This is a genomic window from Acetobacter sacchari (assembly GCF_017377715.1).
In the GTDB taxonomy this organism is placed as follows: domain Bacteria; phylum Pseudomonadota; class Alphaproteobacteria; order Acetobacterales; family Acetobacteraceae; genus Acetobacter; species Acetobacter sacchari.
In genome coordinates this window covers 1-57671 of sequence record NZ_JAFVMF010000008.1, presented here as the reverse complement: position 1 = coordinate 57671, position 57671 = coordinate 1, and the positions used below count along the sequence as shown (strand labels likewise).

Here is a 57671-nt window from a genome sequence, read left to right as displayed (position 1 = left end):
TCGAAGGCCGTCTGCGCCAGAACCCGGCGATTCAGCGCAAGCAACTGACGCATGTCGAAACGTGCGGCGGATTTCGAGATATGCGACAGGTCATAGGACGCTGCCAAAGTGTCGAAATCCAGAGGCTCCGGATCATCCGAACTGCCAAGACGCGCGAGATAGGACACCAGTGCAGAAGCCTCCACGCCGTCCTGCCGCAACGTCTTCAGCGAAAGCGAGTCGAACCGCTTGGAGAGCTTGCCGCCGCCTTCGTCCAGCAGCAGCGGAAGATGCGCGAACCGGAAACGGTCAGCGCGCGCCCCCAACGCCTCGGCAATATCGATCTGCACGCCGGTATTGGTGATGTGGTCTTCACCGCGAATGATATGCGTGACCCCGGTTTCAAGATCGTCGACGACCGACGCCAGAGTGTAGAGGACAGTCCCGTCCGCACGCACCAGCACCGGATCGGAGATCGCGGTCAGCTTCACCGAACATGACCCCATGACCATATCGGCCCAGGCGCGGATCTCGTCGGAAAGGCGGAAGCGCCAGTAAGGAACCTTGCCGTTCGCTTCGGCCTGCGCCCGCTGTTCGTGCGTCATCTTCAGCATGGCGCGGTCATAGATGGGCGGCTTGCGCTGGCGGATGCGCATTTCGCGCTTCGCCGCCAGTTCCTGCTCAGTCTCAAAGCACGGATACAGCCGCCCCGAACGCTTCAGCGTCGCGATCGCGGCCGCGTATCGGTCCAGTCGTTCGGTCTGGGAGAAGGTTTCGCTCCATTCGATCCCCAACCACGACAGGTCGGTGCGAATGGCCTCGGCATAGGTCTCTTTCGACCGCGCCGTGTCCGTGTCGTCGATGCGCAATTGGAACGCCGCCTTGTGACGGCGAGCGAACAGGGCGTTGGCGATTGCCTGACGGGCGTTGCCGACATGGAGCATGCCGGTGGGGCTGGGCGCGAAGCGTAATTTCATGCGTGGTTATATGCCGCCGACCGCGCCGAAACGCCAGAGCCGACCGCGACGGTTCGACAAGGAGCGCTGATCGCGACCGAGTTCATGTGTCGGCATGCGGGAGAGGGGCTTCTCGCAGAAAGCCCATCCCGGCGCGAACCGCCGACACCTGAGTAGATAAAACACAGAGAACCATACGCTACTGTGTACGGCGGCCTCTGCGCGGCGTCTCGAACCCGCATCTCGAAACTCGCTTGAGGGAGGCCTCTCCAGGCTTGCCCCTCAATCAGCCGTCATCCGCATGAGACGCTGGATAAACGCGGCGGAACCACGGTAATTACGACAACACTCGGCCGCCGTTACGCCCGAACCGGCTTCAGCGCCAGCGACCGCCCCCACGCCAACGCGGATCGCGCCAGCCTCGTCCACGTTCGTCATGCCAACCGCCGCGGCCGTGCCAACCGCGCCACGCGCCGCCGTTGTCATACCAGCCCCGGTGACCGCCATACGTCCCGTAATACCAGCCCTGGTTCCAGCCGGAGGGGCGATATTCGTAATCCCCGTAATAGCACCCGCTGAGCGCCAGCAGCGCAGCGACGGCAATGGCGTTTCCAAAACGTCGCATGATACCTCCTTGACTTATCGAATGTAACGCCGGGCGCTCGACAAGAGTTTGTGCGGACCAACCCTGACTGGAACGAAACAACGCCCTGCCTCACGACGAGCTGACATGAAACTGTGGCAGCCGCCCTCACTCAGCGTGAGGAAGTGCAAAAAGAGCATCAGGCGTCGCCACGCCGGGGACGATCTGAGACAACGACACCTGCGTCTGTCGCCCCTGCGCATCCACGACGATCCAGGACCGCAAGGCGAGCGGCTTTTCGTCGAAGAACATAATCAGGGTCCCCTCTCCCGGCGTCGCCGTCCTGACGACCGACAGACGCAGCAGACCATTTTCATGCGAGAAGCCGGTCACGGTGACGTCTCCCGAGAGCACGATGTGCGCGCCCAGCAAGAGCCCGAGCGGCGTGCGGTCTATCGGGATTTCGGTCGTCTGATCCAGTTGCTCGTCGCGAAAGACCACTTTTCCGTCATTCGCCACCAACAGCAGAGGGCTTGGCTTGTCGTAGGCGAACCGCATGCGACCCGGCCGTGACAGCCATACGACGCCCGTCGTCCGTTGCCCGTCTGGTGCGATCTGTTCGAACCGCGCACGCAAGGTGGTGATCTGGTTCAGTGTTTCCTGAATTCGACCTACCCACCCCTTGTCGGCGGGTGTCAGGGTCACCTCGGCGCGTGCAGGAGCCAAGGCTGCGGGGGACATCGCCAGTCCAGCCAGCAAAAACAACGAACGGCGAGTAAAAATCCGACGGCGCATAGGATTATCCCTGTCGTGAGAGGTAAGCGCCGATACGGTCGCACGCTTCGGAAAGAACGCTGGCTTCCGCCGCAAAACAAAGGCGCAGGCACCCTTCGCCGCGCGGCCCGAAAGCGACGCCCGGCGCAAGTCCGACACGCTCCTTGCGCAGCAGATCCAACGCGAGAGCAAAACTGTCGTCACAGCCTTCGACACGGAAAAATGCGTACATGGCGCCTTCCGGCCGGGGGACTTGCAGCCTCGGAATGGCGCGAAGGCGCTCAACCACCAGATCTCGGTTGTCGCGGTACCGTGCGCGCATCTCAGCCAGAAACGCCTCGCCATCGCGAAGCGCTACGACGCCGGCGTGCTGGATGAAGGGGGCGACGCAGGAGATGCTGTACTCGCCAAGCATCGCGAGCGTCGGCAACAATGTCGGCGGCGCCACGATCCAGCCCAGCCTCCAGCCGGTCATCGCCCAGTTCTTGGAAAAGGAATTGATCGAGACGACCCGGTCCTCGGGCGTCGCGATATCCAGAAACGACGGTGCGCAGTCTCCGGAGAAAACGACACGCTCGTAGACGTCGTCGGCAAGAATCCAGACGCCGAGACGACGGCAATGCGCGAGGATCGTCTCCTGCTCAGCACGGGTCAGCATCCAGCCGCTGGGATTTCCCGGCGCGTTCAACATGACCATCCGGGTCTCAGGCGTGATGGCGTCCAGCAACACGTCCATGTCTAGCCGCCAGACCTCCCCATCGAGCGTCAGATCCGGCGACACGACTTCCGCGCCGCGAACGGCTGGAATGCCGCTTAAATTGGGCCAGTAAGGGCCGGGCAGAACAACCCGATCGCCCGGAGAAAGGAGCGCGTCGCACACAAGCTGAATCGCATTGACGCCCGACGACGTGACGAATATCCGCTCCACCCCGATGTCACGGCCAAGACGCGCGTTGTAATCTGACAGCGCCTGTCGCAGCGGCGGCACGCCAAAATTCGAAACATAGAATGTATGTCCGTCATCAAGCGCCGCAGTCGCCGCGTCACGGATGAATTTCGGCGTGACCCGATCCGGCTCTCCGAACCAGAGTTTGATGACGCCCTCAAGACCCGCGCCCTGTTCGGCGACTTTCTGGATCAGCGAGGGTCTTACGGCGCCCAGGCCGGGTCTGGGTGCCGCCAGATCCGCGAATTCAACAGACACCAGCCCTGTACTCCCGTCGATCTCCGGAACACCGTTCCGCGTCAGGCAGCCCCGACGAAACCCTGTTTCAGGCGAGATCAGACCTGCCCGTCAAGGTCGCGTCGATGAGAGGAACCGAAAATCGTGGCGGAACAATGAACGCGCCGAAACATCATCCGGCGCTGCCGATCAACACGCCAGTGATGAAAACCAGCAGACCGCCGAAAATGATTTGCACGATGGCCGAACCAAACGGCGTTTCCTGATACTTCCAGCGTATCCAGGCTATCGCGATCAACTCGACCACTACGACGCCCATGGCCACCGCCATGGCTGTCGCGAAATTACCGATCAGGAATGGCAGCGTGTGCCCTATGCCGCCGAGCGTCGTCATCGCGCCACACACCAGCCCACGTAGCAGCGGCGCGCCTCGTCCGGAGAGTTTTCCGTCGTCGGACAGAGCCTCCGCGAATCCCATGGATATGCCCGCGCCCAGAGACGCCGCGAGGCCAACCAGAAAGGCGTTCCGTGGGGCGTGCGTCGCCAGAGCCGCTGCGAACACCGGCGCCAGCGTCGAGACCGAACCATCCATAAGCCCCACGAGACCGGGCTGAACGATCTGTAAAACGAAGCGCCGCCGGGCCTGCTGATCCTCGGCGTCCCGCTTCTCGAGGGGAAGACGCTGCTCCTCTATCTCCCGAGCCACTCCCACATGCGTATCTTCGGCCTGCGCCAGATCGCCCAGAAGACGGCGTGTTGCGGCGTCCGTCGTCCTCTGCGCAGCCTCACGATAAAATCTGGCCGCGTCGGCTTCGATCTCGCTCACGTAACCGCGAATGGTCTCTATGCCTCTGGTGCGAAGCTCCCACGCGGCCTTGCGGGGAATGTACCCACGAATATCCTGACGACGGATTAGTGGAATGTGGGACCCGAAACGTGCGGTGTAAGCGTCGATCAGATCCCGCCGATGCTCGTCCTCCTCCGCCGACATTCCGCTAAAAATGCTGGCGCTGTCCGGGTAGTTCTCCGCAAGCGCATGAGCGAAGTCTGCATAGATGCGACTGTCTTCTTCCTCGTTCGAGATTGCGAGGGCAAGAATTTCCTGATCGGAGAGGTCTGAGAATTTGCGCATGCCTACGCTTTTACTGAACAAACGTGCAATTCGCAAAATTTCTTACAATAATACGAATGAAAACCTTTCTTATTCTCATGCACAATTTAGAGACTGGAGCGCACCCTGCGGCGCCATGTCGCAACTCAGCAACAGCGTCAGGCACGGCCAAGCCATATCCTTTCGCGTTGGCGCACGAATATGGCTCCGACGCTTGGGATTGAAAGCACCTTCAATTCAGCAAGCCGCTCCTTGGCCGGATAGCGCCATAGCGGAGCATGCGTTTACTGTGTCTGTTGCAAAGCTTCCCGCAACACCCCAATGCTTCAAGGGAAGTTCGCACCCTTATTACAAATTGAGTCACCTCGCACAGACGCACTTACTACGTGCCCTGCGGCTATCTCCCGCGGAAGATTTGGTATTTTTTGCTTGAGAACGAAAGGTCGCCCAGCATAGACCGCTGTGTTACTCTCGATACGCAGAAAATTTTTGATTTTCCAACGAAGAAAATCTACGCCACCGCGCTCCGACATCTCATGGCGACAGGCGATTTCTTCAAATTCACTATCGGCAGAAAGAACGCCGAGGGAGCCATTCGGCTCGCCGCGCTCCAGCGGCGAGCTTTTCCGGTTTCCGTCGTTCAGCGGCCCGTCATGATCCGCTCGACCAGTTGCTTCACCGTAGGGACGAAGCCGTTCGAGTAGAAGGGGTCAGTCCCGAAGCGCCATGCGCTGGTGCCGCCGAACATAAGGTTGTTGTCAGCCACCAGTTCCTGATCGGGACCATGCGCGTGCGCGATGGTCTGGAGCGTCTTCTGAATGCAGAAAGAGCGCGGGTCGGCCTTACGGCCGTTGCTGAACTCCGGCTCACGCTGGCTCCAGTTGGAAAACCGGCACTCCGAAAGACAACCCATGCAGTCGACCTGATCGGTGACGATTTCCCGGCCCCGCTCCGGCGTGACGAAGATCAGCGTTGAATCGGGCGTCCGCATGGCCTCGGTGAAGCCCTGAGCCTCCCAGGCGCGGATATGCTCCAGATCTGTAGGCGTGACGAAGACCAGACGTTTGCGGGCGCCGACGCCATACGCGGCGACATGTTCGCCTACCGGCTCCGGCGAAAACGCCACCTGCCGCTCCGACCGCTCGCGCAGTTCCTGCAGGAAGCTGTTGTTCACGGCGGAAGAATAGAAGCCGGTGGGCGAGAAGCGGTTGAGGAACACGTCCCCTTCCTTCAGCGTCAGCAGACGCTGCTTCCATGCTTCCGGAATGGGGCTTTCCTTGGTCAGAAGCGGCCGCGTGCCGAACTGGAAGATGATCGGCCCGAGTTCCGGGTTGTCGATCCAGTCCTGCCATTCTTCCAGCCACCAGACGCCGCCAGCCATGATGATTGGCGTATCGCCCAGCCCGAACTCCCGCATCAGCTTTCGCAGAGCGACGACACGCGGATACGGGTCTTCCGGGCTGAGCGGGTTTTCAGTGTTGGACAGACCGTTGTGACCACCCGCGCGCCACGGATCCTCGTAGACGACGCCGCCGAGCAGATGCGCCGTTTTGTTATAAGCCCGCTTCCACAACGCGCTAAATGCGCGCGCGGAGGAGACGATCGGGTAGTAATGGACGCCGAAACGGGCCGCGATCTCGGACAGACGATAAGGCATGCCGGCGCCACACGTCAGACCATGAATCAGCCCCTTCGCGCCCTCCAGAACGCCAGCGATAACACGCTCGGCGCCGCCCATTTCCCACAGGATGTTGGCGTGGACACGCCCTTTTCCGGACGACTGCTCATGCGCAATCTGCGCCTGGGCGATACCGCCGCGAATGGCGTAGTCAATCAGTTCCTCGTGCCGCTCGCGCCGTGTCCGGCCACGATAGATTTGCTGAACGGGCTGACCGTCCTCGTCGTAGCTGTCAGCGTTGACAAGCGAGACGGTTCCGACGCCGCCAGCCGCCGCCCAGCTTCCCGCTGAAAGGCCGGTCGACACGGAAACGCCCTTGCCGCCTTCCACCAGCGGCAAAACATCGACGCCTCCAACTCGAACCGCATTGATCGCCTTCATGGCCGCCCTGTCGTTAATTCTTGCACAATTGAAGCTCGCGGCGTCTTTAACGCGCCTTCCGCCGCAACGCTATACGCAAGCGGGCGCTGCGACGCTTCGTCACAACGCCCGCCCTACACCGGAGACTGGACTCCGCTCAGTCTTCGCGGCGAGGCGCGCGCGCAGGCCGATCACCGACCTCAGCACTGATGTCGGCGCCCGTGGCCTGATCCACAACCCGCATGGACAGCTTTACTTTGCCACGATCGTCAAAACCGACGACCTTCACTTTCACGGCGTCGCCCTGCTTCACGACATCCGTCGTGCGGGCCACGCGGCCCTGCGCCAGCTCGGAGATGTGAACCAGACCATCCTTCGCGCCGAGGAAGTTCACGAAGGCGCCGAAATCGGCGGTCTTCACGACCTTGCCGTCGTAGATGCGACCGATTTCCGGCTCGGCGACGATGCCGTTGATGCGGCTGATCGCCTTCTGCGCCTGCTCGTCGGACATCGCCGCAATGGTGATCGTGCCGTCGTCGCCGATATCGACCTTCGCGCCGGAATACTCGACGATCTCGCGTATGACCTTGCCGCCGGAGCCGATCACGTCGCGGATCTTCTCTTTCGGCACGCTCATCGTGGTGATCTTCGGCGCCGTGGAGGACACGTCCGTCCGGCCTTCTGTCAGCGCCTTGGCCATTTCGCCAAGGATGTGCAGGCGGCCGCCGCGCGCCTGATCGAGCGCGATTTCCATGATCTCAGGCGTGATGGACGTGATCTTGATGTCCATCTGAAGAGCGGTCACGCCCTTCTCTGTGCCTGCGACCTTGAAATCCATGTCGCCGAGGTGATCCTCGTCGCCAAGGATGTCAGACAGAACCGCGAAGCCTTCGTCTTCCTTGATCAGGCCCATGGCGATGCCCGCCACAGGACGCTTCAGCGGAACGCCCGCATCCATCAGCGCCAGAGACGTGCCGCAGACGGTCGCCATTGAGGACGAGCCGTTGCTTTCCGTGATCTCGGAAACCACGCGCATCGTGTAGGGGAATTCGGTCTTCGTCGGCAGCAGCGGGTGAACCGCACGCCACGCCAGCTTGCCGTGGCCGATTTCACGGCGGCCCGGCGAACCCGTGCGGCCGCACTCGCCCACCGAATACGGAGGGAAGTTGTAGTGCAGCATGAAGTTCGTGCGGTATTCGCCTTCGAGTGCGTCGATCACCTGCTCGTCCTGACCGGTGCCGAGGGTTGCGACGACAAGCGCCTGCGTCTCGCCACGGGTGAAGAGCGACGAACCATGAGCGCGCGGCAGGATGCCGACTTCCGACACGATCGGACGCACGGTCTTCAGGTCGCGGCCGTCAATGCGCAGGCCGGTGCTCAGCACCGAACCGCGCACGATGGAAGCCTCCAGATCCTTCAGCATCGGCTTCGCGGCGTCGGCGTTCAGATCGGCGGCGACGAGCTTCTCGATGACCGTCTTCTTCGCGGCGGCGATCTTCTCGTAGCGAGCCTGCTTGACCTTCTCCTTGTAGGCGGCGGTCAGCAGCTTGCGGCCAAGGGTGTCGACCTTCTTGCGAAGGGCGATGGCTTCCTTGGACGGCTCCGGCATGTCCCACGGCGCCTTCGCAGCGTGTTCCGCCAGAGAGATAATCGCGTCGATGACCGGCTGGAACGCCTGATGACCGAAGGTCACGGCGCCAAGCATCGTGGCTTCGGACAGTTCGTTCGCTTCGGATTCGACCATCAGCACGCCTTCCGACGTGCCTGCGACGACGAGATCAAGCTCGCTGCCCTTGGTCTCTTCGATCGTCGGGTTCAGGACGTATTCGCCGTCCACATAACCGACGCGGCAGGCCGCGACCGGGCCGAAGAACGGAATACCGGACAGCGTAAGAGCCGCCGAAGCGCCGATCAGCGCCGGGATCGCCGGATCGTTCTCCATGTCGTGGGAGAGAACGGTCGTGATGATCTGGACCTCGTTCAGGAACCCTTCCGGGAACAGCGGACGGATCGGACGGTCGATCAGGCGCGAATTCAGCGTCTCGATCTCGCTGGGACGGCCTTCGCGCTTGAAGAAGCCGCCGGGGATCTTGCCAGCCGCGTACGCTTTTTCCTGATAGTTGACGGTCAGCGGGAAGAAATCCTGCCCGGCCTTCACGCTCTTCGCGCCGACGGCGGTGCAGAGCACGATGGTGTCGCCGTAGGTGGCGACGACGGCGCCGTCAGCCTGACGTGCGATCTTGCCGGTTTCGAGGATAAGGGGCCGGCCGCCCCATTCGATTTCTTTGCGGAAATAATTGAACATGCTTTGTCAGGCCCTTCGGACTGTGACTACCTCAACCCCGGGTCGTCCGGCGGCGCCAGCCTGCCTGAGGCTCGACCTGCGCCATGTTTGGTTTCCGGCTGTCGGGACAGCGTCTCGGACGGCATGGTGGCTGACGGAGAGGATTGTCAGAGCGCCATGTGGCCTGAAACGCCGCAGCATGCCGGGTAACCTTCAGACTACCGGGGTGAGGCGTATGTTGGCTCCGGCCCTGTCGCCGGATGATAAAAAACCGAGGAACCCGCATTCGGGGCCTCGGCGCATAGCCATAACAGGAATAGCCGGGTCGGGGAAACACGGAGCGCGCGGACATCGGCGGCGCTCTGTGATCCCGACCCGGCCAGCCGTCAGCGACGGAGGCCGAGGCGACCGATCAGCGTCTCGTAACGGCCCTGGCTCTTGCGCTTCAGGTAATCGAGCAGGCTGCGACGGTTGCCGACCATGACCAGCAGGCCACGGCGGGAGTGGAAGTCCTTCGCGTGCGTCTTCAGGTGCTCGGTCAGGTTGTTGATACGCTCGGTCAGGATCGCGACCTGAACTTCAGGCGATCCCGTGTCGGTCGCGTTCGTGCGGTATTCTTCAATCAGCGCCGTGCGGCGCTCAGCCGTAATCGACATCATCGTCTCCAGAACAAAAGTTAAAGCAGGCGCACGGGCTGCAGCCATCCTTCTTCGAGGCGGCACAACCCGAGCACACGCTCACCGTCCATCGCGCGCACGACGGCGTCAGGACCAGTCTCAGGGATACGTCCCATGAGATTCAGGAGCCCGAGCGCCTGTCCATGCAACAGAAGAGCCGCTTCGTCGGAGGTCAGGGCCAGCGCCGGGATGTCGGCCAGCGCGGTCGCGACCGGACGCAGCAGTTCCGGTGAGGCAGGCGCTTCTTCGGCGCTCGCGACGAGTTTGTCCAGAGAAATCGCATCAGCCTCTGTGAACGGGCCAACCCGAAGGCGGCGCAGGGCAGCGATATGTCCTACGGTTCCGCACGCCAGAGCGACGTCACGCGCGAGGGAACGCATGTAGACGCCTTTGCCGGATTCGACTTCGAAGATGGCGTGGTCTGCGTCGGGCCGGTCGATCAGCTCGAAACGATCGACGCGCGCGGGACGAGGGGGCAACTCCGGCGGACGACCGTCGCGCGCCATGTCGTAGGCGCGTTCCCCCGCAACTTTCAAAGCGGAGAAAACCGGGGGAACCTGCATGATGTCGCCGGTCAGGCCCTTCGTCGCCTCGCGGAGCTCGTCGTCAGTGGGGCGCACGTCGGACGTAGCCGTCACTTCGCCGTCGGCGTCGTCGCTATCGCGGGCTTCGCCAAGCCGAAGCGTGAAATGATACCGCTTCGTGCCGTCCATTATGTACGGAACGGTCTTCGTCGCAGCGCCTAGCGCGATGGGCAGCAGCCCGGTCGCAAGCGGATCGAGTGTGCCGCCATGCCCGACCTTCTGGGCGTTGAACACCCGCTTGACGATGGCGACAACCGCCGTCGACGTCAGATCCGTCGGCTTGTCGATCACCAGCCAGCCGTCGAGCGGACGCCCTTTCCGGACCCGGTTGCGCGCCATACTTCTTACCCTCGCCGCTTCACCGCGCTTGTGCGCGGGGATATTCGAAAGGCGCGGGTCTAGCCGAGGCCGGGACGGGCGACAATGCTTCCCGGCGACTGATTCCTGCTCTGCCCACAATGAAGAGCAGATCAGGTGGAGACGGGCACCGTGAAACACGCCACGGAATGCGTGTGCAGCACGCGGCACGCCGCCGTAGCGTCAGACGCCGCGAACCCTGTCAGACGCGCGCGATAGAGCGAGCGGGACGCCGACGGCGCTCTCGTCACGATCGAAGCCAACCTGCCGGACGCCCCGCCGATAATGGCTTGCGCATGACGAAGCGCCTGACGCGCCTCGGAATCTGACGAGAACGCACCAACCTGCACCGCCCATTGCCCGCCCGAGTAGGCGACGACCGGAGCCGCAGGTAGATAATGCGGTTGCGCAACAGCGCGGGGTCGCGCCGAAGATGGCTCAACATAGCTGGCGAGTTCAACTGGCAGAGCCTGCGTCGCCACGGGAGTTGGCGCTGGCATGGACGCCGAGGCGTAGGCTGGTGCGACGTAAGCGGGCTCCGCAGCCGGAGTGGGATCCGGATGCGGCGTGTCACGATCCATAAGGCAGCCGCTCGGGTCGTAGGCGGCGTCCGGATTACGCAGGCAACCGTCTGCAGTCCGGGAAAGATCCCCGACCGGTGTCGTCGGCGGAGGCGCCGTAACGCGCGTGGGCGCAGCGCTGGCGACCTGAACAGGCGCCGAATAGGAATCCGGCCCCGCTTCGGTCGGCGTGGCGTCGCCCAGATGGGGAGAGATCGAAGCCACGTAGTTGACCGTTTCGTCAGGCAGAGACCCGCCGTTTTGCAGATATTGCTCAACGCGCCCCGGACCCGCGTTATAGGCGGCGAGAAAGCCGGGGGAGCCAAATCGGTCGTACATCTGCCGTATATAGGCTGCGCCAGCCAGAATATTGTCGTGAGGATCGAACGGGTCGTCGCCCAGGCTATTATTGGCAGCAAGGTCGGACCATGTCGCGGGCATCAACTGCATCAGCCCCATGGCGCCCGCGCCGGACTGCGTCAGTTCCCCGTTCATGTATTGATGGCCGCCGGATTCCTGATTCATCACAGCCCGTATCCAGGCCTCCGGCACGGAGAATCGACTCGCGGCCTCCCGGATGTAAGGCCCCCAAGGGTCACTGGACGGGCCGGGCGGAGTATAATTCCCCTGCCCCCACTGACTGGGCGAACCACCCGGCCTGGAACTGCTACAGGCTGCGACGCCGAGCAGAATGGTCATCGCCGCGCAAGACAACGGCCTGCTCCAACGACGATCCATCATGCTTCCTTCCGTCTGCCACCGACCGTTACGCGAGCCGTCGGGACGGAGCTGCGGTCGATATGAGAAGAAAACGAGAATAAGGCGAGAATGCGGCCAACACGTTACCACACCTCGCCTTATGTCTCATCAGTGCGCCTGCGGTTGCGGGCCGATGGCGCCCCCGGTCACCAGATTTTCCGATCCCGTCGTGTCATGCGGCACGTCAATTCCGCCAGCGGGCTCGGGATGATCGACCTTGTTATACTGCAAGATGTCGAACGTCATCGTCTGGTCAGGCGTCGGCAGCAGCTTGTCGCTCCATCCGCCGCCTACGGCGCGGATCAGGCCAACCGTCGCCTGCACGGACTGCATGTCCACCTGAACCTGCGATATTCGCGCATCCAGCGCCGCTTCCTGCGCGACGATGGCGTCAAGATATGGCGACAGCCCACCCTTGTAGAGGGTCATCGTCATGTCCTGCATCTGCATGGCGGTGTCGACCGCTTTCTTCAGACGCTCGTTTTCCTGACGAAGAAGCACGGTTTTCGAAAGACCGTCCTGCACTTCGCGGAAGGCTGAGAGAACAGTGGAGCGATATTTATCGCGCGTCTCTCGGTAGTCCGACCACGAATGCTGCAGCTCAGCACGTCGCATGCCGCCTTCGAACAACGGCAGCGACGCCGAAGCTCCATACGACCACATGCTGTTGGCGAGATTCGCCAACGTGAAGCCGTTGGCGTCAAAACCGCCAAGCGCATTCAGAGAGATATGCGGATAGAACGCTGCGCGCGCCACGCCGATCTGGCGGTTTGCGCCCGCCATCTCGCGCTCGGCCGAGGCGATGTCCGGACGACGTTGCAGCAGTTCGGACGGAACGCCAACGGGCACGTTCACGATCGGAAAGCGGAAGTCCTGCAGCGGCGCGATGTGGAAAGCGCTCGGGGCCACGTTCACCAGAATGGCGATCGCGTGCTCCGTCACCTGCCGTCGCGCCTGCAGATCCAGCTCCTGCGCCTGCGTCACGTAAAGACGGTTCTGCGCACGGGCGAGATCGAGACGGGGCGCCGCCTGATTGTCCAGCTGCGTCTTCGTCATATCCACGGCGCGCTGATAATATGCGATCGACTGCTTGTAGATCGCGTCCTGCGCGTCATAACCGCGCAGCGCGATATAGTCGCTCGCAAGCTCCGCTTCGGTGCTCAGGCGAGCGGCTGCAAAATCTGCGGCCTTGCCCTGCGCCGCCGCCTTGCTCATACGCACGCGGTTACGGATTTCGGACCAGAAGTCGGGCTCCCACGACGCAAGCCCGCTGTAATACTCATCAGTTTGCGTGATGGCGCCCTTGTAGCGGAACAGGCGGTCAGCAGACTGCTTGTTGTCGGAAGCGCCGAAGGCGAGACCGAAATGCGGAAGCAGATCGGAACGCGCGTTCATCACCTGGGCGCGCGCCTGAATGAAGCGTTCAGCCGTCGCCTGCAGATCGGCGTTCTGGCTGATCGCCTGCTTTTCCAGTCCATTCAGCGTGGGATCGCCAAACAGCGTCCACCAATCCGAAGGAAGCTGCGTGTCCGCCGGCGTCGCTACCGCGAAGGGCGCCTGCCCTCCCCAACTGGCCGGCACGACAAATTTGGGGGCCTCATATTTGGGTGCGAGATCGCACCCCGAAAGACCCGACGCGAGCGCCAGCAGGCAGCAGCCCGTCAGCGTCGACTTCAAAGCGGAAAAGCTCATCCTTCGATCTCTTCAGAAGAGCCGTCATAACCCTTCATCGGCTGGACGACGTGAACTTCCTCGCCGTCCAGAAGATCGGCCGGCGGATTCTTGATGATGCGATCGGTGGGCTGGATGCCGCTGATCACTTCGGTCGTCGTGTCGGCCATGCGTCCGACTTCGATATTACGGAAATGCACCTTGTTGTTCGCGTCCACAACGACGACCTGCATCCCCTTTTCCTGGAACACGAGCGTCGACGTCGGCACTTCGAACACGCCGCCTTCAGCCGGCGCCGTCAGCTTCACGGATGCGAAGGTGCCCGGCCACAGCTTGTGGTCGTCGTTGTCGAGGGTGAATTCGGTGACGGCCGTACGTGTGTTCGGGTCATATCCACGCGCGATGGTCAGGAAGTTCGCCTTGAACACCTGATGCGGGAACTGCGGCACCGTCATGTCCGCCGTCATGCCCGGCTTCAGGACATAAGAGAACACTTCAGGCACCGACACGAACAGACGCATCTTGTGCATGTCCGCGACCGTGAACATCTGGCTGGCGTCGCCGTTCGAGCCATGCTCGCCGCCGCCGCTGCTGACGTAATCGCCCACGTTGATGTCACGCGACGTCACCACGCCGTCGAAAGGCGCCACGATCGTCTTGAATTTTTCAAGAGCGTCGAAGCGCGCGACGTTATGTTGCGCAGCTTCCATCTCAGCGCGGCTGGACTTCAGGTTCGCATCAGCGACCGAAACGGACTGCCCGGAGACAGCTTGCGACTTCGCCATGTTGTGCCAGCGATCGGCGCTGACGGTCGCAAGGTTGAACTTCGCCTCTGCAGCCTGGAAGTCTGCTTTCGCCTGCGCGTACTGGGCGTCAAGGCTGGGCGCGTTGATCTCGGCCAGCACATCGCCAGCCTTAACCTCTGCGCCATAGTCCTTGTACCACATCTTCACGTAGCCAGAGGCCTGCGGATAAAGCGGGGCCTGATACCATGCGTCGAGCGTGCCCGGTATCGTAAGAGAGACGGTCTTCGGACCGGGGGCCGGGTTAACGACCTGAACGTCGGGGACGGCGTTCTTCTCTGTTTCGGCGCGAAGTTCCGTGATCGCATGGAAACGATCAAAAACCTGCCAGCCTACATAGAGTGCGAAGACGCAACCTCCGGCCAGAAAGACAGAGCGAGTGGTGGAGGAAGCCATCAGACGGACTCCTTGAGACGGGTGCGACGGTTATAGACAATTGCGTAAACACAGGGAACGAACAGCAGGGTCGAGATCGTCGCCACGATCAGCCCTCCGATGACCGCTTTTCCAAGCGGTGCGTTCTGCGAGTTGCTGATCGACATCGGGATCATGCCCACGATCATGGCCAGCGCGGTCATGATGACCGGACGGATACGACCGAACCCGGCTTCCACGGCGGCTTTCAACGGCTCGCCATGCAATTCCAGTCTTTCTCGGGCGTAAGACACGACCAGGATCGAATTCGCCGTCGCCGTTCCCATGCACATGATCGCGCCGGTCAGGGCAGGCACCGACAGGTGCGTGTGCGTCAGGAACAGGCTCCAGGCGATGCCTGCCAGAGCACCGGGCAGGGCCGAGATGATGATGAACGGATCTACCCAGGACTGAAAGTTCACCACGATCAGCAGATAGATCAGCGCAATGGACACCACGAGGCCGCCTACGAGCTGAACATATGCGCTGCGCATCGTGGTCGCCTGACCTTCGACATCAACCGCGCCGCCTTTGGGCACATCCTTCGCCGTGTCGGCGACAACCTGCTTCACGCCGCCTAGAACGGTGCCGAGGTCGGTCGCCTCCGCGGACACATAGATGTCGAAGGCCGCCATCGAGTTGTAGTGCGAGACTTCGCCCGGCGTGCCCATCGCCTTGATCTGGCTCATGGCGCCCAGCAGCTGCATGTTCTTGCCGCTCGGGTCGTCATCGCCCTTGTCGACCGGAATCGTCAGCAGATCGTTCAGGTGCGTCAGCTGATCCTGCGACACATATGTGTTCACAAGGAAGGTCACGCCCCATTCCGGATCATACCAATACATCGGATCAACCACCGAGCTTCCGGACAGCGTCATCAGCTCGTTGTCGGCCAAGTTACCCGCGGTGACGCCAGTCGAAAGACCAAAGCTGCGATCGCCCTGCACGAACAACGTCGGGGTGGACATTGTCTGCTGCAGCGAGACGTCGACTGCGCCCGGCACCTTCTTGAGACGGCTGACCAGATCCAGTGCGTATTTATAGCTGTCCTGCAGATGCGGACCGGACACCTTGATGTCGATCGGGGCCGGAGATCCGAAGTTCAGGATTTTCGCGGTCAGATCGGCGGGCTGGAACGTGAATTCCGTGCCCGGGAAGCTGGCGCGCAGCCCTTTACGCAGAGTGGTCCGGTAGTCCCATACGGGCGATTCCTCGTTCGTCAGCGTGATCGTCAGATCGCAATCCTGCGTTCCAACGGTCGGGGTCGGAATGAACGCCTGGTTATGAGGGCCTTCCGGAAGACCGCAGTTGCTGACGACGTCTTCAACCTTACCCGGTAGCAGCTGATGGATACGATCGGACACCAGCGTAGCGATACGCCCGGCGACCTCAATACGCGTTCCCAGAGGCGCGCGCATGTGCATCTGCAACTCACCGGATTTGATCTCCGGGAAGAAGTCGCGGCCAGCGATGGCGTAAAGGCTGAGCGACAGGATCGATACGCCAAGGAACACGCCGACGAAGGCTCCGCGCCGCGCCACCAGACGCTCCAGAAGAGCGCCATACGCATTACGGAACTTCGTGAAACGATGCTCGAAGCCCTTCTGGAAACGCGTGAAGGCGTTGTGACCGTGGGGAAGAGCTTCATGCTCCTCGCCATGTGCGCCCGGATGGACGTGCCCGGCGAGCAGGAACTTCGCCATGGTCGGAACCAGCGTTCGCGACAGAATGAACGACGCGATCATCGCGAAGATGATGGCTTCGGCCATCGGCATGAACAGCCAGCCGGCGACGCCGTCGAGTTCGAACAGCGGCAGCCACACGATACAGATACAGGTCGTGGACACGAAGGTCGGGATGACGATCTGGTTGGCTGCGTCGATGATCGCGGTTTCGAGATCCTTGCCCATCTCGAGATGGGTGTCGATGTTCTCGATCATGACGGTCGCGTCGTCGACGAGAATGCCGACGGCGAGCGCCAGACCGCCGAGAGTCATGACGTTGATGGTCTGCCCGGCCCAACCCAGCGAGATGATCGAGCACAGGATGGCGAGCGGGATGGACGTCGCGATGATGACCGTCGAGCGCCAGGACCCGAGGAACAGCAGAACCACGAGACCGGTCAGGGCCGCGGCGGTCACCATTTCTCTCAACACGTCCTGAATGGAGTCCTTCACGAACCCTGACGCGTCACTGAGCACGCTGATTTTCACTGAGGCTGGCAACGTCGCCTGAATACGAGGAAGGAGCTTCTTCACGCCTGCGACGACGTCAAGGGTCGAAGCCTCGCCGCTCTTCATGACTACCATGATGACGGCCTGCTTGCCCTTGACCAGCACGGAGTTGGTCTGCGGATGGCCGCCGCGATACACTTCGCCGACGTCGTGGATGAAGATGAATTTGTTGCCTTCACGCTTGACCGGAATATCGCCGATTTCATCGGTTGATCGCGGCGCCGCGTTTGTCTGCACCATCCAGTCGGTCGGCCCGATCTTCTGGTCGCCGGCGGGACGCACCACGTTCTGAGTGTCCAGAACGTTCTGGACGTCCATGGCGGACAGATGATGGGCCTGCAACTGCTTCTGGTTCAGCGACACCATGACGAAGCTGTCCATACCGCCGTAAGGATGCGGCACGATCGCTCCCGGCACTGTCACCAGCAGCGTACGCACGCGAATCTGGGCCAGCTTAAAGAGATCGGACGGCGTCATGGTGTCAGACGTCATCTCCAACGAAATGACTGGCACGGACGACGCTTCGAGCTTCATGATCATCGGCGCAGGGATATGCGTCGGCAACTGCATGAGTACGGTTTGCGAGATCGCGGTGACGTCCGCTTCCGCCGAACCGATATCGGTTCCCGGCTGAAAGAAGATCTTCACGATGCCACGTCCGTAGTAGGAATCGGACTCCATATGGTCGATGCCTTCGACCGTGGACGTCACGCCCTGCTCGTAGTTGTACATCACACGCCCGGCGAACTCTTCAGGCAGCAGTCCGCCATAAGTCCACACAACGGCGATCGCGGGTATCTTGATGTTCGGGAAGACGTCTGTCGGCGTTTTCAGGGCCGACATGACGCCAAACATCAAGATGACTATCGACAAGACGACGAACGTATACGGTCGTCGTAAGGCGGTAACGACAATGGCATTCATGAAACTGGCTGACCTCGTTCTGGACGCTCGGCGCGACTGTTTTTCCGCAGCGGCACGACGCTAAAGCGCTGAGTCCGTGATCTGGAACAGCAGACGACACATACGCCGGTTTTACGGCGCGGATGCACGTCCCCTTCTCCAGACAAACTTTGACATATAATCCGATCACAGACCTGTCATATAAATAGCTGTTTAGTATTGCCCTCGCCGCTTCCGCCCCCCCACGACCAAGATCGCTTTAGTGTGCAGCCACGGGCCAATCGTCGCTCTATGGCCAAGGCATCAGGTTTGCCCTAACGTCGGCGCCGACGATGACCAACGACCCGAGCCACATCCCCGCCTCTGTCGGCGACAAGCAGGATGAGCGTCCGACCTGGACGGTCGAACAGAGCGGCGTCGATGCGATTCTCGTCGTCCGCGGGCACTGGACAATTGACGACGGCGCCGTGCTGGCGATTCCTGATCGGGCGCTGCCCGTAGCACCGTCGGGCGCTGGGCGGAGCGCCCCCACGCTGCATGTGAATGTGCGCGATCTTGGTCAGTGGGACTCATCGCTCGTCTCTTTCTTATGGACTACGAAACAGGCGGCCGCGAAAAGCGGGCTTAACTTCGACACTTCCTCTCTACCCGTCGAGGTCGCTCGCCTTTTCGCTCTCCTGCCCGCAGCGCCGACAGAGCCCGCGCCGCCATCGTCGAGGCAGCCGAATATACTCGCCGTCACCGGCGGCGCTGCGCTCGGGATGGTGGATGAGATTGGCGCCGTTGTGGAGCTTGGGGCCCAGACAGCGCAAGGGTCTTTGCGGGCTTTGGCCGGGCACGGCGGCATGCGGTTCCGCGATCTCATGGCGAATATTTTCGACGCCGGGCCTTCTGCTCTGATCATCGTTAGCGTCGTCAATTTTCTAATCGGCGCGATCCTTGCTTTCGTCGGCGCCGTGCAATTGAGTAAGTTTGCCGCTGACGCCTACGTCGCCAATCTGGTGGGCATCGCCTGCGTCCGCGAACTTTCAGCAGTGATGACGGCGATCATCATGGCTGGCCGCACCGGCGGCGCTTATGCCGCCCGTATATCGACGATGCTTGGCAACGAGGAGATCGACGCCTTGCGCGTGTTCGGCATCCCGATCTCGTCTTACATCCTGCTGCCTTCGGTCCTTTCGCTCATGCTTATGATGCCGCTCCTTTATCTATACGGATGCGTCGTCTCGATGATCGGCGGTTACGTCGTTTGCGCCGGGATGCTCCCTGACGTCACGGGAGCCGGCTACATTCATCAAATGCTTGGCGCGGTGAATGTGCAGCAGTTCGAATTCGGTTTCGCCAAATCCATTGTCTTCGCCGTCCTGATCGGACTTACGTCCTGCCGGATCGGCCTCAAGGCCGGACGCAGCGCCGCCGATGTTGGCTCGGCGGCGACGTCCGCCGTGGTGACCGGCATTGTCGGCGTCATCGCGCTGGACGCTATTTTCGCCGTTATTGCGGACGTCATCGGCATATGACCATTCACGTCGCCTCTGAAGCGCCGACCGACAGCGGCGTCCAGCACAAGGCGGGGAGCGAAACGCTTCTCTCGTTGCGCGATCTGACGATCGGCTATGGCTCGAAAATCATCCAGAAGAATATATCGATGGATGTAAAACGCGGCTCGATCTTCGCGATCATGGGCGGGTCCGGCTGCGGCAAGAGCACCGTGCTGCGCACGATGATCGGGCTGCTCCGCCCCCTTGCGGGCCGATATACGGTCGACGGCGATGATTACTGGTCGGGCCCTGACAGCCACCGCACTGCGCTCAACCGGCGTTTCGGCGTATTGTTCCAGAGCGGCGCGTTATGGAGCTCCATGACCGTCGGCGAGAATATCGCGCTACCGCTGGAGATGTTCACCAGACTCGACAAGGATATGATCCGTCGTCTGGTGGAATTGAAACTGGGGTTGGTCGGCATGTCTCATGCCATCGATCTATACCCTTCGGAAATTTCCGGCGGCATGGCCAAACGCGCCGGGCTGGCCCGCGCGATGGCTCTCGACCCAGACGTTCTGTTTTTCGACGAACCCTCGGCTGGCCTCGATCCGATCACTTCGGCGCGCCTGGACGACCTTATCCTGACGTTACGCGATGGGCTGGGCGCGACTATCGTGATCGTCAGTCACGAGTTGTCGAGCCTTTTCACGATCGCAGATGACGGGATCTTCCTCGACGCTCAGACGAAAATTCCCATCGCGCATGGCGCGCCAAGGGATTTGCGCGACCACTGCCAAGACCCGCAGGTGCACGCCTTCATGCACCGGGAAAACCCCACAGACCCCACGCCTCCCCCGACCGTCAGGAAGGACACGAACACGCATGGCTAAAGACGCAGGAATCGCGCGGCAGACAGTCGTCGGCGCATTCGTGATAGGCGGCGTGGCTCTTGGGCTCGCAGCGCTTGTCCTGTTCGGAGATCTTCGATTGTTTTCGACGAACAAGCGTGCGGTCGTCGTGTTTCAGGACTCCGTAAGCGGACTGTCCGTGGGGGCCCCCGTCACGTTTCGCGGCGTGCGGGTGGGCGCTGTCGAAAGCATAAAACTGCAATACGATCAGGCAGGGCGCGTCGCTTACATTCCAGTCGTGGTCACGCTGGACCCGAAGCAGATCCATGTGATGGACACGGCGCACGCTGGCGGCGAACCGCTTCAGCTCAAGGACGTCATCGCTCACGGGCTGCGAGCAGAACAGAACGTCCAGAGTTTCGTCACAGGATCATCGAATATCAACCTCGACTTCTATCCCGGTTCTCCCGAGCAACTGCATCCCAATGTCTCGAGCCTTCCGGAAATACCGACACATCTTTCGGCCATACAAAAAATCAAAGAAACCATCGGTGATCTTCCGCTAAAAGAATTGGCCACCAACACCAATGCGGCGGTTATCTCCATCCGTGATCTTGCCGAGAAGCTCGACACTGATATTCCTCCGCTTGTCACCGGCCTGAGACAAACTTCCGACCAGTCCCAGAAGACGCTCGACGCCGCAACACAGGCCATTACTGATCTGCGCGACCATCTCGACGTTACGCTCGCCAACGTCGATCACCTGCTCCGTTCGTCCGACGCCGAAATCCAGCAACGGGGCGCCGATCTGCATACGACGCTGGCCAGCGCGACACGCGCGACCGATCAGGCGCGAGCGACGCTGGAGAGCGTGCATGGCATGCTCGCGCCGCGTGGCGCAGAGCGCGACAACGTTGACGCAGCACTGCGCGACATCGCCGCCGCCGCCGCTTCGCTGCGCGGCTTTGCAACCGATGTCGAACGCAACCCGCAACTTCTTCTGATGGGACGCCGTCAATGACCGCCTCACCACCACGTCCCGCTCTCGCACCACTCCGCAAGCATTTCTTCAAAAAATATGTGTTTTTTGGAAATATGCTGTGCGCCGCAGCCTTGTGCGCGACGCTAGAGGGGTGCGCGTCGGCGGCGCTGCGGCTCTACACGCTTGACGCGCCCGCCATCCCGTCCGGAACCTCGGCGAACGCCAGCGCCGCCGTTGTGGAAATATCCCGTATCCGGCTGCCGGATTATCTCGATACGCAAAACATTGTCACACGTGACGGGCAGTTTGTCCGAACCAGCCCTAACGGCCGTTGGGCCGAGCGTCTCTCAAACGGGTTGACCGATCTTCTCGCCGCCAAAATTCGACAAGCCCGACCCGATCTCATCGTAACCGAAACGCCGCTGACAGGCGCGCCGACTTCGCGCCTTATGTTGGACATCACACGCTTCGACGTCTCCGCCTCCGGCGTAGCAACGCTCGACGCGCATTGGGCGATAGTGGGTGCGCAAGGCGACGCTTCCGCATCTACCGGACAGACAAGCCTGACAGCCAGCGGGCCGGTATCAAGCGACGCCGACGTTGTCTCGTTGATGAACAGGCTTTCAGCGCAGGCGTTCGACAAAGTTATTCAGAATTTGGCCACGATCCGCTAATCGCTGGGCCTATGTGCGGCCGTTACGTCAGCGTTCAACCAAAAGAAAATTTGCAAGCCCTGTTCGGCGCCAGGGGATCTGCGCCGGAGTGGCTTCCGTCCTGGAACATAGCGCCGACGCAACCCGCGCCAATCATTACGGCTGAAGCGGGCGGTATGCGGCGCCTGACGCTCATGCGTTGGGGGCTGGTGCCGTCATGGGCCAACGACATGTCCTTGCAACCTTTTAACGCACGCGCCGAAACCGTCGTGGAAAACGGCACATTTCGCGCCGCTTTCCGTAGCAGGCGCTGCCTTGTCCCCGCCGACGCCTATTACGAATGGGCGCGCGGAAAAACGCCGCGCCAGCCATGGGCTTTCGCCAGACCGGATGGCGCGCCAATGGCGCTTGCAGGCGTCTGGGACATGTGGGGCTGGGATGGGGATGTCCTGCGCAGTTTCGCAATCATCACTACGCCAGCAAATAATTTTGGCCGCACGATACATGAGCGCATGCCAGTCATTATCGCCCCTCGCGATTACACGACATGGCTCACCGCACCCGCGAAAACAGCCGCCACGCTGATGACGGCGCCGCCGGAAGACGCGCTGGTCCGTTGGGCGGTATCACGTCGGGTCAACAACGCCGTGTTGAACGACGCTGCTTTGCTGGAACGGCATCCGGCCTGACAACTCTCTGCCTAACCGACAAAGATACTCACCGGACCAGCGGACACGAACCTCCGCCGTCAACCGGCGCCGCCCAAGGTGAGACGGGATAGAACAATCCGACGCCGCGCCACTCCGGGATCACGCCCTGCCCCGCTCCGCGCGACTGTCCTTCCACTGCCCGAAAGCGACCCGAGCCGCCACCCCAACTGGCCAGAACCGGTGCAGGGGAATCGGCGATATCGGACGCGTCGGCAAAAGCACGTCATGCGCCGGAGTTCCGTCAATCCGTCGCGAGATCTCCCGCCCGAGCAGCGTCGCCATTGCGACGCCCCTGCCGTTGTAGCCAAGCGCTGCTATGACGCCGGGCGTCGGTTCATGCCAGTGCGGATAGTGGTCCCGGGTCATCGCCAACCGCCCGTTCCACCCATGCGTCCATTCGACACCATCGAGATTAGGCCACATGCGGAGCGCGAGTTCTCGCAAGAACGGAAACGCGTCAGGCCCACTCAGTGGGCGGGAGGCCGAGCGCCCTCCGACCAACAACCGTCCAGTGTCGTCAACACGGTAATATATCGTCACGTCCCCAAGTTCGTACAGAACCTCCCGCTGCGCGAGGATGGTCTGGGCCAGAGTCCTCCGCAACGGCTCAGTCGCCACGATGGCGCTGAACAGAGGAATTACGCTCTCTGCGAGTTCCGGCCAGAGACCGTCCGTATAACCGTTGGCGGCGAGCACGACATGCCCCGCGACGATAGCTCCTGTCGGCGTCCGCACACGCCAGGCCTCACCCGAGCGGGACAATCCGACGGCGCGTGAGTTGGAGTAGACTGCGGCGCCTTCCCCGATGGCGGCGGCGGCAAGCCCTCGCGTGTAGGCCAGCGGATTGATCTGCCCTCCCCGGCGGTCGATCATTCCGGCGACGTATCGCGATGTTCCCGTAAGAGCAGCCATCTCAGCAGCATTCAGCCACGCGACGTCGCCGCCGCGCGCCCTGCATTCGTCGGTCAACCGCTCCAGCCCCGGCAGTTGCGCCTGCCCGGTCGCAGCGCGGATCGTGCCGCCACGTGCGGGTGAACACTGGATGCTGTACCGGTCTATCAGGGCGAACACGAGATCCGGCGCGTTCCACGCTGCGACCGCGAGCCTGCGTCCGACCTCACGCCCGAAATCCCGCTCCACCTCCGAAGGAAGCGCCTTCAGGCCCGGATTGATCTGACCGCCATTCCGTCCCGACGCTCCCCACCCCGGTTCGGCAGAGTCGAGAACTGCGACGCGCCTTCCCGAGGCGGCGATATGCAGCGCGGCCGACAGGCCCGTGATTCCGGCCCCGATCACCGCCACGTCGACACGCGTTTCCCCGCTCAGTCTTTCGGTCACCGGTGGAGCCTGTGTCGTATCGACGTAAAGCGAGGCTGGCATAAGCGGTTGTTGCGCGAATTGCAGCCGTCGTCCGGTTTCCTGACGCGTCATGTTTGCCCGTTCATTTCCGTGCACAAGAACAGCGACGCAGCAGCAGCTTCGATGCGTCAGACCTTAGGGTGTTCGGGAAAGCCGCTTACGCCTCGGCGTACCCGAGGACCGCCTTGATCTCCAGAAAATCATGCAGGCCGTATTCGCTGTATTCAGGCCCGTTGCCCGACTGTTTGTACCCGCCGAAGGGCGCACTCGCCCGCCACGGGGCTCCATTGATATTGACGTTGCCCGCCCTAAGCAGTCGGGAGATGCGGCGAGCCTCCGTCAGATCCTCGCCCGCCTGGATATACGCGGCGAGGCCATACGGCGTGTCATTGGCGATCTTCACAGCTTCTTCGACGCTGTCGTAACCGATGATCGAAAGCACCGGCCCGAAGATCTCTTCCCGGGAAATGGTCATCTCCGGCCTGACGCGTCCAAAGACTGTCGGCCGCACGTAATACCCTTTCGTCAGCCCTTCAGGTCGGCCGACGCCGCCCGCGACAAGCGTTGCGCCTTCGTCGACGCCAGCCTGAATCAGCGCCTGAATCTTGTCGAACTGCACGTCGCTGACCACGGGACCGAGCATAGTGTCCGGGGCGTCCGGAGCGCCGACCACGATGGCGTCAGCAGCCTCCTTCGCCGCAGCCATCGCTTCGTCCATTGTTGCGGCCGGGACAAGCAGACGCGTGGGGGCGTTGCAGGACTGCCCGGAGTTACCGAAACATCTCTGCACGCCCTTCCTCACCGCTTCCTTGAGATCGGCGTCAGGCAGCACGATGTTGGGCGATTTACCGCCCAACTCCTGATGGACGCGCTTGACTGTCCGCGCAGCAGCCTCGGCCACTGCGATTCCTGCGCGTGTCGAACCTGTGAAGGAGACGATGCCGACATCAGGATGGGTGGAAAGCGCGGCGCCAACGCCCGGTCCGTCGCCGTTGACCATGTTGTATACGCCGGGCGGTAATCCTGCCTCGTCGACGATCTCGCTGAACAGCAGCGCACTGAGTGGAGCCACCTCGCTCGGCTTCAAAACCACCGTGCAGCCTGCTGCAAGAGCGGGCGCAACCTTGCAGGTGATCTGGTTCATCGGCCAGTTCCAGGGAGTGATCAGGCCTGCGACGCCAACCGGCTCGTGCGTGATGAGCATGTCGCCCTCGACACGATCGAACTCGTAAGCGCGCAACACGCGAATCATTTCGTTCAGGTGCGCAGCGCCGATCCCGGCCTGATCCGATTTCGCCATTGGCAGCGGTGCGCCCATCTCGGTCGAGATCGCGACCGCCATGTCGTCGATGCGGCGCAGATACACCGCAAGGATTCGCTCGAGCGCGTCGAGTCGCTCGTCCTTCGACGATTGCGACCACGTATCGAAAGCGCGTGCGGCGGCCTTGACCGCGCGATCAACGTCAGCCGCGCCACCGATAGAAATGGTGGCGCAGACCTCTTCTGTCGCCGGATTTATGACGTCGAGCGTTCGGGGCTCGATCGGGTCCACCCACACACCATCGATATAAAATTGCTTCGCGTGCGCCATCCGTAGAGCCCTCTGTGTTCCCGATACAGTGCGCCCATGGGGCCGCAGGACCAGTCACAGGTCAAGCCGCGAAAGCCGCGCCTGCGCGCCGTCGGGACGAGCCCACCGGAGCGCGACGGGGAGTCCGTGTCCCAAAAACAAGAATTTCATGGAACCGAACGGCGTTCAGAGACATGTATGTCTTATAGGCGCGACGCCAGTGCGCAGCGTCCTTTGTAGGTACTCACACGCCACGAGCGCCCCGCACGCTGACCGCCGAGAATGTCGCAGATTATCGTCGCGCCTCGTTTCAAACCTGACATCGATGGAGTTCGTTCCGGTGAGATATTTCCGCCCGCCTGCTCTGCTTGCCTTGACCCTTCTCGTCGCAAGCGCGCTTCCCATTGCGGCCCGCGCCGACGACAGCGCCGCGGTGCAGGGGATGCTCGACGCCTGTTACGCAGGCAGCGGTCCCTGCGTGATCGACCTGCAAGGAGCGACGAAGACGCTCGCCACCACGCTCAAGGTAGACCCGGAACTGGTGACGATCCGCGACGTGATCTTCCAATGCACGATGACGAGTGGAACGTGCCTCTACGTGTCGGAGGACGGCTATGTCGGAAAGGGGCGCGGCGGCGCTCATCGCCTGGAAGGCGTCGCGCTGATCGGCAACAAATCAGCCGACGGCATCACGATGAATTACACGGACTCCCAAAACTATAACATCGACGCTGGCATGTCGTTGTTCAACGTAAAGATTGCCGGCTTCAATCACGGGATCACGCTTGGGAACAACGTCTGGGGCGTGGACATGGTCAACGTGATCATCGGCGAAGGCAATATCGGCATCTACGCAGAACCCGGCACGCATAACTCAGGCGAACGCTCCGCGTTTATCGGCGGCACGATCTACAACAACGCCGTTGCGGGCGTGGACGAGGAATCCTCCTGCGAGATCGATTTTCAGGGCGTGAGTTTCGATTTCAACGCGCAGCAAATGATCCTCGCCGGTCCCACTTCGTTCACTGGCCATATCGAAAATCGGGATACTGGCGCAACCGAAATCGTTTTGAAGGCGTTGGAAGGCGTTCCCCCGGGGTCGATCTATATGAGCGCTGGTTCGACGATTACGGTTGATGAATGGAACGCGTCCGCCCCAAAACAGGCCTGCTACGTGCAAACCAGCCTGTCGGGCAACAATGTCGTGGTTCCTGCTACACTTTGGGGGTTTGGCGGCAAGCAGGGGGCGGTGTGCGGCCCCGGCACAGTCGTGACGTGGAATGGCGGGCCAGCGAATTTCCGGTAACGTATCCTGCCGTTTTCGGTAACGCACCCGGAAACGGCATCGTCACTCGAATAATTTTCGTCTGCCCGCCGCATCCATGTCTCCGCGAAACTCCCCTGAGGCTGAGCGTATAGGGCGGACAACAGGCACCGGTCCCAAATCTATTAATCGCCACGTTTTCATTGGTCATTTTAACCATTTGGAAACTCCCGCCCGTCATCCTGCACTGACGGCGACGGCATTCGATTTGCCAGGAAGAGCCGTCTTTTCCTTTAATTGAGGAAGGTGCAGGCGATGCGCGTGTTAGAGGCAGCCCGACTGGTCATCACTGGCAAACTGGATCCGGAAGTCCTGTGGCAGATGACCACACCCGCCGAGCGGGTCGCAATCGCCCTGCTCCTTGGACGTCCCGATCACCTGCCGCCGTCAGCCAACACACCGGTTTCGGCATGGAAAATCCTCGACGCTCGACACCGGGATTTGATCCTGAGACGCGCCCCCGCGCGCGTTGCAAAACGTCTTCCCGGCTACGTGGCGGGCAGTCGCCCCGCACAGCCTGTGTCCGTGGCACAGTAGAGGAACCACTATGCCAGACCACGGAAATTGCTCCTGAGCACAGCCGTGACGGGCTTCTCTATTCCTAGCCCCAAATTTAGTGGCTCAGAGCGTGCTTCAACCCCGCCGAACGCATCGGCTCACGACGGATTTGCTCCGAACAGACCAATATCGAGCCATTTGCCGGTGGAGTAGTTGAACCCCCTGACGCGGCCATATTCGATCGGCTTCACGCCGCTCGTCCCTATGCCTTCCTGAAACTGCGCTTCGTCTCGTCGCGAAACGAGCACCAGTCCACACGAGGGATTGCGTGCCAGCATCTCGCCGCCAGCACGTGCGCTACGCAATTCCACCTTGCCATGCATCAGGAAAACAAGACTGGGTTCCGAGAAGGAGCTGGAGACGACTTCAGTGTCCGGACATGGGCGATATTCGTCTGTTAGCTCCGCAAGACGCGGAGCCAGCCATATCGTATCCAGATGAGGCGCTACGCCCAGAAAAATCCCGCAATAGACGACCGCCGCGGCGCCCAACGACGTGATGGCCCCGCGCCAGACTTTGCCCAGCACAGTCAGCCTGACTGCGACCGCCAGAAGCGGCAGGCTTCCCGCCGCGGCGATCCAGGCGCTGAGAGGCGCGTGGCCTTCGAGAAACCACGACAGAGCGATCCCGGCAACGCTCAACGCCACGCCAACCAGAAGCCAGACCACGCCGTAAATACCGAGCAGGGCTTGCGTCCACCGTCGCGCAGGCCACGCCCGCCAGTTGTCGGGCGCAGAATGCAGCGCCGCCGCAGTCAGGATCGCGATAGCCGGATAGGTCGGCATGACATAGTGCGGCAGCTTTGTGGCGATCAGTTCGAACACCAGCCAATGGGGGAGGATCCAGCACAGGAGGAACCGGATGCGCCACGCTTTCCGCGACGCCCATACCACCGGAAGCGCAATGGCTGCGAACAGAGACCCTGGCCAGAAAGCCAGAGCGAACACCGCGAGATGGAAACCGGGCGGCGCCCCGTGAGCTTCCTGCCCATGGCCGATTTTACCCAGAAAATTCCGACCGACCGCGCGTTGGAAGAACTCGCCGTGACTGATCACATCAATGGCGACGCACCAAGGGACCACGACCGCGAGCATCGCGAGCCAACCCCAGGAAGGCCGCAACCGCCGCCATACCGAAGCGTCGCGCTCCAGAACCGCCATGACCAGCGGGGTTGCCAACCCGGGAATCAAGACAACCGGCCCCTTGAGCATCAGCCCGCACCCGAGCGCAAGCCAGTAAGCCAATGCCGTCCACAGTGGAGTCGACCGATCCCGGGAGCGGTCCATCAGCACGCGGAGCACCATTGTCTGCACGATCAGCACGACCAGCAGTAACGTGCTATCAATCGTCGCCATGCGACCTTCGGCTTCGACGAGGACGGAGCCCGCCAACAGCGCGCCGCCGAGCAGACCAACCGCCGGACCGAACATGATCGCCCCGATGCGCGCCGTAAGCGCGACCGCCCCGGTCATCGCCAACAGAGACGGAACGCGATAAGCCCAGACTTCCCGCTGCTTCAGAGTCCCTGAAAGCCAGACGGACGCGGCTTCAAGCCAGTAAATACCCGCAGGTTGCAAATAGCGCGGCTGATCCTGAAAGCGGACGTCAACGAAGTTGCCGGTCTCCAGCATCTGCGCCGTCGCCTGCATATACCGCGGCTCGTCTCGGTCGAAGGGGGGGATAGTCGACCGACCGGGCAGCAGCAGGACGAATGTGCAGAAAACGAGCGCGGCGATTTTCCCGACAGTCGATTTCGCTGCCGCGTTTAATCGGAGAATCGGTTTCAACATTCCCGCACGGAAACAGGCAGACGAGTGCGGTTACGGAGCCAGATGACACCGAGCAGGTCGCGCACGCCGACGACGGCCCGACCAAGATTGCTGTATTTCGACTGCCCGTGCAGGCGGGAGCGATGCCTTACAGGCACACAGACCAGCGAGACGCCATAAGATTGCAAAAGAGCGGGCAGAAAACGATGCAGCCCCTCAAATTGCGGTAGCGCCAGAAAGTCGGAGCGCAGAAAAAGCTTCATCGGCGCACCGGTGTCCGGACACCCATCGTTCAAAAGCCGCTTTCGCAAACCGTTAGCGAAGCGGGTCGCCAGCTTGCGCCAGATCGTGTCGCTGCGTCGGGGACGCACGCCAACCACGAGCGGGGGCCGCCCCTTTGCGGCGCTCGCCTCTGCATAAAGCGCCACGATGGCGGACGGATCATCCTGACCGTCTCCATCCATAGTCGCGATCCAACGCCCGCGCGCATTCCGGATTCCCGTGCGCAACGCCGAAGATTTACCGCACCGACGGTCATGAGACAGAATGCGGATATCGCCGAGGCCGTCGATTTTGCGCGCGGCGGCAATCGCTTCAATCGTGCCGTCGGTGCTTCCATCGTCAACGAAGATAATTTCGGATCGTGGGAAGTCGCGCCGCACGGTGGCGAGTTCCTGACACACTGCAGCGATGTTCTCGCGCTCGTTGAGAACCGCGATAACGACACTCAGCGCCGGAGGCCCGTCTTCTGCCTCAGCGGAGGGGCTTATGGCGCTGCCTTCAGCCAACGGAATACGACCGCTCAGGCCGCCCGCGCCGACAACGCGGCCGGAAGATCCTGAATGGCTTTATCGATCAGAGCCTCAGCAGAATTCCCGCCCACAGCCCCCTGGATAACGTCGCGGGCGCCGTCGAAAGCAGCATCTACCGCCGCAGCGCGGACTTCGCTGATCGCAGCCCGCTCAGCCGCCTCGATTCGGTCGCGGGCCATGCGCTCGCGACGACGAAGAGATTCTTCGGCTTCCTGCCGGGTCTTCTCGGCAAGCTGCTCGGCATGCAGGCGGGACTGCTCGATCAGAGCGCGGGCTTCGATCGTGGCCTGCTCGCGCTCACGCGTTGCGTCTTCGAGCATCTGCTCGGCTTCACGGCGCAGGCGCGCCGCCTCGTCGAGATCCGCCCGGATGCGATCCGCGCGGCTGTCGAGAAGAGCGGCGAGAGGCGTCCAGACTTTCCGGCCGAAAATTACGAAGAACAGAATGAACGAAACCGAGAACCAGAAACCAGCCTCGTGAAACAGATTGGACACTGGCGCTATCTCCTCGTCAGACGCAAAGCCGGGTCTGGACGCTAATCAGAAATCAGTGGGCCGCCTGGGCCGTGGCGCGTGCGACGGCGGCTTCCACGACTGCACGATCAGCGCGCGCGCCGATGAGACGCTCGACGAGCGATTCAGCGACGTCGACGGCGATCGGACGGAGCGACTGAAGCGCACGCTCACGTTCAGCCACAACCCCCGCTTCGGCGCGAGCAATCTCGTCGTCGAGACGCTCAGTTATCTCGGCAAGCTTCGCGGCCGCAGACGCACGCTCGTGCTCCAGCACTGCGTCAAGATGAGCCTGGGCTTCCGCCGCAGCAGCTTTTTTGGTCTCGCGCAGTTCAAGCACCGCCTTATCGGCTTCCGCCTTGGCTGCGCGCGCCTGATCGAGATCCCCGGCGATACGTTCGCTGCGGTTTTGCAGCACGGCATCGACCTTGGGCAAGGCCCAGCCACGCAGGGCGAGGTAGAAGAAGAGGAAGACAACGCCGCCCCACACCACCTGACCAGTGACGAGAGGGTTGTTGAAATCCAGCTGCGGCATGCCCGCAGCGTGCGCTTCCGGCGCCGCCGCCAGAAGAAGCGGGGCGCAGGACGCCCCTGCGAGAACGACGCGGCGGAAAGAAGTCACCGACAAGCGCACGCGACCTACTCCTGTTTCAGACGAACAGGATAAGGAAAGCGATGAGCAGGGCGAAGAGAGCGACCGCTTCTGTCAGAGCGAAGCCGAGCATGCCGAGACCGAACACGTGCGGACGCGAAGCCGGGTTGCGGGCGATGCTGCTGACCAGCGTCGAGAAGATGTTGCCCAGGCCGATGCCTACGCCGGCAAGAGCGATAACGGCGATACCGGCGCCAATTTCACGGGCAGCAGCGATGTCCATGTCTGGTTCTTCCTTGTGTGACGAAAACGTTGAACGACGAGAATGGCCGCCTCAGTGAGCGACCGCCTCCCGCAGATAGATGCAGGTCAGGATGGCGAACACATACGCCTGGAGAACGCCGACCAGCAATTCCAACCCCATCAGCGCGACGTTGATCACGAGAGGGCCCACCGCAAGAACGTCGCCCACGAAGCCAAGTCCGGCCAGCATGATGACGAAGCTTGCGAAGATATCGAACATCACGTGACCGGCGACCATGTTGGCGAACAACCGAATGGACAGGCTCACGGGACGGGAAAGAAACGAGAGGATCTCGATCGGCACCAGCAGGGGCGCGAGAGCGACAGGGGCTCCGGCCGGCATGAAATGCGCGAAGAACTTCAACCCCTGCACCTTCAGCGACACGATGATCGCAACCAGAAAGACCATCATCGCAAGCGCGAAGGTGACGGCGATATGACTGGTGAAGGTGAACGAGAAGGGAAGAAGACCGAGATAGTTACCGGCAAGAATGAAGAAGAAGAGAGCGAAGATAAACGGAAAGAACGCAACGCCTTCCGGACCGATCGTATCGACAGCCAGATTACGCACGAATTCGTAGCATATTTCCGCCGCAGCCTGAAAACGGCCCGGCACAACGGCCTTCGGCTTCATCCCGTAATAGAGGAACGCAAGAACCAGACAGACAGCCACAGCCATGTAGATCGGCGACTGGCTCAGGCGCAGGGCCTGACCAAGACCGCCGATAACCGGGTGCAGCTCGAACTGACCGAGAACGTCTATGCTTGAACCGCCCGCCAAAACTCTTCTCCACGACCGCGAGGATCGATCAGGATTTTCCGAGATCGTCCGGCGGCTTCACCAGCCTCCAGACGTTCACCACGCCGGCAGCCCCACCGAGAAGCGCGAATACGACAAGGAACAGAGCGCGGAAATGGAGCCATCGGTCCAGTCCCCACCCGAGCAGCACACCCACCAGAAGCCCGCCGACCATTTCGGTCCCGGCTCTCGCAGCCATGGCCATCAGCGATTTGTCCTCGCGGTCAGGCCCGGCTTCAACGACCGGCTTTCCATGGCGCGTTTCCGCAGCCCGGAGACGTTCTTCGAAGGAAGTCTTGTCCTCGTCCATTCGCACCTCAAGACCGGGTGCAGGCGCTTGCTAACGATATGGCAATGCGCTGTCAAGCAATCGGACATGTCTGAAACGCGACCCGAGCTTTCTGGCTCCGTTATTTTTTCAAAAGCCCCATTCGCCGACGATGTCGCGGCACCGTCGCACATCCACACCCGTCCGCAGAGGGTCGTCCGTTTTTGTTTTTTTTATGACACAGCCGCATCAAAACAAGACACAGTGCCCCGTCACTGGCGGTCGGGCGGCGTGCGCGCCCGGCTACGCGCCAAATAAGCCGGAGCACGCTCATGATCAGACTTACCCGCATGGCGCCGTCGCTATGAGCGCGGCAAACGCCAATTCCGTCGTTTCAAGCGGCGCGAGCGTCGCGGTTGACAACGACGCCTACCTCATCTCGTCCACGGTGATGAACGGCGGCGCGTTAACCGTCGCCGGAGCCACAATCAGCGGTCAAGTGTACGGAACCGAGACCGTGATCAGCGGCGGCATGGCAATCGGCTCGACCATCAACGGCGGCCAGGAGACTGTTTCCAGCGGCGGACGCTCTCTGGACGCTGTCATTCTGGCCGGCGCGCAGTCCGTCGAAGGCGGGGTCGTCAGCGGCGCGACGGTGTTGGGCGCCGATTACTACTCCACCGTAGGATCAGACACTTACGGAAACGCGCTGCAAACCGTCGCCTCCGGAGGCGTCGCCATTGCGACCACTCTGTCGACGGGCGTCGCAACAAATGCACAGGGCCTTGTCACCTATCACACGGCCGCCCAGATCGTCGGCGCCGGGGGCGTTGCTATCGACACTGTTTTAAATGGAGGCCTCTCCGCGCAGTTCCAGTTGATGAACACGTGGTGGGAAGCAGGACTTGCGACCGAAACAGTGCTTGCCGGCGGAACTGCGATTCGAACCGTCGCCAACGTCGGCGGTGCGATCGACGTGCACGCGGGCGGCACTGCATCGGACACGTCGTTGGGCGGTGGGTCGTTAACGCTGGAGGCTGACGCGACGTATGAAGGGACCGTCACCTTTCGGCCGGTCGCAGTGCCACCGAACGGCGGACAAACGGGGCCTTACACTTCCGGATCGACGCTGACGGCCACGATTTCGCAAATCTCCGCAATGACGATCGTGGGCTTTAACGTCATCGGGTCTGTTTATTACGCCGATCAGGCGCTCAAGCCCCTCGCCGGAGACACAATCAACCGCATTATTGTCTCCGACCTTACTTTCGCAGGCTCATATGGCGAAATCGACCAGGGCGAGATCGGGCCGGACGGCACGCTTACGGTTATCGAAGGCGACGCGCGCGCGACGTTGCATCTGTCGGGCGCCTTCGGGTCCGAGTTTTATTTCCAGAGAGCCCCCGATGGCGGCACCGAAATTACCTACGGCGTCCCATGCTACTGCCCCGGGACACTGATCGCGACGCCCGATGGCGACAGACCCGTGGAGGGACTGGCCATTGGCGACCTCGTGCTCACGGCGTCCGGCGCGTCGAGGCCGATCCGCTGGATCGGACGCCGTTCTTATAACGGCCGCTTCGCCGCCGGAAACCCGGACATCATGCCGGTCGTCATTCGGGCTGGCGCTCTGGGCGAGGGCCTCCCCAAGCGTGATCTCACTGTATCGCCGCTGCATGCCATGGCGGTGGAAGGCTGGCTCATCCCCGCCCGCCTTCTGCTCAACGGCCGATCCATCGCCCAACAAAGCCGCCTCGCTCAAGTGGATTACATTCATATTGAGTTGGAAACGCACGACCTGCTGCTGGCTGAAGGCGCTCCATCGGAAACCTTCATCGACGACGGCAGCCGCGCCATGTTCCACAACGCAGTCGAATTCGAGCAGCTTTATCCTCCCGTGAAGGGTGAGACGGCTGAGACGCGATTCTGTCTGCCGCGTATCGAGGACGGGCCGGCGCTCGAAGCCATTCGCGCTCGACTGAGCCTCATTGCTGCGAAGCAAACCGACCGCCGGACGGTGGCTGGATATGTCGATGTGGCTACAGACGGGGTGATCGCCGGATGGGCGCGGTCGCAGCGCCAGCCCGGAACGCCGGTGGAATTGGTGATACGCCGGGGAGGCGTCGAAGTGGGCCGCGTTGTCGCAGACCGGGGACGCGCCGATCTGGACGCCCTCCCTCATTACTCTGGCGCCTATGGATTCGAATTCCGGCCCGACGGTGAGATCGATATCGCGGGTCTGACCGTGCATGAAGCATCGAGCGGTGTGCGGCTGCGCCTTTCCGGCGCCCCGGAGAGACGCGGCGCGGTGTGACGCCTGGGCGCGGCGGGTCTATTTGCCGCGTTTCGCCGCGCCGCAGCGGGACCTCATCAATCGCAGACGACGTGCAGTAGGGAAATATTCAGGATCTTCAGCGCCTGATCCCCGTATGTCTTCCGACGACGCTCCCTCAGGGATCTGTGGCTCCATCGACGATATCCGGTTCCAACCGAATCGGGGATGGCTGATTACAGGCTGGGCCTTCGATCCCACCAGTCCAGAGAGATGCGTCATCGTCGCTGCGCTGCGCTCCGGGCGCGAAGTCGCTCGCGCCGAAGCGTCCATCGCGCGCGCAGACCTGCGGCGACCCGGCGTGGACGACGGACGCAGGGGCTTCGAACTGCTGGCGCCGCTTGACGAAGTACCCGCTCACAACCCTGCTGCTCTGGACGTCGTCGCATTGCCCGAACGCACGCCGCTGCCGCGCGCTGCTTTAGCGACGGCGGCGCCAAGGCATGATATCCGGTTGCGCGCGTCCGTAGACGTGGTCGGGCGCACACGCATTGCCGGATGGCTTCGCGACGAGGCGCGACCAGACCAGCGTCTGAACGTAGCGATCCTTCTGGATGACGTGGTCTTGCGTAGCGCGGTCGCGAACGCCTTGCGGACCGACCTGCGGGATACGGGACTTGGGGACGGTCGTTACGGTTTCGATTTCGTCCTTTCGCCTCCCCTGCCCTCCGACACAGATCACGCGATTACCATTCTGTGCGAGGAAACAGGACAACCGTTGCCCGGCTCGCCATTTCATTTCCCGGCTTCGCACCGCTTCAACGAAACGTTTCGCCAGCACGTCGCACAGACGCTTGCTGGACTCAGCGCGCCGAATGCCCGGGCGGACGCGCTGACGTTCCTGATCGGCCAGATAGAAAAGTTACGCCGAGAACAGGCGCGCGCCGATGCGCGGGAAGCGGAATCCGTGGCGCACGAAAGGGCTCGGCGGCTAGGCGCAGACACCGAAGAGACGCCGCCGCGCATCCTGTTTATTGACGACCGCGCGCCCGACATGCGTCGGGACGCCGGTTCCTGCGCGATATTGTCGCATATGCAGGCGGCGCAGGCGCTGGGCCATGAGGTCAGTTTCATCGCCTCCGCAATCGAGCCTGACGCCACCACCCGCCATACACTGGAGGAGAGCGGTTTCAGGTGCTGGGCCGCTCCCACCTATCCGACGGTTGAATCCCTGCTTCGCGGGCAAGCTGGGGCCTTCAACGCGATTTATCTGCACCGGCTGTCCAATGCGTCCCGGTACCTCGCGCTGGCGCGCCATTACATGCCAGGCGCACGGATCATATCGAGCGTCGCCGACCTCGCGCATCTTCGTCTTGAGCGACAGGCAGTTGTCGAGGGACGGCCGGAGTTGAGGATCGCCGCCGGTCAGGAGCGTGTGCGGGAACATATGGCCGCATGGGCGTCGCACGCGGTGATCACCCACTCACGGGTTGAAGCCGATATACTCGCGCGCGCAGTGCCTACGGCGAATGTCTACGTCGTGCCGTGGTTGACGCGTTTGCCGCCCGAACCGCTGCCGTTTCATGAACGACGCAGCGTGGCGTTCGTGGCGCATTACGGTCACGCTCCCAACCTCGACTCGGCCAAGTGGCTGGTCGAAGATATCCTGCCTCTGATCAGAGAAGCCGCCCCGGAGATCGAACTGCTGCTTGTGGGCAGCGCTATGCCGGACGCCATTGCTCGCATGAACGAGGCTCCCGGCGTTCGGGTTCTTGGGCATGTAGCCGAACTCCCTACCCTATTGCGCAGCGTGCGTCTGACTGTGGCTCCTTTGCGTTTCGGTGCCGGGATCAAGGGGAAAGTTCTTGAGAGCTGGGCCGCCGGATTGCCGTGCGTCGCGACGCCGATAGCTCTGGAAGGCCTGCCTCTACCCTCCCCGCTTGAGAGCTGTCTGGCGAGGACGGCCATAGAGTTCGCTGACGCGGTGGTCCGTTTGTATCACGACGCGGAACTTTCGGCGGAAATCGGCGCTGTCGCGCGCGCCACCATCGCGCAGCAGTTCAACGCGGAAATCGTCGAACACGCGCTTAAACGCGCGCTGGGACGATCATAGGGAGCGCCGTCCGGCTCAAGACGCGCTTGCTTGATCGGCTCTTGCTGCTCCGGGAAAGACATGAGCGGATACAAGCCGGGCAAGCTCCTTGATCTGCTGGTGGAGCGCCCTTCAAACTCCGGGCAGCGTCGCGCGGACATGCGCGGCGAAAGCGGCTACGGCCGGAGGCGCCTCCGAGTGTTCCGGGTCCGGCGCCAGCACAATCCCAAGAACCGGCAGGCGAGGAAGGCCATGTTCTGGCGCTATTTCCTTTAAATCCGGCGGAATGGCGCTGCGGGTCAGCACCGCCGCCGCGTGGCCTGACCGAACGGTGGCCAGCAGCCCGGACAGGCTGATGCTGGCGTAGGCGATGCGATACGGCCAGTCCAGCGTCGCCAGCGCCGCCAGCGCGCAACTGTGATCGTGCGTGTCCGGCGCTCCCAACGCCAGAGGAAGCGGCGCGCACGGGTCCGGGACAAAATCCGGGCGCGCCACCCACACCAGCGGCTCCAGACGGATGCAATCCACGGCACGCAGCACCGTGTCCCGTGTCACGAGAGCGCCTCGCGAACGCGACGATGGCGCGGCCTCGTCGACAAGCACGGAGACCAGAGCGGAATCGAGCCGACGCTCGGCCAGAGCCTGCAGGAGGGACGGCGTCGAGGCGCAGACGACTTCTATAAAGACGCCCGGATGTTGTTCCGTGAAGTCCCTGATCAGTTTTGGCAGGAACGACACAGCGTAATCATCGGGGCAACCGAAGCGGAAACTGCCCGAAAACACTTGTCCCGCCAGATCAGCCACGGCGCGATCATGACTGCGCAGAATCTCACGCGCATGAGCAAGCAATCTCTCGCCCTGCATGGTGAGGCTCACGCCTTTCTGGCTGCGATGAAACAGCGTCGCGCCCGCCACGTCCTCCAGACGCCTCACCTGCATGCTCAGGGCGGACTGCGTGCGTCCTATGCGCGGCGCTGCAAGACTGAGCGACCCGACGTCGGCAATCGCAACGAAGGAGCGAAGCAGGTCGATATCGAGAGCCGCCGGCATCGTTCCTCCAGTGTATCAAAATATTTGATAGAGTCCTTCAAATCTATTCGCAACTCTCATCGAAAAACTCCTGCTACTGTTTTTGTATCAAAACAAATACGGCTGGAGCGCCCGATGTCGGCAAAACCTCATACGTCCGGCGCGAAGGAATTCTGGAACGCCGCGCGCGATCACCTGATCCGCTATGGCGGCGAATTCACCCCGCATATCATCGAGCGCGCGCAAGGCAGCTTCGTCTATGACTCCGCGGGGCGGGCGATACTGGACTTCACATCCGGCCAGATGAGCGCCGTTCTGGGCCATTGCCACCCGGAGATCGCCGCGACCATCGCAGAGTCCGCCCGGACGCTCGACCATCTGTTCAGCGGAATGCTTTCCCGGCCGGTAGTCGGATTGGCCGAAGCCCTCGGGAGCCTCGTTCCCGGTCTGGAGCGGGCCCTGCTGCTCAGCACCGGCGCCGAATCCAACGAAGCCGCATTGCGACTGGCGAAGGTCGTGACGGGAAAATACGAGGTCGTCAGCTTCGCCCAGTCCTGGCATGGTATGACGGGCGCCGCTGCGTCCGCAACGTATAGCGCGGGACGACGCGGAGCGGGTCCGGCGGCGGTCGGGTCTTTCGCCATTCCGGCTCCATTCCCCTATCGCCCTCGTTTCGAAAAGAATGGTCAATACGACTGGCGCGCGGAACTTGATTACGCCTTCGACCTGCTCGACCGGCAATCCACCGGCAATCTGGCGGCGTTCATAGCTGAACCGATCCTCAGCAGCGGGGGCATTATCGACCTGCCAGAGGGCTATCTTCGCGCCTTGCAGGAAAAGTGCCGCCAACGGGAAATGCTGCTGATCCTCGACGAGGCGCAGACAGGCGTCGGGCGCACCGGAACCATGTTCGCGTTTGAGCGGGACGGCGTGGTTCCCGACATCCTGACGCTGTCGAAGACGCTAGGCGCCGGGTTGCCGTTAGCCGCGGTGCTGACGTCGCGCGAAATCGAGGAACGCGCCCATGAGCGCGGCTTCCTGTTCTACACCACGCATGTGTCCGACCCGCTCCCCGCAGCCATCGGACTGAAAGTGCTGGAAATCGTGCAGCGCGACGATCTGGCCGGTCAGGCGCGGCGCATGGGCGCCCGGCTCGCGAACGGTTTGCGCGCCCTTCAGGACCGCCATGACTGCGTTGGCGATGTGCGCGGACGCGGGTTGCTGCTCGGAATGGAGATCGTTCGCGACAGGGGCACCAAAGAACCGGACGACAAGCGAGGCGCAGCGATCACGAACGCCTGCATGGAGCGGGGGCTGAGCATGAACGTGGTTCAGTTGCCCGGAATGGGCGGCGTGTTCCGCATTGCGCCGCCCCTGACTGTCAGCGAGGCCGAAATCGACCTTGGACTGGAGATTCTCGACGCGGCCATAGGCGCCACGCAATGATTGCGGTCGAGAGCTGAAGGGATGCGGGCGAAACTCGTCTTCGGCGTCCTGTATCTGATCTGGCTCGTCTCCTACGTGGATCGCGCCGTCATCACTTACGCGGCGCCGGTGATCGCAACCGAGTTCGCCCTGAACCACCAGCAGATCGGCTGGACGCTGGGGGCGTTTTATCTCGGTTACGCGGCGATGCAGATCCCGGCGGGCTGGCTTGCCGACCGCTTCGGCGCGCGCGTCATGGTACTGGCGGGCGTCGGCTTCTGGTCGCTCTTTACATTGCTGACCGGATTGTCTGGCGGATTTGCGGCGCTGCTCGCTGTGCGGCTGCTATTCGGGCTGGGCGAAGGGCTTTACCCCCCTGCCAGCGTGAAGATGATTCGCGAAAGCTTTTCTCGTGAGAAGGCGCCGCTCGCAGCGTCCCTGCTGATGTCATCATCCTATCTCGGGCTGGTCTTCACGCCGCCACTGCTGCTGCCCCTGCTGGGCGTCGTGGGATGGCGAACCTGTTTCGAGATACTTGCCGGGCTCGGCGTCACGATGGCTGTGGTCTTCGCGCTGACGACGCGGCCGTCCCCAAGTCAGGACGCCGCTCCGCAGGAAGAAAAACCAGAGGGCTGGTCACAGATCATCCGGCGCAAGGACGTGTGGCGCCTGATGCTGGTCTGGTTCGTCGCAAGTCTCGTCAACAAGGGTCTGGACGGCTGGATGCCTACGTTCCTGTTGCGGGCCCATCATGTCGCCATCAAGAGCGCAGGCGCGCTTTTGGCGGCGCCGAATCTCGCGGCCACACTTGGCTCCTTGCTTGGCGGGTGGGTCGTCATGCGATTCTTCTCGCGGCGAGCCGACGCGTTGCTGTCACTCATCCTGCTCGGCGTCGCCCTGTCTCTGGCCGGCATGGCCACCGCAGGGTCCGTCAACATTGTCATTCTCTTCGAATCTATAGCGTATTTTTTCAAGGGCATGATTCTGGCGGTGATAACGGCCATCGTCACGGTCAGACTGCCCCGTGCGCGGCTCGCGTCAGGTAACGGCTTCATCAATTTTGGCGGCCAGATGGCCGGTTTCGTCGCCCTGCCCATGATGGGCGTCGTTCTGGACGCCACCGGCTCATACGCAATGACGTTTGCATTGCTGATGGTCGCAGTGACATGCGGACTGGCGTTCAACCTTCGTTCCGGTCGCCTCGGCCTGTCGCCGGAAGACCAATCCGGCAGGATGAAGACAGCATGACCGAGATCGCCAGCGAACAATTCCTCGACGCCGCACTGGAAGCGGCCCGCACGGCGTTCGACGGCGGCGCGTTCGAGCGTCGGTTGGCCGATCTGGTGGCGCGCAAAAGCTCGTCGCAGGATGAAGACGCGCTGCCGGGGCTGCATGCCTACCTGACTGACGGGCTGTCTCCCTGGCTCGAAGAGATGGGCTTTTCGACAGAAATATTTCCGAACCCGGAAAGTGGGGCCGGTCCCATCATGGTGGCCGAGCGGATCGAACCTGACGCCCCGCTCACCGTGCTCAGCTATGCCCATGGCGACACCGTCGCCGGGCTTGACGCCCAGTGGTCGATTCCGTCCGGTCCGTGGCGCCTGCATCGCGACGGCGACCGCTGGTATGGCCGCGGAGCGGCGGACAACAAGGGACAGCACGCGATCAACCTTTTCGCGCTTGAGCAGGTGCTGAGGCATCGTTCCGTCAGGAAGGATGGCAGGCTCGGGTTCAGCATCAAGCTGGTCGTGGAAACGGCGGAGGAACGTGGGTCCCAGGGGCTCGCGACGTTCGTCGCGCAGCACGCCGAACGTCTGAAGGCGGACGTCATGATCGCGAGCGACGGCCCGCGCGTCAGCCCCGAAACCCCCACTGTCGCCGCCGGGTCGCGAGGCAGCTTCACCTTCGACCTCGCCGTGCGGCTCAGAAAGGGTGGGGTTCATTCGGGACATTGGGGCGGGGTCACGACAGATCCCGCCGTCATCCTCACCCACGCGCTGGCCAGCATCGTGGATCGCCGGGGCTGCATTCAGATCGACGACTGGCTCCCTCCCCTGACGCCCGGCGAGCGCAGTGGCGGCGGACTTTCGAAATGTCCCGTCGATCCGGGCGATGACGCGGCGACGGTGGTCGAGAATTGGGGAGAGCCCGGCCTGACGGTCCCGGAGAAGCGTTACGCGTGGAACGCCTTTATCGTGCTAGCCATGACTTGTGGACGGCCGGAAGCTCCGATGAACGCGGTGGCGCCCAGCGCGCGCGCAACGTGCCAGATACGCTACGAGCCCGGGTCCGACCCAACGAAGTTCATGCCCGCATTGCGCAAGCATCTTGACGACGCCGGGTTTGAAAACGTCGCGATAGAAAATGCCGGGATCACCATGCCTGCAAGCGCGACAGAGACCGATCATCCGTGGATCGTGCGCGTCGCGACGATCATGGAGAAAACGCTTGGCCGCCATGTGCAGGTCATCCCCGCCGTATCCGGCGGCATGCCGGGTTACGCGTTCACGGACACGCTCCGCTTACCGCTAGTCTGGGTTCCACATGGCCACAACGGGTGTAAACAGCATGGCCCTGACGAACACATGCTGGTCCCCATCGCACGAGAGGGGGTGGAGGCGTTCGTCGGGTTGTGGTGGCGCCTTGGGGATTCGGACGGTGGCGACACCGCAAGCACGAGCACGCTACGCTGAAGGAACCTGTCAGTTGGTCGACGTGGACAATGCATCTACATACCCGGAACTCTCCAGTCGTCTATTCTGGCGATAGTTTTCACGTGTACGTCCCACCTCGTCTGAACGATGTCGGCGGTGGACAGATTGGCCTAACCGTATATGCATCGGAACACGCAAAACGGAAGTGATTACCGCGACATACAGACGCGAAAATTCTTCGCCATATTCAGGGCGCACTCAAAAATCTCTCATGGGCGGCGATTTACGTCTGAATCCATGCCCACGCGATTAGTTGCGATGGGATTTGCGCCAGAATTTTACCACCTACGGCGTCAGTTTTATGGTTAGACACCCATTACTGCCGCCTCAAGAGTGATAAAGCCGCAGGGGTCGTTCGCTACTTCGAACAGCCGTTATGAGCTTGGGCAGGCGTGTCGATATTTTACTTCCTTGCGATCCGCCTAGGCGCAGCCAGCCTCCTCGCGCCGCTCGAGCCCGCCTCATACCAGCGACAACGGCGCTGGAAATATCTTTTCATTTGGAAATCGGCGTCTGTAAATAATTTACAGAAATACATCATGCACCGCTGTTTCCGCCTTCCAGCCCTGCCCCAATACCGTTAAGCATCTGCCAGTCACGCTTCCACAGAGAAGGGAAACCGCCAGATGTCATACCAGGATTCGGCAACCGCGAAGCTCAAGCAGATCATTCAGGCTCAGAACGGCGCGTGGGATGCGATCAACCCCGAGTATGTCGAGCGCATGCGTTCGCAGAACCGGTTCCGGACAGGTCTCGACATCGCCCGCTACACGGCCGGAATCATGCGCCGCGACATGGCTGCTTACGATGCCGACCCCACCCAGTACACCCAGTCTCTGGGCGCCTGGCACGGGTTCATTGCACAGCAGCAGATGATTTCCGTGAAGAAACACTTCGGATCGACGAAGCGCCGTTACATCTACCTGTCAGGCTGGATGGTCGCGGCCCTGCGCTCGGAATTCGGCCCGCTTCCCGACCAGTCGATGCACGAGAAGACCTCCGTGCCCGCTCTGATCGAAGAGATTTACACGTTCCTGCGTCAGGCCGACGCGCGTGAACTGGGCATGCTTTACCGTGATCTCGACGCCGCCCGCGAGGCTGGAGAGACCGGTCGTGCGGCCGAAATCCAGGCGACGATCGACGGGCACCAGACCCATGTCGTGCCGATCATTGCCGACATCGACGCCGGCTTCGGCAACGCCGAGGCGACGTATCTGCTCGCGAAAAAGATGATCGAGGCGGGCGCCTGCGCGCTGCAGATCGAAAATCAGGTGTCCGACGAGAAGCAGTGCGGCCATCAGGACGGCAAGGTCACGGTGCCGCACGAGGACTTCCTCGCGAAAGTGCGCGCCATCCGTTACGCCTTCCTTGAGCTGGGCGTCGAAGACGGCATCATCGTCTGCCGCACCGACAGCCTTGGCGCTGGCCTGACCAAGCAGATCGCCTTCAGCCGCGAGCCGGGAGATCTTGGCGACCAGTACAACGCTTTCCTTGATTGCGACGACGTCACCTCCGGCGGAACGCAGGACGGCGACGTCATCATCGCCCGTGAAGGCAAGCTGCTGCGTCCGAAGCGTCTGCCGAGCAACCTGTATCAGTTCCGCCCGGGCACCGGCGCCGACCGTTGCGTGCTGGACTGCATCACTGCCCTGCAGAACGGCGCCGACCTGCTGTGGATCGAAACGGAAAAGCCGCATGTCGAGCAGATCGCCAGCATGATGGACCGCATCCGCGAAGCCGTGCCGCACGCCAAGCTGGTTTACAACAACTCGCCGTCCTTCAACTGGACGCTGAATTTCCGCCAGCAGGTTTACGACGCGTGGAAAGAAGGCGGACGCGACGTCTCGGCCTATGATCGCGCGCGCCTCATGTCCGACGCTTATGACTCCACCCCGCTGGCGGAAGAAGCTGACGCCCGTATTCGCACGTTCCAGCACGACGCCGCCCTGCGCGCTGGCATTTTCCACCACCTGATCACCCTGCCGACGTATCACACGGCGGCGCTGTCGACCGACAACCTGTCCAGCCGCTACTTCGGCGAAGATGGAATGCTGGGCTACGTTCTGAACGTGCAGCGTGCGGAAATCCGTCAGGGCGTCGCCTGCGTCAAGCATCAGAACATGGCTGGCTCCGACCTCGGGGACGACCACAAGGAGTATTTTGCAGGAGAAGCCGCCCTTAAGGCGGGTGGCAAGCACAACACCATGGGGCAATTCTCCTGATCAGGAAGTCCTGACCGTCCAATAACGGTCAAGGACGGCGGCTAATAAAAATAAAAACAGAGTCGCCGGCCCGAAACCCGGTCTTTCGCGTGAAGACCGGGTTTCCTGTCGTTTGCATAAACGACGAACGGAGCTGCATGCACGCCCATACCTGACGGTATGCGGCGTACCCTCGTTTTACACGCCGCATTCCAAAATACTTGCAGCATACATGTGTCCCACGCTGCCCGGATGCCCGCGCACCACCAGCCCCCCCCTGTGCGCTTACCCCGCAATACCTTCGAGAAAAGCAAAGGCGCTTTCGGGAAGAACGATAGACGCCGCAGCGAAATTCTCTCCCAGATGCCCGAGCGACGATGTGCCGGGTATCAGCAGGAGGTTCGGTGCGCGCGCCAGAAGCCACGCGAGCGCAACCTGCATCGGCGTCGCGCCAAGCTGCTTCGCCACATCGTGCAGTTTATCCGACTGAAGCGGAGAAAAGCCGCCCAACGGAAAGAACGGGACGTAAGCTATTCCCTGCCGCTCAAGCTCCGCAATGAGCGGTTCGTCCTCACGATGGGCGAGATTGTACTGGTTTTGCACACACACCACCGGCGCGATTGTCTGCGCCTGAGCGACCTGGGCCGCCGTCGCGTTGCTGAGGCCAAGATGCCGGATCAGTCCCTTTCGCTGCAGGTCGGCGAGCGTCGTGAACTGTTCCTCAATCGAACCCTCAGCAGGGCCGTGAATGTCGAACATGAGCCGCATGTTCACGACGTCCAGCACGTCCAGGCCGAGATTGCGCAGATTATCGTGAACTGCATCGACCAGTTCCGCCGGACTCTGGGCGAGATTCCATGAAGCGTCGGAGCCGCGTTTGGCGCCGACTTTCGTGACGATTACGAGATCGTCCTGATAGGGTGACAGCGTTTCGCGGATCAATTGATTGACGACATGCGGGCCGTAAAAATCACTGGTGTCGATATGGTTGACGCCCGCTTCCAGCGCCGCACGTAGAACGGCTCGGGCAGTTTCGACGTTTTTGGGCGGGCCGAATACGCCAGGCCCCGCGAGTTGCATCGCCCCATACCCCATACGGAACACCGGGCGGTCGCCCAGCATAAACGTTCCGGAGTCTTTGATATCCGCCATTTTTCGCTCTCCAGACAAGAATGCAGAGAAAACTATGCGTTCTTTCCGATTGCTCGATAATACGTCATAATATGCACAGGCCGTGCGGAAATCAGGACAATGACGACCGAACTTCAGGACTTGCAGGCATTTGTGACAATCTGTCGGGCAGGAGGATTTCGTGAAGGCGCGCGCCAAAGCAGCCAGTCCGCCTCATCACTCAGCGAGGCGATCCGCCGCCTTGAAGACCGGCTGGGCCTGCGGCTACTGCACAGAACGACGCGCAGCGTAACCCCGACCGAGGCGGGCGGGCGCCTCCTTGAACGCCTGGCCCCGGCGTTGGGAGAGGTCGAAGCGGCGCTTGATGGACTCAGCAGCTTTCGGGATCGGCCGGCCGGGACCCTCAAGCTCAATGTGCCCGCAAGCGCGGCTCGCCTGATTTTGCCACAGATCATAACGCCCTTCCTGAAAACCTACCCTGACATCAAGCTTGAGATCATCGTCGAGGAAAGCTTCGTGGACGTGCTGGCGGCGGGATGCGACGCTGGCATTCGCTATGACGAGCGTCTGGAGCAGGACATGATCGCCGTCCCAATCGGCCCGCGCGCCCAACGCGTGGCGACGGCTGCGTCACCCGCCTATCTGGTGGAGCGCGGACGCCCCGAACGCCCGAGCGACCTGCTCGGCCACGCGTGCTTGCGCGGCCGCTTTCCGAGCGGCCACACTCCATTATGGGAATTCGAGAAAGACGACGAAATTGTAACCATCGATCCGAAAGGACCCCTGCTCGTCCAGATCAGCGGCGGCGTTGACCTCGCCATCGACGCCGCCGTACGCGGGCTTGGCGTCATTCATTTTTTCGAAGACTGGCTGCAACCTTACTTCGACAACAAAACTCTGACGCCCGTTCTCGAACCGTGGTGGCAGAGTTTCAGCGGCCCCTACCTCTACTATCCTGGACGGCGGCGCCTGCCTCCGCCTCTCCGCGCTTTTGTCGACTTCATTCGCGCGGGTCCGTACGGATCACGTTGATGCCCCCGTTGTCAGGAATCGACAAACCGCATGGCGTCATACCGATAAAGGCCGAGGTCCGACCGACATCGTCTTCGCGTCAATCCATACTCCTGGTGTCGCAGCATCATCCGAAAGAGAATATTGAAACAGGATTTTTCTTTCGACAGACGACTTTATGCCCGTCACTTTCCATCTGAGGCATCCTTCCTCATAAGCGACGCGACGAAAATCAAAGCGCCCGCTATCTATAATCTCCTCACCAGAGATCAACCGCAAAAATATAAATCCCTTCCAGGGAGAGGGCAGGCAATAGTGAATCCACAACCAAAACGACACAGGCGCCGCTGGATTATTAGGGAAGATATGCCCATGCAATGTGCCTATCAGAATATCCTTCCCGCTCTTCTCCGTTCGCACGTCTTCGCAGCAAACGACGTTGCATTCTCTTAGCCTGATAAAATTTACCGACATCGACCACCGCCCAAAAGAATGCACGGAAAATAATTACAGAAATCTTTTCCTAATAAATGCACATCAAGAACGTCTGTCAAAATCACGAGGTGAGCGGCTGCCCGACCACGCGCTTCAATCCACCCACGTATCCGGCATGAACCCTGCCTCGCGGCATATCACTCCCCAACAATTTTAAACGGATGTTCGCCGCAAACGCGTTTACCCAAGCCGGATGAGCGCCCGGCTCTATAATTTTCTCGCTGTGTCACTTATAAAACCAGCTATTACCCCGGCAGGATATACAGCAGCAAAGGCACGATGATCGCAGTCACCAACCCGTTCAATCCGATGCCCAGCGCCGCAAACGCCGCGCCTACCGGATCACGTTGCGCCACCTGCGCCGCAGCGATGCCGCTACCCGCTATTCCCGCCGCAAGACCATGGGCGCGCCAGTCATGGATTCCCAGACGACGTAGCGTCGTTTCTCCGATCATGGCCGCAATGATCCCGCCAAGAATAGCGAAGGCGGCAGTAAGTGCCGGCGTGCCGCCGATCTGCTGCGTGATGGCTATAGCTATAGGCGTTGTCACGGCTTTTGGCGCCATCGACAGCGCCACTTCATGGCTGCCGCCAAACGCGACGACCAAAAGAACGCCGCTGACCACAGAGGTTACCGAACCAGCAAGCAGGGCCAACACCATGGCAGGCAGGCTCCGCGTCACCTGCCGGATGGAGTCCGCGAGCGGAATCGCGAGCGCGACCGTAGCGGGCCCGAGCAGAAAATGGATGATCTTTACACTTCGAAAATAGGCGTCGTAAGGCGTTTTCGTGACAAATAACGCCGTCGAAATGACGACTATCGCGAACAGCACCGGGTTGGCCCACGGAGCCCGTTTCAGGTGGATCTGGATACGCATGCCGACCACGAAGGCGGCGATTGTCGCGCACAACCAGAACAGAGTCTCTGTGTCAGGAGATGGAATCGCCTGCGCGTAGACATTGTGAATGAATGCAAAAAACCTGTCCGCCATAAGTCAGAGCACCTGCCCGTCGGCATCGGAGACCTGCTCCGGCGCAGGCGCATCATGCGTCGCCCGGTGCATGACAAAGGCCGTCACCAGCAATCCCAAAACCGTAGATCCGAACAAGGAAGCAACGATCGGCACGACGTTGGCGCCCAGAACCGGCAGTTCGGTGACAAGGCCAACCCCGGCAGGGACGAACAACAGGCCGAGACATGCGATCAAAGACCGCGCCAGCGACGAAAGCGCTGGCGATGCAGCCGGAGCTTCAGCAGCGTCCGCATCGTCAGACGCAAGCGTCTGCCGTGACTTGCGCCAGAGCAACGTCCCGGCGAGCAGAAACATCCCGATAACCGGACCCGGTATCGGCAGAGTCAGCGCACGTTGCGCAATGACGCCAATAAGCTGAAAGAGGAGAAGGGTAAGGAAGGCTTCCGGCATGGACCACTTCACGGCTGGAGTTGACTTCCCAAGGCCAGCGAAGCGGCGCACGGCAGCCCCCGCCGACGATTAACCACGGCAGGAGCCTATGGGGTGACGAAGGGGCGTCCGTCCTTGTCGCGCGACGAGGACGGCCACGCAATCGGGACCGCATAGCGAAACCCCGACCGGCCGACACGATCAGCTCGCCCTTACCCAGCTTTCAGCCTGCTGCAAACCCGACTGTCACGTCCTGCGTCGCCTCCATGGTGTCGCGACGCTTCGCTTCCCGGCGGCGACGATGCAGGATCGCCTCCGTGTAGCCGTTCGGCTGCTCTGCGCCGCGAAACACAAGGTCTTTCGCCGCCATGAACGCAGGCCCTTCCGTGTTCGCTACCAGCGGACGATAACCCGGCTCACCTTCGTTCTGCTGATCGACGATGCGGGCCATACGCGTGAACGCATTTTCAACCTGATCTTGTGAAACGACACCGTGCATCAGCCAGTTTGCGACATGCTGCGCAGAGATGCGGAGCGTTGCGCGGTCTTCCATAAGGCCGACATTGTTCATGTCGGGCACCTTGGAGCATCCGACGCCCAGATCGACCCAGCGCACCACGTAACCCAGAATGCTTTGCAGGTTCGTGTCGAGTTCGTGCGCGATCTCCATCTCGGACCAGGACCGTCCGCCAGCCAGCGGCAGGGTTAACAATTCCGACAGCGGGGCCGCAGGCTCGTGTCGTAATTCGCGCTGCGCCGCCGCGACGTCGACCTCGTGATAATGCAGCGCATGCAATGTGGCGGCCGTCGGAGACGGCACCCAGGCGGTGCACGCCCCGGCGCGAAGCTGTGCGCCCTTCTGCTCCAGCATGTCCTCCATGCGATCGGGCATGGCCCACATGCCCTTGCCGATCTGGCCGTGGCCGTCGGGACCAACGGTCAAGCCGCTCCTGATGCCAATTGCAACATTGCGTTTCTCATACGCCTTGATCCAGGCCGTGGCTTTCATGTCGCCCTTGCGGACGACCGGCCCGGCCTTCATGCATGAGTGGATTTCGTCACCCGTCCGGTCGAGGAAGCCGGTATTGATGAACACGACCCTCTCGCGCGCTGCGTGCAGACACGCGGCGAGATTGACGCTGGTACGGCGCTCCTCGTCCATCACACCCATTTTGATGGTATTGCGCGGCAGCGACAGCATGTCTTCGATCGCGGCGAAAACGCCGTCGGACAGCGCCACTTCGTGCGAGCCGTGCATCTTGGGGCGCACGATATAGATCGAACCGGCCCGGCTGTTGCGCGTCGTCCGCTCACTGCGCAGATCGTGCAGACCAATCAGAGCCAGCACTGCTGCGTCGATTACGCCTTCCGGCGCTTCATCCAGTCCTGCATCGAGCACCGCGTCGGTGGTCATATGGTGTCCGACCGTGCGGGCGAGAAGCAGGCTACGACCCGGCAGCGTGAACGGCGCGCCGTCCGTGCCGATATAGGTGCGATCAGAAGCAAGCCTGCGCGTCACGACCTTGTCGCCGCGCGGCACTTCCGCGGTCAGTTCACCGCGCATAAGACCGAGCCAGTTGCGATAGACGCGAACCTTGTCCTCAGCGTCGACAGCAGAAACACTGTCCTCACAATCCATGATTGTCGTGAGGGCGGACTCAAGAATCACATCCGCGACGCCAGCCTTGTCGGTTTTGCCAACAGCCGAAGCCCGGTCGAAGCGCAGTTCTATGTGCAGCCCGTGATTGCGCAGCAACACAACGGTCGGTTCGCCCGCCTCCCCTGCGAATCCCGCGAACTGGGTGGGGCTCCGCAGCCCGGTGGTGCGACCGCATTCGAGCTTCGCGTGCAGTTCGCCATGACGGACATAATAGCCCGTCACGTCCACATGACTTCCGAACAGAAGAGGCGTCGTCTCATCGAGAAACAGGCGCACGCGCTGCACAACCGCGCGGCCACGCAGTTCGTTATAGGCCTTGCCCGGAGTCAGCGGCGCTGACTGCGACAGCGCGTCGGTTCCATAGAACGCATCATACAGGCTGCCCCACCGCGCATTCGCGGCGTTCAGCGCGTAACGGGCGTTATTCACCGGCACGACGAGCTGCGGTCCGGCCACCCGCCCGATTTCATCATCGAGACTGTCTGTCGACACCGTAAAATCGTTGGGTTCGCGCTCGATATACCCTATCTCGCGCAGAAATCCGACCTGACTGTCAGCGTCGGCGCCAGGGTTTTCCCCGAAGAATGCGTCGATCCTGTCCTGCAACTGATCGCGGGCTTCAAGAGCCTCCCTGATTTTAGGCCCGAAGGTCTCGACCAGACCAGCCAACCCGCTCCAGAACGTCGCCGCCGAAACGTCGGTTCCTGGCAGGACTTCGGTGTTGATGAAGGCGTGGAGCCCTTGGTCCACGCTAATCGAACCGATCTCGATACGGGTCGTCATGTCAGATTCTCCCACTGACAGCGCTGGTTTTACGCGCCGGAATTCAAAAAGCCACTGAAACGGTTTCCGACCGACCCACTCGGGATCGGTCGGACCGGGATGCAGAGACACAAATGTTCACTCCCCGCCCCCGCTGCACGAAGCGCAAGCAGGGAGAGCGCTCCGTTAGTCCGGAGTCTTATCCTTTCCGGACGCCGCCTTCCTGCGAAGTCGACCGCTTCCGGTGGAGCCATGCATGGCGACCGTCGTAGACGTTCCGCCGCTGGCGATTGTGGCAGCCACATCAAGCGGGCCTGCATGGATTCCGCGCATGCAACACGTCATCTCGCCCACCACAATGTCGCCGCCTATTCCTGCCCGCCAGACGGTCGCATGACCAGACTGCGAGTTCTCACGTAACAGTTTCGGCAAGCGCAAGGCGCCTGCCTGCGCAAAAGCTCCTCCAATCTCAAGGAAGCCGCAGCCGCTGACCCCGCTGCATGCAACATTGCTCGCGCCTCGCCCCAGATCGTCCACCCAGACCCAACCACCCTGGATCGACATGACAGCCGCTCCCCATTGATCGTTCGTGACGTCAGTTAGGATGAACGCGGCGAATACTTCCAGATGGAAAGGTCATTCTGCCTGTGAATGTTGTAAACATCTTTACAAACAACCCTGAACATTTGTAAATCAACCCATGAGCAGCAGTCCCGGAACACGCATCGGCCGAATCGTGCGCCGTCTTCGTCTGGAAAGAGGATTATCCCAGCAGGCGCTCGCCGCGCGGTTGGGCATTTCCGCCAGCTACCTGAACCTTATCGAGCACGACCAGCGCTCCGTGACCGCGTCGCTGCTTATCAAGTTCACCCGCGCGCTCGACGTCAACATCGAAACCCTTTCGGGAACAGAGGAACAGAAGGTCGAGAACCTTCTGCGCGAAGCCCTGTCAGATCCGGAACTGGGCACCGATCTGGAAGGCTCCGCCCACGAGATCACGACCTTGGCGGCGCAGCCGACAGTCGCGCGCGCGGTGTTGACGCTGCATCAGGCGTTTCGCGCCGCACGACACGATGCGGAGTCGATTTCGCTGCCCGGAGGACGGCGCGTCATTCTCCCGCAGGACGAAGTTCGCCGCATTTACGACGAGCGGATGAACTATTTTCCTGAACTGGAAGCTGTGGCGGAGGCCGTTCGCGCCGACATGGCCCGTGATCTGGGGTTTTCGGCGGGAGAAGCGTTGCCGCAGGCTGAAACCAACCACGCCATCGCGACCAGGTTGCGCCAGCGTCACGGAGTCATCGTCCGCGTCCTGCCCGTAGACGACGTGCTGCGCCGCTACGACCCGTCGTCGCGCGTGCTGATCCTTTCCGATCTCGTTCCCCGCGAAAGCCGCGGGTTTCACCTCGCCTTCCAGATGATGCTGTTTGAAGCACGCGAAGCGATCGAGAACGTCATAAAAGACGCCGCGCCAAGTTCGGAAGAGGCGCGGACCTTTCTGCATATCGGCCTTGCAAACTACGCCGCCGGCGCATTGCTGATGCCATACACAGCCTATCTGAACGCCGCAGTTTCCCTGCGCTACGACCTCGACATTCTCACGGTGCGCTTTGGCGTTTCGTTCCAGCAGGCGGCTCAAAGGCTGGCCAGCCTGCAGCGGCCGGGCGCACGAGGCGTGCCTCTGTTTTTCGCGCGCCTCGACCCCGCAGGCAACATCACGAAAAGCTTTTCTTCATGCGGCTTTCCAATGCCGCGTCAGGGTAACCCCTGCCCGCAATGGAACGCCTGCACAGCGTTTTCAACACCCGGAGAGATTCAGGTCCAGATCGGCTCCTTCACCAACGGCATGAGCTACCTGTCGGTCGCGCGCACGATCTCCAGCGGAGTATCCCGCTGGGGCGAGCCAAGGCCAAGACAGACTGTCGCCATCGGATGCGACGTCTCTCGCGCCAAGGAACTGGTTTATGGGGAGCGCCTCAACCTGGAAGCAAAAGCAACTCCGATCGGCATATCGTGCCATCTTTGCGACTGGGTGGATTGCCGCTCCCGCGCTTTCCCTCCGCTCGCGCACAGATTGACGCCGGACGTCAATCAGCGGGCCGCGTTGCCTTTCCCATTTGAAGAAAAATAACGACGCGCGGGACAGCGGCGTTCGAGTTGAAGTAACAGGTCCGAGATTTCGTTTCAAAAAAAACGCTGCGATAGAATACAATATTTCAACGATGCTCAGTTGCGATAACGCATCGCTTCGACGAACGCGGCGAAGGCGGGCGAGTGAAGCTTTCGGCTGGGATAATAAAGATGATACCCCTCATACTCTGGACACCACTCCGACAGGACTTCCATAAGTCTGCCGTCATCCAGATATGGTTTAGCCAGCACATATGGAACGTATCCAAGACCCAAACCATCCAAGGCGCCTTGTAATACCAACATTGCGTTGCTGAAAGTAGCCTGCCCGGAAACACGCAATGTAAAATCTTCACCTTCGGGGCTACGAAATTCCCACCGAAGGTTTCCTCCAGCAGTTGCCATCCGCATGTTGATACAGTTGTGGCCCCCGAGTTCCTGAGGTGTGTCCGGAACAGGGCGATGTTCAAAATATGCAGGGGCTCCGACGACACAGAAGCGCCAGTCAGGGCCGATGCGCGTAGCGACCATGTCGCGCTCTATGGATTCGCCTATACGTACGCCGCCATCAAAACGCTCAGCGACAATGTCAATGAATGCGTAATCCATGCTGATTTCCACACTTATATCGGGATATCGCCGGAGGAATTCGGCAAGTTTGGGACGAAACACGAGCTCGATCGCTACATCGACGCAGGTGATCCGAATGGTCCCCGCCGGCTTGTCGCGAAGGGCTGTAATTGAATCAAGCTCGGCCGACACCTGCTCAAACAATGGCCCCATCCGCTGCAACAAACGTTCACCGGCGTCCGTAGTGGCCACATTTCTTGTCGTGCGCGAAAGCAGCCTGAGACCCAGCCTTTCTTCCAACCCCTTGACCGTATGACTTAGGGCAGAGGGCGTGACGCCTAGCTCGGCAGCGGCTCGCGTGAAGCTCCTCTCTCTGGCGACAGTCAGAAAGGCGGTTATTTCGTTGATATGATCGCGTGGCATTGCTGAGCTTATTTCAATGATGCGTGAACCCTATGCACCCTAATCACAGACCGCAAGCTTCGCCTATCTTCCTGCCTGCGAGCCGCGCCATCAGCATGTGACAGACAGGAAGATAACATGGAAATTTTCCGTGCAGGACATAAACCTTCAATGAGAGGTCCAGAGGACTGGTTCACAGGCACGGTCCGCATCGACTCGCTTTTTAACCCGGCGGCCCCGGATCGAGTGCAGGGCGCAAGCGTCACTTTCGAGCCCGGCGCGCGTACTGCGTGGCACACGCATCCACTTGGCCAGACCATCGTCGTCACGTCGGGCGTTGGGCGTGCGCAGCGCTGGGGCGGCGCTCTCGAAGAGATTCGTCCGGGAGACGTCGTATTTTTCGAGCCCGGAGAAAAACATTGGCACGGTGCCGCGCCTGCCACAGCCATGACCCATATCGCCATTCAGGAAGTCGAAAATGGCACGGTCGTCGACTGGATGGAGCAGGTCTCGGACCAGCAATACGGCGTCTGACGAGACAATTTTCGCGAGATAAAAAACAATGATTGAAAACAAGGTCGTCGTAATAACGGGGGCGTCTTCGGGCATTGGCGAGGCGAGCGCCCGCTTGCTGGCGCGTCAGGGGGCGAAAGTCGTGCTCGGCGCCCGGAGAGAAGATCGTCTCAAGGCCATAGCCGAATCGATAGAAGCCGAAGGCGGCTCGGCCGCCTTCGTTGCGATGGACGTGACCAGCCCAGCCGACAACGACGCGATAATTCGCCTCGCTGAAGACAGGTTCGGCTGTGTCGACGTCATCTTTCTCAACGCTGGCCTGATGCCCACATCGCCAGTTTCCGCGTTGAAAACGGACGAGTGGAACGCAGCCGTCGATATCAACATAAAGGGGGTGTTAAACGGCGTCGCAGCGTCCATGCCTCTCTTTCTGGCGCAGAAATCGGGGCAGGTCATTGCAGTTTCTTCCGTCGCAGGTCTCAAAGCCTATCCGGGCAGCGCCATTTATGGGGGCACCAAATGGTTCGTTCGCGACTTCATGGAGGTGCTTCGCATGGAATCCGCCATGGAAGGCTCCAACATCCGCACATCGACCATCTATCCGGCGGCGATCAATACAGAACTGCTAGGCGGCATCTCTGATCCAACCGCGGCTGCAGCGATGAAAAATCTTTACAGCCAATACGCCATCTCTCCCGAGCGGGTTGCAAGCGTGGTTTCATTTGCGATCGACGCGCCTGAAGACACCAACATAAACGAATTTACGATCGGTCCAACCAGTCAGCCTTGGTGAGGTGATTCATGCCGCATGTAATTATAAAACTGTGGCCCGGGCAGTCCGAGCAAAAAAAACTGCGACTTGCCGAAGCTATAACGGAAAATGTGACTGCCATTCTTGGTTACGGAAATGATGCAGTGTCGATCAGCTTCGAAGAGGTTCAACCGCCTGACTGGCGCAATCAGGTTTACCTGCCTGACATCGTTCAGAAAGAGAGCCATCTCTACAAAAAACCTGGCTACTCCATGTAGCCGGGTTTCAAAACATCGATAACGCCCTCTTTCTACAAAGGCTGAAATGGCGGATCGACTGGTCATTTAGGGTCGATCGCTGAGCATCAGTCCAGACACTCCATCAATCTTTTCAACGTCTGCGGCGCCCACCAGATGACGGCAGCGTCGTCATATGACCCTATGCCATCGACCATTATGCTCGACAGAATGGCGCCGACCCCATTCGCCCGGCGGTTCGTATCAAAATAAACTACAAAATCCCGATGACTTTCACGCCCAACACCGCCGCGTTCGGAATTCGGCTGGTGCCACCCGGCCGAAAGACATATTCGAACTCCGGCTGGATGAGCAAACCGTGCATGGCGTCGATACCGTAGTTCACCTCGATCACCGATGTGGTTTTCTGCGGACCCGCGACGGTGGCGTCCAGACTGAACCCTGCATCCTCGCGAATGCGCTGGCCGGTCTCCAGCCTCGGGCTCACCCGATAATAGTTGTATAACACGCCCAGACGATCGTGATTTCGTCCGGGAATCAACCCGGCAAACGACGCTCCCGCCCACGCTTCATCCGAATAGATCGAATTGCGCGGCGTGTTGTGGACATACCCTGCCAGAACGTAGGCGCCGTCCATCTGCGTCACGCCGCCGCTGCGATAAATCATCTGGTCAAACAACACCCAGACCGAATCTCTTTGCGACGTACGCGCGAATACACCATTCCCTTTCGCCAGAGCAGGCGATAGCTTCCCGATGTTATCCGCATAGATCGAGGTGTCGTGCATGTAGCCGACCTTGTAATGCCCGACGAGTTTTTTTGATCCGAAAAACGGTTGCCACGTGAATTCCACGGGGAACGCCGCACCGGTAGTCTCTTCGCCAGCCCACGCCCAGCCGCTGATGTCGCTTGCGGTCGGGCGAACCTGATACGCGCCGAATTGAAGCACTGTGTCGCGCGTCGGACGCATCCGAATGCGCGCCCCCCATGACGCTTTCGGATAGACACTGAGACCCGCGTCAAGCTTCAATGCGACCGGAGCAGAGCAGAGCAGCATAAAGGTGCAGATCAGCGGAGAGGTCGCGAAGTCGGTGCTAAGCGGCATACGACCAAAAATAATGTCGACCCGATTGTTCAGGAGCCTTTTTTCGGCGTAGAGAAACCCAAGATGCGCCGCCGAATTTCCTGAAAGACCGTATATTTCTCCATAATTTATGTAATAATCGCCGAGCTTTTGTTTACCGACCGAGCGGCCTGCCCGCTCAAGGATCAGGCCATGTACGGACCAGCCATCTAATCCGAGCATTTTCTTTAGATCGAGGTCCACGCGGAAGTTGACCTCGTGTATATACTCCATCCCGCGCTCTTTACCGCCACTGGCGACGCCTAGCGCTTCGGCCTTGTACGACATCTGAAATCCGACGCCGTAATTACCCAGTCTTTGCCTGAAGCCGTTCAAAGACGGCAACAGATGCTGGGTCGTCGGAGACGGAGCGAAATATTGGTCCTCCAGCAACGTATTACGGTGCGCATCCCATTGCGGCGGAAAAAATCCCGAAAAAACTTCAGGAGAAAACATTGGAGCTATTTCAATTTTATTCGGCGCTTGCCCCGACGTAACCGACGGAATCGTAATGATCCGCGTAACCCGGTCTCCGGATAATGTTCGTGCTGGGCTGGCTGGATCGTGATCGATAGGACCAGTAGCCCATGAGGTGTGAGCGTGCACGGCAAGGTCCGTGCTTCGACCTGCAACGGGGAGAGCCTCTTGCGCCTCTGCAGTTCCAGCGAACAGCCCCATTGCAGCTACGACGGTTGGGACAAAACGCGGACGTGCGGGAGCACTGCGATCTGGCTTCTGGCTCGCCGGATACGAATCTCCAGCGGCGAGTGCGCCGATTTCCGTTTTCATTTCTGGCCTTGCGCCCATTTTTTGGGCTTGTTGCTTGTTAACTACTTTTCCGCATACGTCAGATAAAGTTTCATCTCAATTGCGTGATTGCGTTGAACATCCATCCACATTACGTATATGTAATGGCGTCACAGCGCACCGCTCATAAAGTTAAAAAGCTGAAATCAACCCTGAAATACTTTGACTTGAATACGATAAATTTAGAAAAACTTACGTCCTCAGAAAATAAACATTTCGACTCTCTTAGCCGCAGGCGAATCACTGCCGCTTAATCAACCCTTTAGGCGCCCGAAGACGAACTTCCTTCGGACGGCTCAAGACCGGCCACTTACTCCGCTCGAAATTCCATTTCCCGACGCCTCGTGGACCACATGCGCTCCACGCACGGCACGCACGAAGCCAACGATCGCGCTTAATGATCGCCTCATCAGGAAGGGGAGGCTTTATTGTCTGGCTTCAACTTCAAGCCTTACATTTAAGAGCCTGTTTGGAAAATCGGTCTGATGTGATTCAAGCTCTGGATGTGGACGC

Annotated in this window: 48 protein-coding genes (1 of these 48 running past the window's edge); 18 read left to right on the top strand and 30 right to left on the bottom strand. The window is 61.1% G+C overall.

The features are described 5' to 3' along the window. From gltX to J2D73_RS08525, 13 genes are all read right to left on the bottom strand, one after another. Window positions 1-956, bottom strand: partial view of a glutamate--tRNA ligase gene (gene gltX / locus J2D73_RS08585; protein WP_207881185.1) — the 5' portion only. It extends 373 nt beyond the left edge of the window; only the first 956 of its 1329 coding nucleotides appear in the window; the start codon lies at window positions 954-956; its stop codon lies off the left edge, out of view. A gap of 355 nt (window positions 957-1311) precedes the next feature. Next, window positions 1312-1560 (bottom strand): hypothetical protein, encoded by a 249-nt coding sequence (locus tag J2D73_RS08580; protein ID WP_207881184.1) that lies wholly within the window; start codon window positions 1558-1560, stop codon window positions 1312-1314. A gap of 126 nt (window positions 1561-1686) precedes the next feature. Continuing rightward, the gene (locus tag J2D73_RS08575) at window positions 1687-2313 is read right to left on the bottom strand and encodes a LolA family protein (protein WP_207881183.1); all 627 of its coding nucleotides are present in this window, start codon (window positions 2311-2313) and stop codon (window positions 1687-1689) included. Between the two features lie 4 nt (window positions 2314-2317). Further along, window positions 2318-3496: a pyridoxal phosphate-dependent aminotransferase gene (locus J2D73_RS08570; protein ID WP_341535056.1), complete on the bottom strand. Its 1179-nt coding sequence runs from the start codon at window positions 3494-3496 to the stop codon at window positions 2318-2320. Between the two features lie 151 nt (window positions 3497-3647). Then, the gene (gene mbfA, locus J2D73_RS08565; protein ID WP_207881182.1) at window positions 3648-4607 is read right to left on the bottom strand and encodes an iron exporter MbfA; all 960 of its coding nucleotides are present in this window, start codon (window positions 4605-4607) and stop codon (window positions 3648-3650) included. 619 nt (window positions 4608-5226) lie between these two features. Further along, window positions 5227-6645, bottom strand: coding sequence for an NAD(P)H-dependent flavin oxidoreductase (locus J2D73_RS08560; RefSeq protein ID WP_207881181.1), 1419 nt, complete (start codon window positions 6643-6645; stop codon window positions 5227-5229). A 136-nt stretch (window positions 6646-6781) separates the two neighbouring features. Beyond that, the gene (gene pnp / locus J2D73_RS08555) at window positions 6782-8929 is read right to left on the bottom strand and encodes a polyribonucleotide nucleotidyltransferase (protein WP_207881180.1); all 2148 of its coding nucleotides are present in this window, start codon (window positions 8927-8929) and stop codon (window positions 6782-6784) included. A 365-nt stretch (window positions 8930-9294) separates the two neighbouring features. Continuing rightward, a complete protein-coding gene (gene rpsO, locus J2D73_RS08550; protein ID WP_026397763.1) occupies window positions 9295-9564 on the bottom strand; it encodes a 30S ribosomal protein S15 in 270 nt (89 codons plus the stop codon). A 20-nt stretch (window positions 9565-9584) separates the two neighbouring features. After that, entirely contained in the window at window positions 9585-10508 is a 924-nt protein-coding gene (gene truB, locus J2D73_RS08545) for a tRNA pseudouridine(55) synthase TruB (protein ID WP_207881179.1), read from the bottom strand. A gap of 131 nt (window positions 10509-10639) precedes the next feature. After that, the gene (locus tag J2D73_RS08540) at window positions 10640-11827 is read right to left on the bottom strand and encodes a lytic transglycosylase domain-containing protein (RefSeq protein WP_243429798.1); all 1188 of its coding nucleotides are present in this window, start codon (window positions 11825-11827) and stop codon (window positions 10640-10642) included. 126 nt (window positions 11828-11953) lie between these two features. After that, a complete protein-coding gene (locus tag J2D73_RS08535) occupies window positions 11954-13537 on the bottom strand; it encodes an efflux transporter outer membrane subunit (protein ID WP_207881178.1) in 1584 nt (527 codons plus the stop codon). Then, the gene (locus J2D73_RS08530) at window positions 13534-14715 is read right to left on the bottom strand and encodes an efflux RND transporter periplasmic adaptor subunit (protein ID WP_207881177.1); all 1182 of its coding nucleotides are present in this window, start codon (window positions 14713-14715) and stop codon (window positions 13534-13536) included. The genes J2D73_RS08535 and J2D73_RS08530 overlap by 4 nt, the downstream gene beginning before the upstream one ends. Continuing rightward, window positions 14715-17888, bottom strand: a complete 3174-nt coding sequence (locus J2D73_RS08525) for an efflux RND transporter permease subunit (protein ID WP_207881176.1) — start codon at window positions 17886-17888, stop codon at window positions 14715-14717. Before J2D73_RS08525 ends, J2D73_RS08530 begins: the two co-directional genes overlap by 1 nt. A 311-nt stretch (window positions 17889-18199) precedes the next feature. On the opposite strand from J2D73_RS08525, the gene J2D73_RS08520 reads away from it, so the two are divergent. Genes J2D73_RS08520 through J2D73_RS08500 form a run of 5 tightly spaced genes read left to right on the top strand, consistent with a single transcriptional unit; the run spans window position 18200 to window position 22523 of the window. Next, entirely contained in the window at window positions 18200-19387 is a 1188-nt protein-coding gene (locus tag J2D73_RS08520; RefSeq protein ID WP_207881175.1) for an MlaE family ABC transporter permease, read from the top strand. Continuing rightward, a complete protein-coding gene (locus J2D73_RS08515) occupies window positions 19384-20241 on the top strand; it encodes an ABC transporter ATP-binding protein (RefSeq protein WP_207881174.1) in 858 nt (285 codons plus the stop codon). The genes J2D73_RS08520 and J2D73_RS08515 overlap by 4 nt, the downstream gene beginning before the upstream one ends. Continuing rightward, the gene (locus J2D73_RS08510; RefSeq protein WP_207881173.1) at window positions 20234-21220 is read left to right on the top strand and encodes an MlaD family protein; all 987 of its coding nucleotides are present in this window, start codon (window positions 20234-20236) and stop codon (window positions 21218-21220) included. The genes J2D73_RS08515 and J2D73_RS08510 overlap by 8 nt, the downstream gene beginning before the upstream one ends. Next, window positions 21217-21855 carry a PqiC family protein gene (locus tag J2D73_RS08505; RefSeq protein WP_207881172.1) on the top strand — a complete coding sequence of 213 codons (639 nt, stop codon included), beginning with the start codon at window positions 21217-21219 and terminating at the stop codon, window positions 21853-21855. The genes J2D73_RS08510 and J2D73_RS08505 overlap by 4 nt, the downstream gene beginning before the upstream one ends. Before the next feature lie 11 nt (window positions 21856-21866). Further along, window positions 21867-22523: an SOS response-associated peptidase gene (locus J2D73_RS08500; protein WP_207881171.1), complete on the top strand. Its 657-nt coding sequence runs from the start codon at window positions 21867-21869 to the stop codon at window positions 22521-22523. A 120-nt stretch (window positions 22524-22643) separates the two neighbouring features. Here J2D73_RS08500 and J2D73_RS08495 read toward each other — a convergent pair whose 3' ends face one another. Both J2D73_RS08495 and J2D73_RS08490 read right to left on the bottom strand, forming a co-directional pair. Further along, window positions 22644-23975 carry an NAD(P)/FAD-dependent oxidoreductase gene (locus J2D73_RS08495; protein WP_243429796.1) on the bottom strand — a complete coding sequence of 444 codons (1332 nt, stop codon included), beginning with the start codon at window positions 23973-23975 and terminating at the stop codon, window positions 22644-22646. An 85-nt stretch (window positions 23976-24060) separates the two neighbouring features. After that, entirely contained in the window at window positions 24061-25494 is a 1434-nt protein-coding gene (locus tag J2D73_RS08490; RefSeq protein ID WP_207881170.1) for an aldehyde dehydrogenase family protein, read from the bottom strand. A gap of 319 nt (window positions 25495-25813) precedes the next feature. Here J2D73_RS08490 and J2D73_RS08485 point away from each other — a divergent pair, with 319 nt between their 5' ends. Beyond that, complete coding sequence (locus J2D73_RS08485) at window positions 25814-26779, top strand: hypothetical protein (protein WP_207881169.1); 966 nt, start codon at window positions 25814-25816, stop codon at window positions 26777-26779. Window positions 26780-27052: 273 nt separating this feature from the next. Then, window positions 27053-27334, top strand: coding sequence for a hypothetical protein (locus J2D73_RS08480; RefSeq protein ID WP_207881168.1), 282 nt, complete (start codon window positions 27053-27055; stop codon window positions 27332-27334). A 119-nt stretch (window positions 27335-27453) separates the two neighbouring features. On the opposite strand, the gene J2D73_RS08475 is transcribed toward J2D73_RS08480, so the two are convergent. The 7 genes from J2D73_RS08475 to J2D73_RS08445 form a co-directional block, all read right to left on the bottom strand. Further along, entirely contained in the window at window positions 27454-29004 is a 1551-nt protein-coding gene (locus J2D73_RS08475; protein ID WP_243429795.1) for an ArnT family glycosyltransferase, read from the bottom strand. Between the two features lie 134 nt (window positions 29005-29138). Continuing rightward, window positions 29139-29912 (bottom strand): glycosyltransferase family 2 protein, encoded by a 774-nt coding sequence (locus J2D73_RS08470; RefSeq protein WP_243429794.1) that lies wholly within the window; start codon window positions 29910-29912, stop codon window positions 29139-29141. A gap of 14 nt (window positions 29913-29926) precedes the next feature. Beyond that, window positions 29927-30421 carry a F0F1 ATP synthase subunit B family protein gene (locus J2D73_RS08465; RefSeq protein ID WP_207881282.1) on the bottom strand — a complete coding sequence of 165 codons (495 nt, stop codon included), beginning with the start codon at window positions 30419-30421 and terminating at the stop codon, window positions 29927-29929. 61 nt (window positions 30422-30482) lie between these two features. Next, a complete protein-coding gene (locus J2D73_RS08460) occupies window positions 30483-31070 on the bottom strand; it encodes a F0F1 ATP synthase subunit B family protein (RefSeq protein ID WP_341535059.1) in 588 nt (195 codons plus the stop codon). A gap of 28 nt (window positions 31071-31098) precedes the next feature. Beyond that, on the bottom strand, window positions 31099-31323 hold the full coding sequence (locus J2D73_RS08455) for an ATP synthase subunit C family protein (RefSeq protein WP_026397781.1): 225 nt from the start codon (window positions 31321-31323) through the stop codon (window positions 31099-31101). 51 nt (window positions 31324-31374) lie between these two features. Then, window positions 31375-32124 (bottom strand): F0F1 ATP synthase subunit A, encoded by a 750-nt coding sequence (locus J2D73_RS08450; protein WP_207881166.1) that lies wholly within the window; start codon window positions 32122-32124, stop codon window positions 31375-31377. Between the two features lie 28 nt (window positions 32125-32152). Continuing rightward, a complete protein-coding gene (locus J2D73_RS08445; RefSeq protein ID WP_026397783.1) occupies window positions 32153-32452 on the bottom strand; it encodes an AtpZ/AtpI family protein in 300 nt (99 codons plus the stop codon). Window positions 32453-32774: 322 nt separating this feature from the next. Between J2D73_RS08445 and J2D73_RS08440 the strand changes: the two genes are divergently transcribed. Beyond that, window positions 32775-34724 (top strand): Hint domain-containing protein, encoded by a 1950-nt coding sequence (locus tag J2D73_RS08440; protein WP_207881165.1) that lies wholly within the window; start codon window positions 32775-32777, stop codon window positions 34722-34724. A 115-nt stretch (window positions 34725-34839) separates the two neighbouring features. Further along, window positions 34840-36795, top strand: a complete 1956-nt coding sequence (locus J2D73_RS08435; protein ID WP_207881164.1) for a glycosyltransferase family 4 protein — start codon at window positions 34840-34842, stop codon at window positions 36793-36795. A 111-nt stretch (window positions 36796-36906) separates the two neighbouring features. Here J2D73_RS08435 and J2D73_RS08430 read toward each other — a convergent pair whose 3' ends face one another. Then, window positions 36907-37824 (bottom strand): LysR family transcriptional regulator, encoded by a 918-nt coding sequence (locus J2D73_RS08430; protein WP_207881163.1) that lies wholly within the window; start codon window positions 37822-37824, stop codon window positions 36907-36909. Between the two features lie 114 nt (window positions 37825-37938). Between J2D73_RS08430 and J2D73_RS08425 the strand changes: the two genes are divergently transcribed. The 4 genes from J2D73_RS08425 (at window position 37939) to J2D73_RS08410 (ending at window position 44164) form a co-directional block, all read left to right on the top strand. After that, window positions 37939-39249, top strand: coding sequence for an aspartate aminotransferase family protein (locus tag J2D73_RS08425; protein ID WP_207881162.1), 1311 nt, complete (start codon window positions 37939-37941; stop codon window positions 39247-39249). A gap of 21 nt (window positions 39250-39270) precedes the next feature. Beyond that, window positions 39271-40476 (top strand): MFS transporter, encoded by a 1206-nt coding sequence (locus J2D73_RS08420; RefSeq protein WP_207881161.1) that lies wholly within the window; start codon window positions 39271-39273, stop codon window positions 40474-40476. Then, window positions 40473-41921, top strand: a complete 1449-nt coding sequence (locus J2D73_RS08415) for a M20/M25/M40 family metallo-hydrolase (protein WP_207881160.1) — start codon at window positions 40473-40475, stop codon at window positions 41919-41921. Before J2D73_RS08420 ends, J2D73_RS08415 begins: the two co-directional genes overlap by 4 nt. Before the next feature lie 647 nt (window positions 41922-42568). Further along, entirely contained in the window at window positions 42569-44164 is a 1596-nt protein-coding gene (locus J2D73_RS08410) for an isocitrate lyase (RefSeq protein WP_207881159.1), read from the top strand. Between the two features lie 264 nt (window positions 44165-44428). On the opposite strand, the gene J2D73_RS08405 is transcribed toward J2D73_RS08410, so the two are convergent. Further along, window positions 44429-45295 carry an aldo/keto reductase family oxidoreductase gene (locus tag J2D73_RS08405; RefSeq protein WP_207881158.1) on the bottom strand — a complete coding sequence of 289 codons (867 nt, stop codon included), beginning with the start codon at window positions 45293-45295 and terminating at the stop codon, window positions 44429-44431. Between the two features lie 99 nt (window positions 45296-45394). Between J2D73_RS08405 and J2D73_RS08400 the strand changes: the two genes are divergently transcribed. After that, window positions 45395-46306, top strand: coding sequence for a LysR family transcriptional regulator (locus J2D73_RS08400; protein WP_207881157.1), 912 nt, complete (start codon window positions 45395-45397; stop codon window positions 46304-46306). A 719-nt stretch (window positions 46307-47025) separates the two neighbouring features. On the opposite strand, the gene J2D73_RS08395 is transcribed toward J2D73_RS08400, so the two are convergent. The 4 genes from J2D73_RS08395 to J2D73_RS08380 form a co-directional block, all read right to left on the bottom strand. Beyond that, window positions 47026-47772, bottom strand: coding sequence for an LrgB family protein (locus J2D73_RS08395; protein WP_207881156.1), 747 nt, complete (start codon window positions 47770-47772; stop codon window positions 47026-47028). Window positions 47773-47775: 3 nt separating this feature from the next. Next, a complete protein-coding gene (locus J2D73_RS08390) occupies window positions 47776-48216 on the bottom strand; it encodes a CidA/LrgA family protein (protein WP_341535055.1) in 441 nt (146 codons plus the stop codon). A 190-nt stretch (window positions 48217-48406) separates the two neighbouring features. Continuing rightward, on the bottom strand, window positions 48407-50626 hold the full coding sequence (locus tag J2D73_RS08385) for a malate synthase G (protein WP_207881155.1): 2220 nt from the start codon (window positions 50624-50626) through the stop codon (window positions 48407-48409). 165 nt (window positions 50627-50791) lie between these two features. Then, a complete protein-coding gene (locus tag J2D73_RS08380; RefSeq protein ID WP_207881154.1) occupies window positions 50792-51169 on the bottom strand; it encodes a hypothetical protein in 378 nt (125 codons plus the stop codon). A 136-nt stretch (window positions 51170-51305) separates the two neighbouring features. Between J2D73_RS08380 and J2D73_RS08375 the strand changes: the two genes are divergently transcribed. Then, entirely contained in the window at window positions 51306-52736 is a 1431-nt protein-coding gene (locus J2D73_RS08375; RefSeq protein WP_207881153.1) for a helix-turn-helix domain-containing protein, read from the top strand. A gap of 95 nt (window positions 52737-52831) precedes the next feature. Here the strand turns inward: J2D73_RS08375 and J2D73_RS08370 are convergent, their stop codons facing one another. After that, on the bottom strand, window positions 52832-53728 hold the full coding sequence (locus J2D73_RS08370; RefSeq protein ID WP_207881152.1) for a LysR family transcriptional regulator: 897 nt from the start codon (window positions 53726-53728) through the stop codon (window positions 52832-52834). A 117-nt stretch (window positions 53729-53845) separates the two neighbouring features. Between J2D73_RS08370 and J2D73_RS08365 the strand changes: the two genes are divergently transcribed. From J2D73_RS08365 to J2D73_RS08355, 3 genes are read left to right on the top strand one after another with little or no spacing between them, the layout of a single operon-like run. Beyond that, window positions 53846-54241, top strand: coding sequence for a (R)-mandelonitrile lyase (locus tag J2D73_RS08365; RefSeq protein WP_207881151.1), 396 nt, complete (start codon window positions 53846-53848; stop codon window positions 54239-54241). 28 nt (window positions 54242-54269) lie between these two features. Next, the gene (locus J2D73_RS08360) at window positions 54270-55013 is read left to right on the top strand and encodes an SDR family oxidoreductase (RefSeq protein WP_207881150.1); all 744 of its coding nucleotides are present in this window, start codon (window positions 54270-54272) and stop codon (window positions 55011-55013) included. Window positions 55014-55021: 8 nt separating this feature from the next. Beyond that, window positions 55022-55249 (top strand): tautomerase family protein, encoded by a 228-nt coding sequence (locus J2D73_RS08355; protein ID WP_207881149.1) that lies wholly within the window; start codon window positions 55022-55024, stop codon window positions 55247-55249. Window positions 55250-55481: 232 nt separating this feature from the next. Here the strand turns inward: J2D73_RS08355 and J2D73_RS08350 are convergent, their stop codons facing one another. Further along, window positions 55482-57140 (bottom strand): carbohydrate porin, encoded by a 1659-nt coding sequence (locus J2D73_RS08350; protein WP_207881148.1) that lies wholly within the window; start codon window positions 57138-57140, stop codon window positions 55482-55484. Window positions 57141-57671: the final 531 nt, after the last annotated feature.

Bases quoted from the DNA above. Each gene is read 5' to 3' on its own strand.
- J2D73_RS08445 (WP_026397783.1), bottom strand. From the start codon at position 32,452: ATGGACGAGGACAAGACTTCCTTCGAAGAACGTCTCCGGGCTGCGGAA.
- J2D73_RS08415 (WP_207881160.1), top strand. From the start codon at position 40,473: ATGACCGAGATCGCCAGCGAACAATTCCTCGACGCCGCACTGGAAGCG.
- truB (WP_207881179.1), bottom strand. From the start codon at position 10,508: ATGGCGCGCAACCGGGTCCGGAAAGGGCGTCCGCTCGACGGCTGGCTG.
- J2D73_RS08510 (WP_207881173.1), top strand. From the start codon at position 20,234: ATGGCTAAAGACGCAGGAATCGCGCGGCAGACAGTCGTCGGCGCATTC.
- J2D73_RS08525 (WP_207881176.1), bottom strand. From the start codon at position 17,888: ATGAATGCCATTGTCGTTACCGCCTTACGACGACCGTATACGTTCGTC.
- J2D73_RS08575 (WP_207881183.1), bottom strand. From the start codon at position 2,313: ATGCGCCGTCGGATTTTTACTCGCCGTTCGTTGTTTTTGCTGGCTGGA.
- J2D73_RS08540 (WP_243429798.1), bottom strand. From the start codon at position 11,827: ATGATGGATCGTCGTTGGAGCAGGCCGTTGTCTTGCGCGGCGATGACC.
- J2D73_RS08535 (WP_207881178.1), bottom strand. From the start codon at position 13,537: ATGAGCTTTTCCGCTTTGAAGTCGACGCTGACGGGCTGCTGCCTGCTG.
- J2D73_RS08395 (WP_207881156.1), bottom strand. From the start codon at position 47,772: ATGGCGGACAGGTTTTTTGCATTCATTCACAATGTCTACGCGCAGGCG.
- J2D73_RS08580 (WP_207881184.1), bottom strand. From the start codon at position 1,560: ATGCGACGTTTTGGAAACGCCATTGCCGTCGCTGCGCTGCTGGCGCTC.
- mbfA (WP_207881182.1), bottom strand. From the start codon at position 4,607: ATGCGCAAATTCTCAGACCTCTCCGATCAGGAAATTCTTGCCCTCGCA.
- J2D73_RS08455 (WP_026397781.1), bottom strand. From the start codon at position 31,323: ATGGACATCGCTGCTGCCCGTGAAATTGGCGCCGGTATCGCCGTTATC.
- J2D73_RS08360 (WP_207881150.1), top strand. From the start codon at position 54,270: ATGATTGAAAACAAGGTCGTCGTAATAACGGGGGCGTCTTCGGGCATT.
- J2D73_RS08490 (WP_207881170.1), bottom strand. From the start codon at position 25,494: ATGGCGCACGCGAAGCAATTTTATATCGATGGTGTGTGGGTGGACCCG.
- J2D73_RS08355 (WP_207881149.1), top strand. From the start codon at position 55,022: ATGCCGCATGTAATTATAAAACTGTGGCCCGGGCAGTCCGAGCAAAAA.
- J2D73_RS08405 (WP_207881158.1), bottom strand. From the start codon at position 45,295: ATGGCGGATATCAAAGACTCCGGAACGTTTATGCTGGGCGACCGCCCG.
- J2D73_RS08500 (WP_207881171.1), top strand. From the start codon at position 21,867: ATGTGCGGCCGTTACGTCAGCGTTCAACCAAAAGAAAATTTGCAAGCC.
- J2D73_RS08480 (WP_207881168.1), top strand. From the start codon at position 27,053: ATGCGCGTGTTAGAGGCAGCCCGACTGGTCATCACTGGCAAACTGGAT.
- J2D73_RS08420 (WP_207881161.1), top strand. From the start codon at position 39,271: ATGCGGGCGAAACTCGTCTTCGGCGTCCTGTATCTGATCTGGCTCGTC.
- J2D73_RS08430 (WP_207881163.1), bottom strand. From the start codon at position 37,824: ATGCCGGCGGCTCTCGATATCGACCTGCTTCGCTCCTTCGTTGCGATT.
- J2D73_RS08350 (WP_207881148.1), bottom strand. From the start codon at position 57,140: ATGAAAACGGAAATCGGCGCACTCGCCGCTGGAGATTCGTATCCGGCG.
- J2D73_RS08425 (WP_207881162.1), top strand. From the start codon at position 37,939: ATGTCGGCAAAACCTCATACGTCCGGCGCGAAGGAATTCTGGAACGCC.
- J2D73_RS08505 (WP_207881172.1), top strand. From the start codon at position 21,217: ATGACCGCCTCACCACCACGTCCCGCTCTCGCACCACTCCGCAAGCAT.
- J2D73_RS08375 (WP_207881153.1), top strand. From the start codon at position 51,306: ATGAGCAGCAGTCCCGGAACACGCATCGGCCGAATCGTGCGCCGTCTT.
- J2D73_RS08410 (WP_207881159.1), top strand. From the start codon at position 42,569: ATGTCATACCAGGATTCGGCAACCGCGAAGCTCAAGCAGATCATTCAG.
- J2D73_RS08400 (WP_207881157.1), top strand. From the start codon at position 45,395: ATGACGACCGAACTTCAGGACTTGCAGGCATTTGTGACAATCTGTCGG.
- J2D73_RS08515 (WP_207881174.1), top strand. From the start codon at position 19,384: ATGACCATTCACGTCGCCTCTGAAGCGCCGACCGACAGCGGCGTCCAG.
- J2D73_RS08365 (WP_207881151.1), top strand. From the start codon at position 53,846: ATGGAAATTTTCCGTGCAGGACATAAACCTTCAATGAGAGGTCCAGAG.
- J2D73_RS08440 (WP_207881165.1), top strand. From the start codon at position 32,775: ATGAGCGCGGCAAACGCCAATTCCGTCGTTTCAAGCGGCGCGAGCGTC.
- J2D73_RS08385 (WP_207881155.1), bottom strand. From the start codon at position 50,626: ATGACGACCCGTATCGAGATCGGTTCGATTAGCGTGGACCAAGGGCTC.
- J2D73_RS08435 (WP_207881164.1), top strand. From the start codon at position 34,840: ATGTCTTCCGACGACGCTCCCTCAGGGATCTGTGGCTCCATCGACGAT.
- pnp (WP_207881180.1), bottom strand. From the start codon at position 8,929: ATGTTCAATTATTTCCGCAAAGAAATCGAATGGGGCGGCCGGCCCCTT.
- rpsO (WP_026397763.1), bottom strand. From the start codon at position 9,564: ATGTCGATTACGGCTGAGCGCCGCACGGCGCTGATTGAAGAATACCGC.
- J2D73_RS08560 (WP_207881181.1), bottom strand. From the start codon at position 6,645: ATGAAGGCGATCAATGCGGTTCGAGTTGGAGGCGTCGATGTTTTGCCG.
- J2D73_RS08495 (WP_243429796.1), bottom strand. From the start codon at position 23,975: ATGACGCGTCAGGAAACCGGACGACGGCTGCAATTCGCGCAACAACCG.
- J2D73_RS08370 (WP_207881152.1), bottom strand. From the start codon at position 53,728: ATGCCACGCGATCATATCAACGAAATAACCGCCTTTCTGACTGTCGCC.
- J2D73_RS08520 (WP_207881175.1), top strand. From the start codon at position 18,200: ATGACCAACGACCCGAGCCACATCCCCGCCTCTGTCGGCGACAAGCAG.
- J2D73_RS08475 (WP_243429795.1), bottom strand. From the start codon at position 29,004: ATGCAGGCGACGGCGCAGATGCTGGAGACCGGCAACTTCGTTGACGTC.
- J2D73_RS08530 (WP_207881177.1), bottom strand. From the start codon at position 14,715: ATGGCTTCCTCCACCACTCGCTCTGTCTTTCTGGCCGGAGGTTGCGTC.
- J2D73_RS08380 (WP_207881154.1), bottom strand. From the start codon at position 51,169: ATGTCGATCCAGGGTGGTTGGGTCTGGGTGGACGATCTGGGGCGAGGC.